The organism is Bradyrhizobium sp. 35 (genome assembly GCF_023073215.1).
Lineage (GTDB): Bacteria > Pseudomonadota > Alphaproteobacteria > Rhizobiales > Xanthobacteraceae > Bradyrhizobium > Bradyrhizobium canariense_D.
The window spans coordinates 1-52628 of sequence record NZ_JADPJC010000028.1 but is presented as its reverse complement, the minus strand read 5'-3'; the positions used below and the strand labels follow the sequence as shown (position 1 = coordinate 52628).

The following is a 52628-nucleotide window of genomic DNA, read 5'->3' as shown; positions in this document are numbered from 1 at the left end:
CCCACCATGCGCGGTTTCCTCCCTTGGAGGCTTTCGGACGCCGGCCGCCCGAATGTGCCGCGCCGTCAATCATGCGGCCGGCATCCGAAACCCTTCACAAAAGGGGAAGTGGACCTGCATGTAATGCAGTCTTCGGCGCAATCGATCCTTCTTCTGATAAGACGCCAGTTGCCGCGGTCATTCATCCTTACGTCCGCCGCGAGCAATCGTCGCCGCCTCCTGCAACGTAACGCCATGAACCAGCGGGTCTGCGTGGCGATGGACTAACTGCCATTCAGAACCGTCCTTGCGATAGATTTCCGTAACTCGGAGCGACCAGTCTTGTTTTGGTAAGCTCCCGACTTCGGCATATTGCCGCTCGACCATGACGAGAACGACCAGCTTGTCCGATGCATAGGTTTGCACGACCTCCAAGGTCGTCTCACCGTTCTTGAAAAACTGGGATAGCTTCGCCAAACGTTCAGGACTTGCGTCGAACCCGTGGCTAGTTGGGCCGCCGAATGGTTGCATTAACGTGAAGTCACTGGCGATGCGAACAAGGGCCAGCCAACGATCCATGTCCCCGCGCATGAAGGCCGCGTTTTTCGCAGCGGCGCGCTCGATAAGGTGAGCGACGTCGTCACTGGCAGCCACACTAGCGCAAAATCGAGGGGTCAACGATGCCGCAGCGACTGTCGTGATCGCGGACCGCCGTGACAGCGTTCCTGGCCAGTTTGCATGGTGTTTGGTCATTTCAGCTCCTGTGGCTAACGTTGCGCAATCCATGGAGCTTTCAGAGACATGAATCCAGTGATATAACCTCAGCAATATGCTGAACCACATTTCCTTGTCAAAAGTCGATCTTAACTTGCTGCTGGTCTTCCACACTGTGCTGGAGGAGAGCCACGTGGCGCGAGCGGCTAGCCGCTTGAACATCACCCCTTCTGCCGTAAGTCATTCACTTGGGCGGCTACGGCATCTATTTAATGACCCCCTGTTCTTACGGACGCCGAAGGGTGTTGTGCCGACGGAGCGTGCGCTGGAACTCGGCGAGCCAGTAGCAGATATCCTTTCTCGCGTAGGGCGCGTATTTGCTTCAGCTACGCCCTTCGACGCGACTACAAGTAGCCGCCGTTTTTCCATTGGCGCTCCTGATGCGATCATGGACACGGTGATGGGACCATTTGCGGGGCGGCTCAGGAGAAAGGCACCCCGTGCCGACCTGAGCTTGATCCATCTGATGCCAGGGAGGCATGCAAGCGCTGTGGAGCACCCTTGGCGGTCAAGCCTGGAGAAGCTGGAGAAGCGCGAAATCGACTTGGCCATCCTGCCCCTGGGCACAGTGCCAACCCGCTTCCAGGCAAGAAAGCTTTACGATGAGTGTTTCGTGGTCGCAATGCGCAAGGGAAACGGATTCGCCCGCGCACCAACGATTGCTGCATTCTGCAGAGCACAGCATCTTCTTGTGTCGCTCGACGGCGATCCGCGAGGTTTTGTCGACCAACTCCTGGAGAAGCGCGGCCTCCAGCGCCGCATTGTCCTGACCGTGCCCACCTTTATGATGGCACTCACGCAAATTTCAAACTCGGACTTGATAGCAACATTGCCGCGCCGTCTCGTCGAGAGATACGCGGCTCGTTTCGCGCTGCAATTGGTTGAGCTTCCTTTGAAGCGGAAGTCCGATGCAATCATGGCCATTACGACCAAGGCAGCAATGATGGATGCGGGCATTGCGTGGTTGACGGAAGAAATCGCCGCTGAGGTTGGCTCCCTCAGCTGAGGATGTCTCTTATATTCCTTAAAGCACATTTTAGGCCTGTGGGGCCTTAGCGAACCTCAACTTCCCCGCGACCGCCGCTTCGGGGTCACTTGCGGGCATCGCCCGAGCGAGAGCTCCAGTCAGTTTTGGCCAGGAATTGCATAGCATTGCTCGGTGACGAAGCATGATGGGTTTCGCAAGTGCTCTACCCATCCTACGCGAGCTGACTGGATCTACCGCCGACCACGTCGCCACGAGGCCCCGATCAGCCAGAACACGAACCGGACAAACAGGATCGCGGCCGTGATCTGGATCCAAAGGAAACCACCGAGTTCGCGCAAGACAATTTCGGCCTGAGCGCCCCAATAACCAGGAAGCGCATCGCCGACAGCTTCAATAGCGTGCGTGCCTGTTCGCAGGGCCCATCGGACCCACTCAGGCTTGTAAAAGAGCGTCGCGCCGAGCAGAATCCAAGTCAGAAAAGCAGTGCTGACTCTGAAGGAGTGCACCTTGGCGTGGTGCTTGAACGCCGCGAACCGTCCATTATCTCCGGCTTGAGCCATGTTAGTTTCCTATTCGAAGCCTACGGTGCCGGGGAGTTCGTAGGATGGGTACAGCGAAACGAAAATCCATGGAAGATTTGCGCGGTGACGAGACATGATGGGTTTCGCTTCGCTCTACCCATGCTACGCATGTCAACTCTCGTCACCCACCTGATGCCCCGCTAACCGATCGTCTGAACGGCGCAGCCGTCGGCATAGCTCGCGATTGATGTTTTGCAGGACGATCACATAGGTGTGGATATCGGCCTTGTAGCAAGCGTAGAGCTTCTGGGCGGTCAGCTCGTAAAGCACGGTCGGACTCTCCGCGACCACCGTGGCGGATCGATTTTGCATTTCAATCAGCGTCATCTCACCGAAGAAATCGCCGGGCTCCAGAACGGAAATCGGGATGACGTTGCCCGCATTCGCCCGCTTGCCCACCGCCAGCCGGCCGGATTTGACGATGAACAGCGAGCGTCCGGGCTCGCCCTCCGTCACGACGGTTGCTCCGGTATCAAATCGGCACTCAACCAGCATCGACATCAGGAGGTCGAGACTTTGATCCGGGATACCGCCGAAGAACGGTGTGGCGAGCAGGAATGCTCTCAGGTCGGGGACACTGACGGCCATCGCGCGAGGATAATCTTGACCGCCTTCCCGGGCAAGCGGAGCCGATACCAGCGGTAACGACGCCGAACGTGTTGGAACAAGGGGGTCAGCGAAAGTTTCGGAGCTCGTAGGCTGGGCGAAGCGAAGCGTGCCCACCAACCACCATTGATAGATAGATGGTGGGCACGGCGCTACGCGCCTTTGCCCACCCTACGCTTACGGCCGCGCAATGCTGCTATCGCGCAACGTCCGCCTTCTCCAGAGATCAACCATCACCTTGACGGTCGCCGCCAGCACAGCTGCGCAAAGCGCAGCCTTCGAGATCGTCTCCATCGTCCCCTCGATCAGCAGGCAATGGGCGACGCTGCCTGCGACGATGACGATCGCGAGGGGAATATGGACGATGCGCCACGTGCGCAACCGCAATCCCAGCCGCCGGCGCAGCAGAGCCAGGAGCGCAACAATGAAGATGGCCCACATGGCGGTCACGCCGAAGGGGGAGAACGGTGTCGGTGACGTATAAGTCAGGGCGTCGATCATGTCGGGCGGGCTGGTGATCCAGAGGCCGGCGACGTGGATCACCACCGCCAGAGCCAGCGTGCCGCCGATCCAGTGGTGGGCGCGCCGGCCGCGATAGGCCGACAGTCCCGGCAGATATCCGCCGATCAGCAGGGGCTGAGCGAGCACGAGACCGAGCGCAATGATGCCAGCGAAGCCGGCGAGGATGTAGACCGGGCCGCGCCATGTGAGCTGTTCGCTTCCCGCAGCGAGCGCGATCGGCACGCCGATGGCCAAGGCAAGGGCGATCCAGATCAGGGGCGCCCGGGCCGATCTCCGCCCCTTCATCTCCAATGCGATCAGGCCGGCTGCAGGACGAAGTGCGCCTCGAGGCTGGTTTCCTTTGCGCTCCGCATTATCGGCCGCAGGAAGACGGTTTTGAATTCACCGCTGTCATAGGCGAGGTGGCCATGCGGCTGGCCGAAGATGGGAATGATCTGCGGCATTTCGAGCCGGAACTTGCCGTCCTTGTCGGTGAGCGTGGCGCCATGACTCTGCGGCTCGTGCTCCTGGCCTTCGACCGTGTGCGCCCAGATCTGGATGCGCTGCCCGGCCAAGGGAGTCCCGTCGCCGGCGCGGCGCACGGTGCCGCTCATCCAGAAGCCACCCTTTCCGATCCGCTCCACGATCGCCGCGCCCTTGCGGTAGTTGTTCGCCCCGCCAGACATCGTCTCGGTCGGTGCGAGGCCGTCCGCGCGTGCAGGCAACAGCAGGCCGGGGACGCCGGTCGCCAAGAGCCCGGTTGCGAGGATCGAGCCGCCCGCGGCGAGGAGGCTCCGGCGATTGAGTACGACCGTGGTCATGTCGGTTCCTCCTGGCGAGCGTCCAAAGGCTCAGTGAGTGTACAAGAAAACGCGCCAGACGCACAGTTGGGCCGGGGGACGCAGCGGGTCGCGATGACGTTGTTGTGAACGGGGTGCAGGCCGCTCGCACATGCATCAGTGATCGTCTTCTTCCTTGACCAGCGTCAACAAGCGAAGCGTCAGGAACGTGAATACGGCGACCGTCACCGCGACATCAAAAGCGCCGAGCCCGACGGAGACGCCGATGGCGCCGGTCGCCCAGAGGCTCGCGGCCGTCGCGGTCCCCTGCACCGAATTCCCCTGCTTGAGAATTGCGCCACCGCCGATGAAGCCGATGCCGGTGATGAGGCCCTCGATCACCTTCGCCATTCCGTCAGGCGAATGCACGAGCAGGCTTTCGCTGGCCTGCACGAAGCCGCAGCTTGCCATTGCGACCAGTGGAAAGGTGCGCAAGCCCGCGCTTCGCGCCCGCTTCTCGCGGTCCCAGCCAATGGGAACGGCGAGTGCGAAGGCCGCAGCCAGCGCAACGACATGAACACCAATGTTGAATCTGTCCAAAGAAAGCCCCCGAAATGAAAATCGTCGCCGTTGATCAAACCGGCCGGCAACGCGGCAATGCGGCCCGCGGTTTCCATACAGGCGAATTTGCCGCATGCAGCGCAGCGATGGCCCCGTCTCCGCGCGATGGAGCCGCCGGCGCAGCACCATGATCGTTTCGGCTGGTATTCCTGCGACCGGCTCCTACATGTCGAGTCCACGTTACCACCGCACGCTCCATCCGGACCCTTCCATGATCCCCTTCTCCGTGCTCGACCTCGCGCCCATCCGCCAAGGCGGCGATGCGTCACAAGCGTTCCGCAATTCGCTCGATCTCGCGCAGCATGCGGAGGGCTGGGGATACAAGCGGTTCTGGCTGGCCGAGCATCACAACATGACGGGGATCGCGAGCGCGGCGACGTCGGTGGTGATCGGGCATATCGCGGGCGGGACGAAGACGATCCGGGTCGGGTCCGGCGGGATCATGCTGCCGAACCATTCGCCGCTCGTCATCGCCGAGCAGTTCGGCACGCTGGCTTCGCTCTATCCCGGGCGGATCGATCTCGGGCTCGGGCGGGCACCGGGCACCGACCAATTTACCGCACGCGCCCTGCGGCGCGACCTCGCGACGAGTTCGGAAAACTTTCCGCAGGACGTGCTGGAGTTGCAGGCGCTGCTCGGCGACGTGCAGCCGAACCAGGCCATCCGGGCCGTGCCGGGCATGGGGACGAAGGTGCCGCTGTGGATCCTGGGATCCAGCACCTTTGGCGCGCAGCTCGCAGGGATGCTCGGCCTGCCGTTCGCGTTCGCTTCACACTTCGCACCGCAAATGATGATGCCGGCGCTGCGGGAGTATCGGGCGCGGTTCGAACCCTCGACGCAGCTCGACAAGCCCTATGCGATGGTCGGCGTCAACGTGTTCGCCGCCGACAGCGACGCGGACGCGCAGCGCATGTTCTCCTCGCTGCAGCAGCAGTTCATCAATCTGCGCCGCGGCACGCCCGGCCCGCTGCCGCCGCCGGTCGACGACATGGACGCGCTGTGGTCGCCAGCCGAGAAGGCGATGGTCGGCCAGTCGCTGTCGTGCTCGGCGGTCGGCACGCCTGACATGGTCGAAGCGAAGCTGAAGGCGCTGATCGCCGACACCGGCGCGGACGAGCTGATGACGACGGGGCAGATCTACGACCACGCCGCACGGCTGCGCTCGTTCGAGATCGCAGCCGGGGTAAGGGACCGGTTGGCGGGGTGAGCGGGTGCGATTGTTGCGACGGTGAAGCTGCGCTCGTGGCAGGCCGTGAGCGCCCTAATCCGGAAAGCCGAACAGCTTGGCCGGATTGTGCACCAGGATCTTCTCCAGCGTCGACTGGTCGGGCGCGTAGCGGTACATCAACTCCAGCAGATCGGCGTCGTTGGGCGGCTGCTTGACCGAGACCGGGTGCGGCCAGTCGCTGGCCCAGACGCAGCGGTCGACTGCTGCCTCGATATAGGCACGCGCGATCGGGATGACGTCGTCGTAGGGCGGCCCGAGCTTCGAGGACTTCTCGCCGAGCGACAGCATCACCCAGAAATTGCCCTTGCCGAGCAGCTCCAGCATCTTGCGCAGGTTCGGATCGTTCCTGCCGGCTTCAGGATCGGGCCGTGCCATGTGGTCGATCAGCACGGGCACGTCGAGATTCTCGTATTTGGCGACGCTGGAGACGATGCCGTCCTTCTCGGGCTGGATCTTGACGTACCAGCCGAGCTCGCGGATGCGCGCAATCGCGCGGGCAAAATCGGCATCCGACAGCACAGCGCCGAGCTCCTGGCGGAAGCTGAAGCGCGCGCCGCGGACCCCAGCATCATGCAGCTTGGCAAGATACGAATCGTTCGCCTCGGCGAACACCAGCGCGTTGGCGCAGCCGCGATAGTTCGGGCCCATCGCGGCGAGACCGTCGAGCACGACGGCATGGTCGGCGCCATACGTCGTGGTCTGCACGATGATGCCGCGCTCGATGCCGAGCGTCTTGTGCACGCGCAGCGCCGCCTCCCAGGTCGCGGTCGGCATCCGATAGGCAGCACCGGGACGCTCCGGATATTTGTCGAGGGGGCCGAGCACGTGAAACTGGCTGTCGAGGGATTTGGGCGGCGGCCCCTTGACCGGGCGGCGCGGGTTCGGGTCGAACGGAAGATAGGTCGGCATGCGCAAAACTCCCTCAGTCGATTACGGCGGTGAAGTCGCACTGCACCAGCGCGCCGCCGTCCATGTTGTCCATCGGCAGCGCGTGGCGCGCCGGGCGCGAATGCTCGTCCGGAAACATCTTCAGCCACTCGACATTGACCGGGCCGCGCTGCGTACGGTCCTTCAGCCACACCGTCATCTTGATGATGTCGTCGGTGGTGCCGCCGGCAGCCTCGACCGTCGCCTTCATATGCGCGAACATGTTGGCACATTGCGCCTCCAGGCTCTCGGGCATCGCACCAGTCGCATCGCGGCCGAGAATGACGCCCGACATCACGAGATTGCCGATGCGGCAGGCGTTCGGAATCGGGTTGGCATGCTTGAAGCCGCCGATATGGATGCTCTTGCGCCGCGTGTGACCGGTCATGATGCGCTCCCTTTCATGTGTTGATTCAGACGAACTGGCACGACACCGAGCCGAACGCGCCATAATCGGCATGAAACGTGTCGCCGCGGCGAATGTCGACCGGACGCGTGAACGATCCCGCCAGCACCACCTCGCCGGCGGCCAGATGCTCGTCATGCGGCGCGAGGCGGTTGGCGAGCCAGGCAATGCCGTTGGCGGGATGGTTGAGCACGCCGGCGGCAAGCCCGGTTTCCTCGACCTCGCCGTTGCGGAACAACAGCGCGCCTATCCAGCGCATGTCCGCGTCCATCGGACGGAAAGGCCGGCCGCCAAGCACCAGCGCGGCGTTCGCCGCGTTGTCCGAGATCGTGTCCATGACCTTTCGCGCCTTGCCCGTTTCGGGATCGACGCGGTGCATGCGCGTCTCCAGGATCTCCAGCGCCGGGGTGACGTAGTCGGTGGCGTTGAGCACGTCGAAGATGGTGCAATCGGGCCCGCGCAGCGGCGCCTTCAGCACGAAGGCGAGCTCGACCTCGATTCGCGGCGCCTGGAAGCGGTCGAACGGAATCGGCGTGGCGTCGGCATAGAACATGTCGGCGAACAGCACGCCGTAATCGGGTTCGGAAATGCCGACCGCGTTCTGCATCGCTTTCGAGGTCAGGCCGATCTTGTGGCCCTTGATGACCCGGCCGCGTCCGAGCTGGAGTCTGGTCCAGGCGCGCTGAACGGCATAGGCATCCTCGATGCTGAAATCGGGATGGTCTTTCGAAAACATCGTGATCAGCGTCTTGGTGCGTTCGGCTTCGTCGAGCCGCGTGGCAAGACGTTCGATCGTGGCAGTATCCAGCATGACCTATTGCTCCGCCGCGACGGTGTTGCGCAGCACGCCGATGCGGCTGGATTCGACCTCGACGACGTCACCGACTTTGAGCCAGCGCGGCGGGTGGAAGCGGGCGCCGGCGCCGGTCGGCGTGCCCGTCACGATCATGTCGCCGGGCTTGAGGGTTGCGAAGGTCGAGAGATAGGAGATCAGGAAATCGAACGGGAACATCAGCCGCTCGGTGGTGTCCTGCTGCCGCACCTCGCCGTTGACGCGCGTGACGATGTCATGAGGCCCGCGCGGATCGAGCTCGTCCGCGGTGACGATCCACGGACCGATGCTGCCGGAGCGGTCGAAATTCTTGCCCTGCGTGACGTTGAACTTGCCGTGGCGGAGCCAGTCGCGGATCGTGCCCTCGTTGCACAGCGTCATGCCGAAGATGTGCGCCCAGGCCTTTTCGCGCGGAATGTGGCGGCCGCCCTGGCCAATCACGATGACGAGCTCGCCTTCATAGTCGAGCTGCTCGGAGACGTGAGGCTTCTCCAGCGGCTGGCCTGAGCCCGTCATCGAGGACATGCTGCGCACGAACAGACTGGGATATTTGGGCAGGTCAGAGCTGTCCTTATACTCCGCATTGCGCTCGGCGTAATTGACTCCGATGCACCAGAGCTTTTCCGGCGCCAGCACCGGCGGAAGCAGCACGAGCTCTTCCAGCGCGTAGTCCGGCTTTTGTCCGGCGACGGCTTCCTGCGCGTCGGCCAGCGCGTTGGCTGCGATCAGCGCCCTGACATCGGAGAAGTCGCGGCCGATCCGCCGGGTCAGATCAACGACGCCGCCTTCCATGACGGCACCGTAGCGCGGCTCTCCGTCCACGAGATAGCTTAGGAGTCGCATGGTCGTTCTCCAATGGTCTTGGGGCGCGCGCGGGGGCGGCGCGCTCAGTCTTTCGATTTGGGAGTCTGGAACACGCCGTGCAGCGTCACGATCTCGCCGAGCCGGGCGTAGCGCGGCCCGCCGATGCGCGCGATCGGATCGAGCGCGACGGTTTCGACCTTGCCGTCGTTCACGAGGCCGTCGCGGAGGTGGAACATCACGACTTCGCCCACGATGAGACGGCTGCGGGCGTCGCCGAATTCGAGGCACTGCCGAAAGCGGCACTCCATCGCAACGGGTGCAACGCTGAGCCGCGGCACCTTGATGCGCTCGCTCGGGAGCGTCTCAAGGCCGAGCTCCGCGACCTCGCTGATCTCGGGCGGATGCTCGACCGATGAGTCGTGCACCGCCTGCATCAGCGGGGTATCGGCGATGTGGATCACGTATTCCTCGGTATCGAGGATGTTATGCGCGGTGTCCTTGTAGTCCGCGCCCTTGCGGCCGACGCTGATCGCGAGCATCGGCGGCTTCTGCGAGACGAAGGTGAAGGCGCTGAACGGCGCGAGGTTGAGCACGCCTGCGCGCGACAGGCTCGTCACCCAGGCGATCGGACGCGGCACCACGATGCCGGTCATCAGCCGGTAGATGCGCTCGGCGCCGAGCTCGCTGGGGTCGATCCGCATCGATCAATCCGCCTTGATGTTGGCCTTGCGCACGATCGGAATCCATTTGGCGTCCTCGCGCGCGAGATAGGCCTTGAATTCGTCGGGCGTCATCGCGACGGCTTCACCGCCGAGCTTCTCGAACTTGTCGACCACGGCGGGGTCCTTCAGGATCGCGGTCAGTGCCTCGTGCAGCTTGTCGATCACGGGCGCCGGCGTGCCTGCCGGTGCGAACAGGCCGGTGAAGGTCTGGCCGTCAAAATCCTTGTAACCAAGCTCGGCGAAGGTCGGCACGTCGGGCAGCGACTTCAGGCGGTGCGGGCTGGTGACGGCCAGCGCCCGGAACAGACCGGCCTTGATGTGCTGCAGGCTGACCGTGAGCTGGTCGAACGCGAACTGCACCTGCCCGCCCAAGAGATCGTTGACGGCAGGCGCATTGCCGCGATAATGCGCGGTGACCCATTGCAGGTCGAGGCTGGACTGCATCAGCTCGCTGAGCAGATGATTGGTGGTGCCGGGGCCGGGCGAGGCCATCGTCAGCTTGCCCGGCTCGCGCTTGGCGAGGTCGATGAATTCCTTGAAGGTGGTCGCCTGCACCGACGGATGCACCTCGAGCACCAACGACGTCATCGAGATCGTCGTGATCGGCAGGAAGTCCTTCTTCCAATTGTAGGCGTCGCGCTTGTTGATTTCGGTCGCGAACAGCACCGGGCCGTTGGCGCCGACGAACAGCGTGTAGCCGTCGGGCGCGGATTTCGCGAACGCCTCGCCCGCGATCATGCCGCCGGCGCCCGCCTTGTTCTCGATGATGAAGGGCTGGCCGAGCTTTTCCTGGAGCTTGTCCGCGATGATGCGCGCGGCGCTATCGACATTGCCGCCGGCCGGATAGGGCACGATCAGCTTGACGTTGCGCGCCGGCCATTGCTGGCCCGACGCCGGTCCCGTCAACATCGCCGCTGCGGCAGCTAGGGCAATCCAGATTAATCGCATGTTAACCTCCCGGCGGCGCTTCCAATTTTACGTCGATTTGCCTGACGTCGTACACGGCATGTCGATTCGGAGCGCAATCTCCAGATGGGCGCTTTACCTGTCGAGTGAATTGTGGCGTTCTCGTCCATATTATGGACAAGACGACTTCCGCGAAATCCACCCGCCGCATCACGGGACCGCGACAGGGCGCGCAGGCGATCCGGCGCGCGCTCGCGGTGCTGCGCATCCTTGCCGCAGGCCGCGAAGACGGCGTGCTGCTGGCCGAGGTGGTGCGGGCGACCGGCCTCACCCGCCCGACCGTGCACCGCATCGTCCACGTGCTGATCGAGGAAGGCATCGTCGAACGGCATGACCGGACCGGCCGCTACGCGATCGGCAACCAGGTGCCGGAGCTCGCGCTCGCACGGCCTCGGCCGTCGCGGCTGCTGATCGCGGCAAATCCGTCGCTGCAACGCGCCTCGGCCGAGATCGGCGACACGCTGTTCCTGACGGTGCGGACCGGCAACGACACGCTGTGCGTTGATCGCCGGATTGGCGTCTATCCGATCCAGGTGCTGTCGATCGAGGTCGGCGCGCGCCGACCGCTCGGCGTCTCCAGCGCAGGCGTCGCCATCCTCGCCGCGATGCCGGCGCAGGACGCGCGAAAAATCGTCGCAGCCAACGAGAAGAGACTGGAGGCCTACCGGACCGATGTTGCGACGGTGCTGGGCCAGGTCACCGCCGCAAGACGGCTGGGATACGGCATGAGGGAAATTGGTCTCGTGCAGGGTACGAAGTCGATCTCGACCTGGATCGAGACCCCGGACGGCCGTCCCGCTGCCGCGATGACCGTCTCCGCCGTTCGCACCAGGCTCGGCCCACGACGCGAACAGGAGGTCGCGGAGATCCTGCTGCGGGAGGCGCGGATCATCGAGCAGGCGATCCGGGGTTAGACAACGCTGTCAATGGGCTGACGCAGCGCGCCATTTTATGGCACAAGAGCCGCCTCCGCCGACCGAGCAACGAGGCCCCGCATGCCCGCGCCAAAACCGCCTGCCTTCGAGACCCTGAGCCTGCATGCGGGCCAGCATCCGGATCCCGCGACCGGCGCCCGCGCGGTGCCGATCTACCAGACCACGTCCTACGTGTTCCAGGATTCCGATCACGCCGCCGCGCTGTTCAATCTCGAACGCGCCGGCCACATCTATACGCGCATCTCCAATCCGACCACCGGCGTGCTGGAAGAACGGCTTGCGGCGCTGGAAGGCGGCGTCGGCGCGATCTGCACCGCGAGCGGCATGGCGGCGCTGCATCTGGCCATCGCCACGCTTCTGAACGCCGGCGACCATATCGTGGCATCGAGCTCGCTCTATGGCGGCACCATCAATTTGCTGGCGCACACGCTGCCGCGCTTCGGCATCACCACAACGTTCGTCAAGCCGCGCGATCTCGACGCGTTCCGCGCGGCGATCAAGCCGAACACGAAGCTGATGATCGGCGAGACCATCGGCAATCCCGGGCTCGAGGTGCTGGACATTCCGAAAGTCGCTTCGATCGCGCATGACGCGAAGATTCCGCTGCTGATCGACAACACCTTTGCCACGCCCTATCTCAGCCGTCCGATCGAGCTCGGCGCCGACATCGTCATGCATTCGGCGACCAAATGGATCGGCGGCCACGGCATCGCGATCGGCGGCGCCATCGTCGACGGCGGTCGTTTTGACTGGCGCTCATCCGGAAAATTCGGCGTGCTGACCGAGCCCTATGGCGGCTATCACGGCATCGTCTTCGACGAGCAGTTCGGCACCGCCGCCTTCATCATGCGCGCGCGTACCGAAGGCCTGCGCGATTTCGGCGCTTGTCTATCCCCGACCAACGCGTTCCAGCTGTTGCAGGGCGTCGAGACGCTCGGGGTGCGCATGGACCGCCATATGCAAAACACCCAGCTCGTGCTGGAAGCACTGAAGTCCAACAAGGCCGTGGATTGGGTGCTGCATCCCTCGCTGGAAGATCATGCGGACTACCAGCTCGCAAAACAATTGCTGCCGCGCGGCGCCGGCTCGATCGTCTCCTTCGGCATCAAGGGCGGGCGGCCCGCCGGCCGCAAGTTCATCGAATCGCTGCGCATGATCAGCCATCTCGCCAATGTCGGCGACGCCAAGACGCTGGTGATCCACCCCGCCTCGACCACACACCAGCAGATGGACGCCGAGCAGCTCAAGGCCTCCGGCATCGGCGAGGAGCTGGTGCGACTCTCGGTCGGCATCGAGACCGCAAGCGACATCGTCGACGATCTCACCCAAGCGCTGCGCATCTCGCAAAAGGTCTGACACCATGAAGCTCTCCGTCAACGGCGCCGAGGTGCTGGTCGCAACCGGCGGCCGCGACTTCGACAGATCCCTGCCCGCGGTCGCCTTCCTCCACGGCGCCGGCTTCGATCATTCGACCTGGGCGCTGCACACGCGCTGGTTCGCCCATCATGGCTTTGGCGTGCTGGCGCCGGATCTGCCCGGCCACGGCCGCTCGCCCGGACCTTCGCTCGGCAGCATCGCCGAGATGGCCGACTGGACGGCGGCCCTGCTCAATGCGGCCGGAGTGACGAAAGCGCATCTGATCGGCCATTCCATGGGCTCGCTGATCTCGCTGGAGACGGCCGCACGTCACCCCGACAAGGTTTCCGCGCTCAGCCTGATCGGCACGGCCGCGACCATGACGGTCGGCCCGGATCTGCTGAAGGCGGCCGAAGCCAATTCGCAGGATGCAAACGACATGGTCTCGATCTGGGGCCTCGGCTTCAACGCCGAGCTCGGTGGCAGCCTCGCACCGGGCCTGTGGATGCATGGCGGGGCGCAGGCCGTATTGAAACACTGCGAGCCGGGCGTGCTGTTCCGGGATTTGTCGGCCTGCAATGCTTACGCGAATGCGCTGCAAGCAGCCGCAAGCGTGAAGGTGCCCACGACGCTCATCCTCGGCGAACGGGACATGATGACGCCGGTGAAGGCCGGCAAGGCACTTGCCGCCGCGATCCCGCATGCGAAGACCGTCGTGGTGCCCGGCGCGGGCCACATGATCATGGCCGAACGCCCGGATGAGTTGTTGGCTGCGCTCCGGAACTGACAGGATCAATCATCCATCTTGCGCGTTGCGGTCAGATATCCCTGTGAAGATCGAGGGAACAGGACCCATGCCAAGACAGGAAGTCATTCGCAAAGCCAGGCAAGACAAGCGTGCCGGTAAATCGGCAAGCACGCAGGCCGGCGAATTCGTCAAGGACCAGATCGACAAGATCCGCAAGGGCAAGCATGGCGCCCGCTCGACGAAGCAGGCCATTGCCATCGGTCTCTCCGAAGCGCGCCGCGCCGGCATCGATCTGCCGCCACCGCGCAAGGAAAGCGTCAAGAAATCGACGCGACGCAGCGCCAAATATGCCTACGAGGTCGGTCAGGGCAAGCGCACCCCGAAGCGCCGGCCGCGCGTGTCGCAAGCAGTCGAAAAGGTTTTGAAGAAGGAGCCGCGCTCGACCGCCTCGCGCAGTGCACTGTCGAAGCAGGGCAAACGTGCCGCGAGCCGGCGAACGGCCGCGTCGCGTTCAGCCGCCGCGCGCAAGGCGAGCCGCACCAAGGGCGCCAAGGCCCGCTCCAGCGCCGCAAAGAAGGCGGCACGCACCAGGGCGCGCCGCCGGAGCTGATCAGTTCGCGCGCCGGCCCCGCTCGGAGAATACCGCACGGGCGGCGCGCTCCGCCTCGCGCGCCGAGCGGAACTGGCGGCCTTCGAGGCTGTCGAACAGACGCTCGGAGGAGAAGAAGCGGAAGCCGCGCGTATCCCTCGTGACGATGCCGGCGGCGCGGTCGTGGATCTCGATGACGTAGGCATTCGATTGAGTTCGGGACATGACTGCTCGTCCGCCGGGTCTCGGCGTTCCTGTCTTTGGATTTTCTTCTTGGGATTTGCTGGGTGAGGTGCTGCTAGGAGGCGGCGGTCAGCAACAACAACATGCGCCGGTGGCCGCCGAGAAACAGCGGCGCGTCATGCACGCATGCATGTCATTGTTACTGCGCGGGTGATCGGTTCTCATATCGCGGCTTCGGCTCGAAGGAGCAGTGTCGATGCGTCGAATATCGAGCGTTTAGCGCGAACGGTCAATGAAATGTCTATCCATAATTGCGATGAGCGCGCAGGGGCGCGTCTCCGGGTGCGAGCGCCGACAAACGAATTCATCTCGCGATGAGTTCTTCCTTCTCCCCTTGCGGGAGAAGGTGGCGCGAAGCGCCGGATGAGGGGTTTGCCTCCGCGAATCCTCAAGAGAGTCGCACGCGGAGAGAGACCTCACCCGTCTCGCCGCTACGCGGCGAGCCACCCTCTCCCGCAAGGGGAGAGGGGAAGAACGAACTCACCACATCGTCGCGGCCGCACGCTCCGGCCAGGCGCGATCATACTCCGCGCCGCCGACCTTGTTCTCGCTCATCTCGGCGAGGATCTGGCCGGGCGTCGGCAGCGTCTTGGGGTCGATGCGCTTGTCGGGATTCCAGAGATCGGAGCGGACGATGGCGCGGGCGCACTGGAAGTAAATTTCGTCGACCGTCATCACCATGACGCTGCGCGGCGCCTTGCCGTCGACCTTGAACGAGGCCAGCAATTCGGAATCGATGGACAGATGCGCCCGGCCATTGGCCCGAACCGCATTTCCGGAGCCGGGGATCAGGAACATCAGCGATACCCTGGGATCGCGCACGATGTTGCGCAAGGAATCGACCCGGTTGTTGCCGCGGCGATCCGGCAGCATCAGCGTCTTCGGGTCATGAATGCGGACGAAGCCGGAGAGATCGCCGCGCGGCGAGCAGTCGATCCCCTCGGGTCCGATGGTAGCGAGCGCGGCGAACGGCGCCTTTTCGATGAAGACGCGATAGAGCGGGGTGACGTGGTCGGCGACTTTCACGATCGATGCGTCGTTGGTGACGCCGTAGATGGCCTCCAGCTGCTCGACCGTTTCGATCACCGACATTCCAGTCTCCTTGTTGTGCGGGCTATTCGTGCCAGCCCTGGTTCCTGATCACGCGCAGAAGCTGGCGGCCGTGATACTCAGCGCTGCCGGCGTTGAGGATGGTGACGTCGGCCTGAGTCGATGCGTCGTCGACGCTGCGCGTCAGCCGTTCCGCGATATTGCCGTCGCTGTGCCGGGCGCGAGCGGCAAGCCGCTGCGCCAGCACATCCGGAGGCGCCGTGATCGCGACCACCACGACGTTTGCATAGGTCTGGCGCAGCACGCCGATCACCGTGCGCGAAACATTGGCCACGACGGCGCGTCCGGCACGAATATCGTCGTTGAGGTCGAGCGGCAGCGCGTAACAATGCCCATGCGCCTCCCAATGCACGGCGAATTCGCCATGCTCGCGCGCGCGACGGAATTCGTCAGGGCTCACCGCAATATTGTCTTCGTCGGCCGAGGATTCCCGCGTCACGACACGGCGCGGGAAGACGATGTCGTGATCCTCGATGCAGGCTGCCCGCGCCAGCCGCAGCAGCGTGTCCTTGCCGGCACCGCTGGGACCGACCACGAGCACGAGCCGCCCGGGCCCGATCGCACCCGTTGTCTTTCCCGCCACGGTGACGGCCTCGCTCATGCGACACGGCTTCCTTCGCGCCAGACGCTGCGGACCGCGGGGACGCGGCCCGCGACATGCACGCGGATCAGATCGGCACGCTTGCCGATCGCGATCTCGCCGCGGTCGGACAGGCCGACTGCCTCCGCGGGCGCCTTCGTCACGGTGCGGATCGCCGCCGGAAGAGTGATGGCGGGCACGTGCTCGGGCAAGTGCAGCGCGGCCATCAGAAGGCTCGAGGGGATGTAGTCCGACGACAGGATGTCGAGCAGGCCCTCGCGGGCGAGATCGACCGCGGCGATATTGCCGGAATGCGAGCCGCCGCGCACGACGTTCGGCGCGCCCATCAGGATGTCGATGCCGGCCTCGTGCAGGCCGCGCGCGGCCTCCAGCGTGGTCGGAAATTCCGCCACCGAAACGCCATCGCGCACGGCGTCCACGACGTTCTCCTCAGTGGTGTCGTCATGGCTCGCCAGCGGGATCTTGTACTTGTGGGCCAGCGCCACGATCTCGCGCATGTTGGTCGCGGCATAGGCCTTCTGATATTCGAAGCGCTTCGCGAACAGCTCGTCGAGCTCGGCGTCGGTCTTGCCGCCGCCCTTACCGCGATAATAGTCGCGCAGCTTGCCTTCGTCCCGGAACTGGCGCTGGCCGGGGGTGTGGTCCATCAGCGACATCAGCCGCACGTCGGGACGGTCGATCAGCTCCCTGGCCTCCTCGACCACGCTCGGCATCGGGATTTCGCAGCGCAGATGCAGGAAGTGATCGGCGCGGAGCAGGTCAGCATCGCGAGCGGTCGTGATTGCGGCGGCAAGCGTGCCGGCGCGGCCGTCGACTTCCTCGGCGCCATCCTCGCGCCAGACCCGGAGCGAGTCGAACACCGTCGTGATGCCTGATGTCGCGAGCTGGCCGTCATAGGAGACGACGGCGGCGACTGGATTCCAGAACACTTTTGGTCGCGGCACGTAATGCGCCTCGAGGTGATCGGTGTGGAGCTCGATCAAGCCGGGCATGATCAGATCGCCGCCGGCATCCTCTGCCCCCGCGGGCGCCCTGCCCTCGCCGATCTCGGCAATGCGTCCATCGGCGAGGGCAAGCCAGCCCTGCTCGATCACCCGTTCCGCCAGCACGATCCTGGCGTTGGCGATCACGATGTCCTTCTTGGCGTTCATGTCCATTTCCTTCAGGCCGCGGCGGCGAAGCTGGTGACGTCGACGGTGCGGTCGGCAATCTGATGACGGATTTCGTCGTCATGGACAATGGCGACCATGGCGACGCCCTGGCGCTTCTTTTCGGCTACCAGCCCGACCACGACGGCGCGGTTGGCGGCGTCGAGCGACGCGGTCGGCTCGTCGAGCAGCAGGATCGGCAGATCCGAGATGAAGCCGCGCGCGATGTTGACGCGCTGCTGCTCGCCGCCGGAAAAGGTCGCGGGCGGAAGCTGCCAGAGCCGCTCGGGGATGTTGAGGCGATGCAACAGTTCGCCAGCACGGGCTTGCGCCTCCGCGCGCGCCAGGCCGTTGACGATCAGCGGCTCGGCGACCACGTCGAGGGTCGCGACGCGCGGCACCGCGCGCAAGAACTGGCTGACATAGCCAATGGTCGCGCGGCGGATGTTGAGAACCTGCCGCGGCTCGGCGGTGGCGAGATCGACCAGCGCGCCGCGATGGTGGATGCCGATCCGGCCGGAATCGCAACGATAATTGCCGAAGATCATCTTCAGGATCGACGATTTTCCGGCGCCTGATGGCCCCGACAGCACGACGCATTCGCCGGGATTGACGTGAAAGGTCACGCCGCGCACCACGGGCAGCTCGATGCCACCTTGCAGGTGCATCGTGAAGGTCTTGTTGGCGTCGGCGATGTCGATCATGGCGGTCATTGGAGAACTCTTCTTGCAAGGCTCATTACGTTGGAAGGCTCATGGCGGCAGGATCGAGGAGACGAGCAGCTGGGTATAGGGCTCGCGGGGGTCGTCGAGCACCTGATCGGTGAGGCCGGTCTCGATGACTCGGCCGCCCTTCATGACCATGACCCGATGCGACAGCAGGCGCGCGACCGCGAGATCATGGGTGACGATGATGACCGCGAGATGCAGCTCCGCGACCAGGCTGCGCACGAGGTCGAGCAGACGGGCTTGCACGGAAACATCGAGGCCGCCGGTCGGCTCGTCCATGAACACCAGCCGCGGCTCGGTGACGAGGTTGCGGGCGATCTGGAGCCGCTGGCGCATGCCGCCGGAATAGGTCCGCGGCGCATCGTCGATGCGCGCGATGTCGATCTCGACGCGAGTCAGCCAGTCCGACGCGGTATCGCGGATGCGGCCGTAGTGATTCCACCCCACCGCCATCAGCCGCTCGCCGACATTGGCGCCGGCCGAGACGGTCATGCGCAGCCCCTGCGCGGGATCCTGATGAACGAAGCCCCAATCGGTACGAAACAGGAAGCGCCGCTCGGCCTCGCCCAGCGTGGTGAGATCGCGGGTGACGCCATCGCGCATCCGGTAGGACACCTCACCGCCGCTGGCCGCGAGCTGACCCGACAGCAGCTGCAGCAGCGTCGATTTGCCCGAGCCGGATTCGCCGACGATCGCCAGCACCTCGCCGGGGTAGAGCGCAAAGGACACGTCGCGGCACGCCGCGATCCGGCCATAGGACTTACTGAGGGATTTTGCGACCAGCAGCGGCTCGTCGTTCTCGAGCATGTCTTGATCAGCCATTCGATGCCTCCTGCGCCTTGTCCTTGTACGGCGCGGCGCTGAGGCTGCCGTGATGGCCGGCGGCCTGACGTCCCTCGCAATAATCGGTGTCGGAGCAGACGAACATGCGCCCGCCCTTGTCGTCGGTCACGATCTCGTCGAGGTAGGAATTTTCAGCGGCGCACAACGCGCACGGCGCGTTGAAGCGGTACGGCTCGAAGGGATGGTCCTCGAAGTCGAGCGACACAACTTGCGTATAGGGCGGGATCGCATAGATGCGCTTCTCGCGGCCGGCGCCGAACAGTTGCAGCGCCGGGCAATTGTCCATCTTGGGATTGTCGAATTTGGGCGTCGGCGACGGGTCCATCACGTAGCGCGCATTGATCTTCACCGGATAGGCGTAAGCCGTCGCGATGTGGCCGAAGCGGGCGATGTCCTCGTAGAGCTTCACATGCATCAGGCCGTATTCGGCGAGCGCGTGCATGCGCCGCGTCTCCGTCTCGCGCGCCTCGAGGAAGCGCAGCGGCTCCGGGATCGGCACCTGGTAGACCAGCACCTGATTTGCGTGTAGCGACGTCTCCGGAATGCGGTGGCGGGTCTGGATCACGGTCGCATCGATCGTCGCCGTCGTCGTGGCGACGCCGGCGGTCTTGGCAAAGAACTTCCTGATCGAGATCGCATTGGTGGTGTCGTCGGAGCCCTGGTCGATCACCTTCAGCACGTCCTCGGGCCCGAGGATCGCGGCCGTCACCTGCACGCCGCCGGTGCCCCAGCCATAGGGCATCGGCATTTCACGGCTGGCGAACGGCACCTGATAGCCGGGGATCGCGATCGCCTTGAGGATCGCGCGGCGGATCATCCGCTTGGTCTGTTCGTCGAGATAAGCGAAATTGTAGGCGGGCGCGTTCATTCCGCGGCCTCCTTCATGGCATCGGGCGCATTGGCCTCAGTGAATTCCTTCCGCAGCTTGCGCAACAGGCCGAGCTCAGACTGGAAGTCGACATAATGCGGTAGCTTCAGATGCTCGACGAAGCCGGTAGCCTGGACGTTGTCCGAATGCGACATCACGAATTCTTCGTCTTGCGCGGGGGCGAGTGCCTCTTCGCCGAGCTCGCGCGCACGCAACGCGCGGTCGACCAGCGCCATCGACATCGTCTTGCGCTCGCTCTGGCCGAAGGCGAGGCCATAGCCGCGGGTGAAGCACGGCGCCTCCGTCGCGGAGCCCTTGAACTGATTGACCATCTGACACTCGGTGAGCTCGATCGAGCCGAGCGGCACGGCGAAGCCGACGTCTTCCGCGGAGAATTCAACCTCGACCTCACCGAAGCGAATCTCGCCGGCGAAGGGATGGTTGCGGCCGTAGCCGCGCTGGGTGGAATAGCCCATCGCCAGCAGAAAACCTTCGTCGCCACGCGCGAGATTTTGCAGGCGCAGGTCACGATCGGCGGGAAAATTGAGCGGCTCGCGAGTGAGATCGCCGACGCTGGCGCCGTCCTCAGCCTGAGGCGAGGATTCGATCAGCCCGTCGCGGCCGAGGATGTCGGTCACCCGCGGGGTTGGCGCAGACGATGCTTCGGCCGTCGCCGGTGTCTCCGGCACAAAGCCCTCGGCGAGCGAGGGATCGAGCAGGCGGTGGGTATAGTCGAAGGTCGGGCCGAGGATCTGGCCGCCGGGAATGTCCTTGAAGGTCGAGGACACCCGCCGCCGTATCCGCATCGCGCCGGTCTCGACCGGCTCGCTGGCGCCGAAGCGGGGCAGCGTCGCGCGGAAGGCGCGGACCAGGAAGATCGCCTCGATCAGATCGCCGCGCGCCTGCTTGATGGCGAGCGCCGCGAGCTCGCGGTCATAGAGCGAGCCTTCGCTCATGACGCGGTCCACGGCGAGACCAAGCTGCTCGGAGATCTGGTCGAGCGAGATTTCCGGAACGCTTTGGTCGCCACGCCGCGCACTGGCGAGCAGGCGATGGGCGTTCTCGATGGCGCGTTCGCCGCCTTTGACTGCGACATACATGCTTAGCTTCCCCTGCTCACGATACGCGTGGTGCGCGGGATCGCAACCATGGCGTCATCGGCGACCAGCACCACATCGATACCGCGCGGAAACAGCGCCTCGTTAATACGAAGTCGCTCGAACACGTCGAACGGCTTGATCGACGCCTGGAGCGTGGCGACGCCGTCGATGCCGGGCCCGCGCAGCTCGAAGCTGCGTCCCGAATCGAGACTCTCGACCTGCAGGATCAACGTGGTCGACCGATCCGGATATTCGCTGGTGCCGAGCGCGAAGCGCTCCAGCGAAGGCAGCGCCCCGCCGTCGCTGATCAGCGCGAAGCTGGCGATGGAAGAATCCTGCACCACCGGCGCACCAGTATGGAATTTCAGCCATTTCACGACGTCGGAAGTCTCATGCATGCGCGCATCGAGCCAGAGCGGCGTGTCGTGATCGAACAGCGTCAGCGCGATCGCGGCCGTCCCGCGCATCATCACACGAGGCGCTCCTGATGTCGGCACGATGCGCTGCACCGATCCCGGCCGCGCCATCGCGTCCATGACCGAGCGAAAGGTCGATTGCGCCGACAAGACCTTATCGGCGAACCCCGGCGGCAGTTCCGCAATCGTGGTCATGATCTCACCCCTCACCGCGCACCATGGTGTAGAAATCAACCTTCGTCGCGGCGGTCTGGGCCGCCACCTGCTTGCGCCTGACCATCAGCTGCTCACGCAACGGCGCGATAATGTCCCGCTCCACCGCGGCGCCGAAATCGCTGGACTGCACCAGGGCATCGCACAGCGCGATCAGCCGCGCCTTCTCGCCGTCGCGGCCGAGCGTGTAGCCGAAACCGACCTCGCCGCTCGCAAGCCGCACCGCGGCGCGCGACACCGTGGCTTCACCGAGGTTGAACGGCGCACCATCGCCGCCGACCCGGCCGCGCAGCATGACGAGGCCGTTTTCCGGCGCGCGCAGATCCTGATGCGCCGGCAAAGCGAGAGCGTGGAGGCGAGCGGCGATCTCGCCCGCCTCCGCGTGCGCCAGCACGGACATTGCGGCCTTGCGCTGGGCTTGCTGATTATTGTGCTGGGTCACCGCATCCACCGACTTCTCTGCAGAACTTGCCGAATCCAAGTTGTCTATGATACTAGACAACTTGATACGGGAGCGCCATGACTGTTTCGTGACAAAGGCGTGATTTCTGGAGTAGCTTCCCGGCCACATGAGCATGCAGGACACAGCCTCCTCCGGCGTCGCGTTGTGGCGCCTCGTTGCCGACGGCATCGAGCGCGGCATCGCCGACGGCCGCTTTGCGGCGGGCGACAAGCTGCCGGGCGAGGTGGAGATCGCCGAAACCTATCGCGTCAACCGCCACACCGTGCGACGCGCGCTGGCCGCGCTTGCCGAGCGCGGCATCGTGCGGGCAGAACGCGGCAGCGGAACCTATGTCGAGGCGCAGAAGCTCGCTTATCCACTGCGCTCGCGGACCCGTTTCTCCGAGATCGTCGGCGCGGACGGCCGCGAACCGCATGGCCGGCTGATCGAGGCGTCCGCTGACGTTGCGACCCGCGAACTCGCGCGGGAGCTTGGCCTCAAGACCGGCGCACCGCTGGTCCGGATCGAGGCGATGCGCCTCGCCGACCGCACGCCGATCTGTGTCTCCACGACGTGGCTATCGGCACAGCTATTCCCCGCTGCGGGCGACGTCTTTGCCGCGACCCGCTCGATGACGAAATTGCTCGAGCATTACGGCGTCCGGGACTATCGCCGCGGCGCGACCCGGATCACCGCCGGTATCGTCGACGCAACCGACGCCGCACGGCTCGATCTGGCGCTGGGACGGCCGATCCTGGTGGTCGACGCCACCGATCACGATCTCGACGGCAAGCCGCTGGTCACCAAGCATTCGCGCTTTGCGGCGGAGCGGGTGGAATTTCTGGTGGAGAACGGGTGAACTGGCTGCCCTCTGCCCCTCTCCCCTTGCGGGAGAGGGTGGCTCGCCGCGCTAGCGGCGAGACGGGTGAGGGGTTCGCCTCCGCGCACTGATCTGAATTGAGGATGCAGACCCCTCATCCGGCGCTTCGCGCCACCTTCTCCCACAAGGGGAGAAGGAAGAAGGTTACGCCACCGCCCGCCGCCCGATAATCGCAAAACGCAATTTGCCCGAAACGAAATCGATCGCGGCGACTGCGACCAGGATCATCAGGATCAGGAACGACACCTTCTGCCATTCCAGCACGCGGATCTGCTCGGCGAGCTGGAGGCCGATGCCGCCGGCGCCGACGATGCCGATGATGGTGGCCGAGCGCGTATTCGACTCGATGAAATAGAGCACCTGCCCGGCAATCACGGGCAGGACCTGCGGCAGCAGGCCGAAGCGAATCTCGTGCAGCGCGCTACCGCCGGAGGCGCGGATGCCCTCGACCTGCTTCTGGTCGGCGCCCTCGATCGCCTCCGAGAACAGTTTTCCAAACGCGCCGAAATCCGACACGGCAATAGCGAGCACGCCGGCAAACGGGCCGAGCCCGACCACGTTGATCCACACCAGCGCCCAGATCAGCGTGTCGACTCCGCGGATTGAATCCAGGAAGCGCCGCACCGGAAACCGCAAAATCCTCGACGGCACCACATTGCGCGCGGCAAGAAGACTGACCGGCAGCGCGAAGACCGCGGCCAGCGTCGTGCCGAGCAGCGCAATCGACAGCGTCTCGCCCAGCGCCTTCAGATAGACCGGCAGCGACGAGCCGGGATCCGGCGGGATCATCATCAGGCTGATCCAACCGAGCTGGCTGAGCCCCGCGAACAACCGCGACGGCGAGAAGTCGAGATCGATGAGGCCATAAATCAGAACCGCGAGCGCCGCGACGATCATCGCCGGCATCGGGAGCCGCGCCGAAGCCGGCCGGTCGAACACATCAGGGTAGCGCGCGCGAAGCGCTGATGTGTCAATGTCCTGCGGCCCCGTCACGTCCGCGCCTCCTTGCCGAACAGGCGGCCGCGCAGCCAGCCGGTGCTGATGTCGATAATGAAAACCGTGACGATGATGGTGAGCAGGATGGCGCTGACGTCCGAGTAGTAGAACTTGCGGATGGCGACGACGAGCTCCTGGCCGATGCCGCCGGCACCGACGAAGCCCATCACGGAGGCCTCGCGGACGTTGATCTCGAAACGCAGCAGCGCGTAGCTGGCATAGCCCGCCGTGACCTGCGGCAGGATGGCGAAGCGCATGCAGGACAGCCAGCTCGCGCCGGTCGAGCGGACGCCTTCGACCGGTTTCATGTCGGCGTTCTCGACGATCTCCGAGAACAGCTTTCCAAGCGCGCCGGTGGAGTGAATCGCGATCGCCAGCACGCCCGCCATCGGCCCCAGCCCGAAGGCGATCACGAAGATCAGGGCAAACACGATGCCGGGGACCGTGCGGGCGAATTCGAGCAGGCGCCGCACGACGAAGCGCAACCACGGCGCGGGCGAGGTGTTTTCAGCCGCAAAGAAGTTCAGGCAAAACGCAAAAGTCGCGCCGATCAGCGTGCCGACATAGGAGATCAGCAAAGTCTCGCCCAGCATCCTCAGCCATTTGCGCCAGCCCCACAGCCACTCGCCGACATCGGTCCAGACCCGCTGGCCGGTGTCGAGTGTGAGGATGCGGTCGAAATAGCTGATGAAGTTGCCAAAGTGGGCGAACAGCGTGCGCAGATTCACTTCAGCGCCGATCGCGGCCAGACACAGTGCTGCGGCGAAGATCACGGCTCCAGACAGGATTCGGAGCCGCTTGCGCGCCACCGCCTGGCGATAGGCGGCGTTGAGCACGGCGAGCTGTTGCTCGGGGAGGATCGAAACCGCGACGGTCATCTTGGCCAGGAAAATGGTCAATCAAAGAGAAAGAGCCGGGTCCATCGACCCGGCTCCAGTGGCATCGTCCCGAAACTCAGGACGCCTTCTTCTTACGCAGCGCATCGACGAACTTGATCAGCTCGATCGTGCCATCCCAATCCTTGGTGGTCGCGGGATGAAAACCCTTCTTCTGGCCGTCCTGGAGGCGATGGAACGCAGCCTTGTCCTTGGCCGGCGCGTCGAAGAACGCCTTGGCGATGGCGGCCTTGGCCTCTTCCGGCAGGTCAGAATTGTAGGCATAGGGGCCGTTGATGATCGGCGCCGACTTGTGGATGATGCGGAAATCATCCTTCTTCATCGCCGAGCCATCGGCATTCTTCAGCATGCCCTTGGTCAGCATCTGCGCTAATGTCGAGTCGTTGTCGCTGGTCCACTGGTTGGCCGCGACGTCGACCGTGCCCTGCGCCAGCGCCAGGATCGCGTTCTCGTGGCTTCCGGTGAAGACGACCTTGCTGAAATAGGTGTCGGCGTCCGCGATGCCCATCTTGTCGAGCTCGAAGCGCGGCACGTTGTTGCCGGAGGTCGAGTTCGGGTCGACCAGGCCGAGGTTCTTGCCCTTGAGCTGGTCGATGCTCTTGTAGGCGCTGCTCGCCTTGACGAAGAACACCGAGTAATAACCGGTGGAGCCGTCGGAGTTGATGTCGTTGGCGAAGGCGTCGGTCTTGACGCCGGTCAGGCGGGCGCGGGCGAACGAGGCCGAGCCGTAGCTCGCGATGTGAATGTTGCCGGCACGCTGGCCTTCGATTACGGCAGCGTAGTCGTTGGCGATGCGCAGCGTGACTTTCACGCCCAATTCCCTGGAGAGATAGCTCATGAACGGCGCCCAGCGCTCGGTCACGCCCGAGGCGTTTTCCGCCGGAATGACCGCGAAGGTCAGCTCGGGATATTTGGCTTTCCAGTCTTCGGCGGAGGCCGAAGTCGTCAACGCGAGCGCGGCGGCGCCGGCGAGAATCAATCTGCGAGTAATCATGATAGCCTCTTCATTGGTTGAGGTCGGTTGACGCAAAATTGGTAAGTCCTGATGCGGCGCAGCTCAGGCGGCGGCCGCCGTTCCAAGCGCCGGAATGCCCTGTCGCACCGGTGCAGGCGTGCCGCCCATGACTTCGGCGGCTTCGAGATCGTAGAGCTCGCGCGCCACGTGGTCGGTCAGCTCGGCCGGCGCGCCGTCGAACACCACGCGGCCCTGCGCCATGCCAATCAGGCGGTCGCAATAGCTGCGCGCCAGGTCGAGCGAATGCAGATTGCAGAGCACCGTGATGCCGAAGTGCTTGTTGATGCGCAGCAGCGCATCCATGACGATCTTGGTGTTGCGCGGATCGAGCGAGGCGATCGGCTCGTCGGCGAGGATGATGTCGGGCTGCTGCACCAGCGCGCGGGCAATCGCGACGCGCTGCTGCTGGCCGCCGGAGAGCTGATCGGCGCGCTGGGCCGCGAGCGGGGCAATGTCGAACTGTTCGAGCGCGGACATCGCCAGCGCCCTGTCCTGCTCGGGCCAGGTCTGCGACAGCGAGCGCCAGGCCGGCATCGTCGCAAGCCGTCCCATCAGGACGTTGGTGAGCACATCGAGCCGGCCCACCAGATTGAACTGCTGAAAGATCATCGCCGAGCGCGCCCGCCACTGCCGCAGCTCCTTGCCGCGCAGCGCCGTGACGTCGAGGCCGTCGAACAGGATGCGGCCCTGTGCAGGGGTCGCGAGACGGTTGATGGTGCGCAGCAGGGTCGACTTGCCGGCGCCGGAGCGTCCGATCACGCCGACGAAGCCGCCGGGAGAGACTTGAAACGAGGCGTCGTCCACCGCGGCTTTCACGCCGAAGCGACACGTCAGACCTTCAACCACCAGCATGCAGGGCTCCAGAGTAGCTGGGACCCACCGCTAACGCCGGCGCTTGACACTTGTGTGACACGGACGTTGCGGTGCGGCGATCCTACACACCTCATCTCCTGTTCATCCCCTGTCATGGCGTCGTCATGACATTGTCATCAAGCCGCTCGAAGAGAAACGCCCGCCCTCTCGTTCGGATTCAACATGGCCGCCAAAGCTCTTTCGGTCCAGCCGACTGTCGATCCCTCCGCGAAGCTGCACGACGCCAGGCTTGGGGCCTACACCGAGGTCGGCGCGCGCACGATGCTGCACGAGGTGACGATGGGGGATTACTCCTATGTCGTGAACGACGCCCAGATCACCTACACCACCATCGGAAAATTCTGCTCGATCGCGGCGATGACACGGATCAATCCGGGCAATCACCCGATGCAACGCGCCACGCAGGCGCACTTCACCTATCGTTCGAGCGCCTATTTCGAAGGCGAGAGCGACGACACGGAATTCTTCGACTGGCGGCGCCAGCATCACGTCCATATCGGCCATGACGTCTGGATCGGCCATGGCGCGATCGTTCTGCCGGGCCGCAACATCGGCACCGGCGCGGTGATCGCGGCCGGCGCCATCGTCACCAAGGACGTTCCGGCCTACACCATCGTCGCCGGCAATCCGGCGCGCATCGTGCGCCGGCGGTTCTCGGAAGAGGTTGCGGGGCGGCTTGCGAGGCTCGCTTGGTGGGACTGGGATCACGACAAGTTGCGTGAAGCCCTGCCCAATTTCCGCAAGCTCGGGATTGAGGATTTCCTCACGGCATACGAAGCAGGGGCACCCTCTTCTGCCAGCAAACGAAGCGCGGTCGCGTGACAGACATATTCCTCGAGGGCGGGCGGGCCCTGATCGGCTCCGAGTTCGCCGAAACGTCGCTTCTCGTGTCCGGAACGGACATCGCAGAGATCAATGCCTCGCGCAGCCGGGCGCGGCTGGCGATCAAGGCGCGCGATCTGCTGGTCCTGCCGGGCATCGTCGATCTGCATGGCGATGCCTTCGAGCGACAGATGATGCCGCGCGCCGGGGTCGATTTCCCGATCGACGTCGCGCTCGCCGACAGCGACCGCCAGGCGATCAGCAACGGCATCACCACGGTTTTTCACGCCACGACCTGTTCGTGGGAGCCGGGCCTGCGCAGCGCCGGCAATGCGCGCAGCCTGATGGAGGCGATCGAACGGGAGCGCCCGCAATTCGCCGCCGACACCCGCTTTCACCTGCGCCACGAGACCTACAATCTCGACGCCGAAACCGAGATCAGCCAATGGCTCACTGAGGGCCGCGTCGACCTGTTCGCCTTCAACGACCACATGGACGGCACGGTTGGGGACATGGCCAAGCCGCGCAAGCGCAATCGCATGGTGGAGCGCACCGGCCTGTCGAGCGAGGAATTCGACCGGCTGGTCGGACACATAATGTCCCGCGCCGCGGATGTGCCGGCTTCCGTGTCACGGCTGGCCGCGACGGCCCGCGCCGCCGACGTGCGGATGCTCTCGCACGATGATGCGACGCCGGCGATGCGCGAAGGCTTTCGCGCCATGGGCGTGGCGATTGCGGAGTTTCCGATCAACGAGGAGACAGCGCGGGCGGCAGCAAGCCACGGTGACGCCATCGTCTACGGCGCGCCGAACGTCGTGCGCGGAGGCAGCCACACGGGCTGGACCAGGGCATCCGACATGATCGCCAAAGGGCTCTGCTCGGTTCTGGCCTCGGACTACTACTATCCCGCGCAGCTGCTCGCTGCGTTCCGGCTCGCCGCCGATGGCGTGCTGCCGCTGACCGAGGCCTGGAATCTGGTCTCCGCCGCGCCCGCGCGCGCGACCGGTCTTGCAGATCGCGGCGTGCTCGCGGAAGGCCGGCGCGCGGACATTCTGCTGGTCGACGACAGCATGCCGCTGCGGCCGCGGCTGATCGCCGTGATATCAGGCGGCAAGCTCGTGCATCTCACCGAGGCGACGCGGTTGCTTGGCATGCCAGCTACCCCGCGCCAAGCTGTCGCCGCGGCATAAACCCGCTATGCTCGGACGATGACGAGTTTCCCCCGCTACGCGATCTATTTTGCCGCAGGCAGCGACAGCGCGCTCACCCGCTTCGGCGCGGAGTTGCTCGGCTACGATGCCTATACCGGCAACGAGCTGCCGTTTCCCGCCGACGCATCGCGTCTCGCGCCGGACTGGCGTGATGTCACCGCCGATCCCCGCAAATACGGCTTTCACGCCACGCTGAAGGCGCCGATGGCGCTGGCGTCCGACAGGCGCGAGGTCGAGCTTGTTGCGGCCTGCGCGACATTCGCCGGCAGGGCACGCGCAATTCCGGTGATCCGCCCGGTCGTCGATTCCATCAGCGGCTTCATCGCCGTCATTCCCGGGGAGCCGGTCGGCGAACTCCAGCAGCTCGCCGCCGATTGCGCGCGCGACTTCGACTCCTTCCGCGCGCCGCTGAGCGCGGAAGACCGTGCGCGGCGCAAGCCGGAGAAGCTGAGCGAACGGCAGCGCCACTATCTCGACCGCTGGGGCTATCCTTACGTGATGGAGGAATTCCGTTTCCACATGACGTTGACGGGCCGGCTCGACGTGGAGCGGCGCGGGCCGATTCTGGAAATGCTGCAGGGAAGGTTTGCTGCGCTCGGCCTCAAGACGCTTGCGATCGATCGCGTCGCGCTGTTCAAACAGGACCACGCCAAGGCTCGCTTCCGCATCATCGGCGAGTGGGCTTTGACCCAGTAAGTGTCAGTGCCAGCTCGCGAGATTGAAGCCGAAGGCCACAACGCCAACCAGAATGAGGCTGGTGGCCCAGATTACATCCAGATTGAACCAGCTTCGCGAGACGAACCTCAATCCCAGATGGCGGTAGACCAGCCACGCCAGACATCCGCCGGCGCTGACCATGGCAGCGACGTGCACCAAAGACACCAGAACCGCCATCCCGAGACTCGCCTTCATCAGCGCGCCGGCGGCCTCATGGCCGGCATCGAGTTCGAAGGCCTGGCAGAGCCCGAGATAGATCGGCACGAGCATCAAGGCGGCGCCGTGAGCAATGGCAACGGCAAATGACCAGAGCGCCAATTGCGTCGGCGGAATTCGTGCCAGCGCGCGCGGATGGCGCCGCTCGACCAGCCGATAGACGCCGAAGCCGATGACGAAAAGGCTCGCGCCGAGCTGGATCGAACGCTGCCACTCGGCCAGCACGAGCAGGAACGCGAATGGCAGCAGCACGAGAAGCGTTGCCAGGAGATGTCCGGCGGCCAGAGCCCACAACGCACGAAAGAGCGCGCGCGGGCTCTTGTCCATGAGCCCGGCCGAAACGGCGAGCGGCCAGCCCATTCCCGGATTGACCCCGTGATAGAGACCGCTCGCAACAAGAGCGAGCCACAGCCAGCCGAGGCTCGCGTGTGCCCAATCTAGGCCGACGGGTAGCAAAAGGAGTCCGTCGAACAATCGCCGCCCTCCAGCCTGATCTGGTGCGCACGATATCCGTCGGGGAAGCTCACGAAGTAGTTCTTGTCGAGCTCGAAGCCACCATTGCGACCGACATTGGCCATGACTTCCAAACCCGGAACGCCATCGGGATAGAACTGGTCATCCCAGGTGGAATAGAGCGAATTGGTCCAGTACACCCGCCTGCCGTCCCGGCTGATCTCGACCATCTGCGGACCGGCCGCAAATGCCTTGCCGTTCGGATGGGGGGTGCGGCGCGCGATGCCGCCGATGTGAACCGAGCCCGCAAGCTTCGGCTTTCGCGGATCACTCACGTCGTACTGGCGCATTTCACCCGTGCCCCAGCACGAGACATAGAGAAAACGATCATCCATCGACAGGTCGATGTCGGTCACCAGCGGCGGCACGGCGCCAAAGCCCTGAAGCAGCGGCGGGAGCTTCTCCTTTGGCGCAGGCTCGGGCGGGATCGTCGCCGTCTTCTCCGCATGGAATTTTCCGCCTTCGCGCCACCAGGTCCAGATCGAGGCTTCGAGATTCGTGGTGTCGACCACAACGCCTACAAAGCCGTATTCGCGAACCGGATCGTGCGCCGGCCGTACCTCCAGCGCCATCTGATGATTGGCGCCGAGGTCGATGGTCTGCACGTTGCGACGGGCGCGGAGATCCCAGAAGTGGAGACGATGGCCATATTTGTTCGCCAGCAGATCTTCCGGGACGATCCCGTTCTCGAACTGCGGCGGCAATGCCCATTCGCTCGTCACCACGTAGTCGCGCGGCAGGTTCCACCAGAAATCATAGTGCAGCGTCTGCGGACCGCGGTCGATCTCCCATCGTCCAAGGACCTCGAACGTCTCGCAATCCATGATGAAGACGCCTGGAGGCCCGTTGGTGCCGTCCTTGCCGCCGCCGCCGAGCGTGCTCACATAGACGCCGTCCGGCCCGCAATGGATGGTGTGCGGCCGCGAATAGCCGGTCTTTTTGAAGACTTCCTCGGGCTCGATGATCTTGTGGATTTTGGCTTTGGTCGGATCGGGCTTGGTATCGATGATGTAAATCCGCGACGAGCGCAGCCCGGGGATGATGAGATAGCGCCGCTCGATGAAGGCATGCCCAGTGAGCGGCGACAAGGCGGAGGAGCAGGCATTCCAGCCGAAGTGATGAAACTCATCGCCCTTGTTGGGCATCGTCACGGTGTGGACGATCTGGCTGTAGGTCGGCGATCCCGGCTTGGCGTCGATCACCGCGAGAGCATCCGGTTTCGAGAAATCCGGACTGAGCAGCAACGTGTAGGCAAAGTTCTCCGCAGGAGCTTCCATCGCAAGCTTGGGCGATGCGTGAAAGGTGGGATCCGGCCTCATCGTCATGGCACTGCCTCCCTGTTTCGTTGGTTCGCACCAACCTGGTTCGGAATAGCGGCATAATGAAGAGCTGTTGCGCGATGTCTTGAGTTGCTCCGCGGGCCAGGTTGGCGAGCGTACAATATGTCATCGCCGGGCTGCGGGAAACCGCCCGAACCGCGTTAATTCGACGCCTTCAGCCAGATGGAAGCTGGCGGGATCAGGCCAGGGGTGCGCACCTCACACTCAGCGTCGTCCCGGCCTTCGCCGGGACGACAGCGTTGCGCTACTTCCCCCACCTCAACGCCAGCGCATCGCGCTCCTTGGCCAACTCCAGCAGCCCGGCCCGCGTCGCCGGGTGCAACGGCTGGAGCGGATGCCGCACCGTGTCCGACTTGATCACGCCGCCGGCCTGCATCATCGCCTTGCAGGCGATCAGGCCGCATTGGCGGTTTTCGTAGTTGATCAGCGGCAGCCAGCGTTCGTAGGCGGCTTTGGCCTCTTCACGCTTGCCGGCGAAATAGGGATCGACGATCTGGCGGATGCCGTCGGGATAGCCGCCGCCGGTCATCGCGCCGGTGGCGCCGGCATCGAGATCGGCGAGCAGCGTGATCGCTTCCTCGCCGTCCCAGGGACCCTCGATATCGCTGCCGCCGGCGTCGATCAGGCTGCGCAGCTTTGCAGCCGCGCCCGGCACCTCGATCTTGAAATAACGGATGTTGGCGAAATCGCGCGCCAGCCGCGCGAGTAGCTCAACCGACAGGGGGGTGCCGGCGACAGGCGCATCCTGGATCATGATCGGAATCTTGATCGCGCCCGACAGCACCTTGAAGAATTCGACGACGCCTTTTTCGGGCACGCGGAAGGTGGCGCCGTGATAGGGCGGCATCACCATGACCATGGCGGCACCGGCCGCCTCGGCCTGCCGGCTGCGCGCGGCGCAGACGGCCGAGCTGAAATGCGTGGTGGTGACGATCACGGGAACGCGGCCCGCGACATGCTCCAGCACCGCATGCATCACGGTCTCACGCTCGGCATCCGTGAGCACGAACTGCTCGGAGAAATTGGCGAGAATGCACAGACCGTTCGAGCCTGCGTCGATCATGAAATCGATGCAGCGACGCTGTCCCTCAAGGTCGAGTTCGCCGCGCTCGTCGAAGATGGTGGGTGCGACCGGGAACACGCCGCGATAGGGGCGCTGGGCCTTGTGGTGGGGCGTGACCGGCATCGAACTCTCCATCCCTGATATCTCTTACATCTGCCGCGACGCTCGCACAGCGCCACAGATGTACCCGCCGCGCGCATCGGCGGCAATGCCGATCGCGCGACGTAAGGACGGAAGATTGTCGAAGCTATGCGGTCCTCACCGCGCCCAAAAAGCCCTCGACCGCGACGCGGAGACGATCGGCGTCGGCGGACATTTTCGTCACGGACACCGACAGGACCGAACCGGCATTGCCGGTCTCCTGGTTCAGCCTGGCGACGCTGCCGATGGTGTCGGTGACCTCGCGGGTTCCCTGCGCGGCCTGCTGGAAGTTGCGGGAGATCTCGGTGGTGGCCGCACGCTGCTGTTCGACCGCTGCCGCGATCGCCGTCATCTTTTCGTCGATGCCGCTGATCGCGCCGCCGATCGCGCGGATGGCCGCGACCGCCTGGCCCGTCGCGCCCTGGATCTCCGCGACCTGGCGGGAGATTTCTTCCGTCGCCGTCGCCGTCTGCGAAGCGAGGCTCTTGACCTCGCCGGCGACCACGGCGAAGCCGCGGCCGGCCTCGCCCGCGCGCGCGGCTTCGATGGTGGCGTTCAACGCCAGGAGATTGGTCTGCCCTGCGATGGCGTTGATCATCTTCACGACCTCGCCGATGCGGCCAGCGGTCTGATCGAGGATTTCGACCGTCGCATTGGTCTGCGCTGCCTGCGACACGGCTTCGCGGGCCTCGCGGGCGCTGGCCTGCACCTGCGCGGAGATCTCGCCGACGGACGCCGAGAGTTCTTCGGTCGCCGCTGCGATGGTCTCGAGATTGTTGGTGGCCTGCTCGGCGGAGGAGGAGACCGCCGCGGTCTGGCTGCTCGATTCCGAAACCAGTGAGCGGACGTCAGTCGCGGTGGCATCGAGCTCCTTGGTCGACGCCGCAACGCTGTGAATGACGGCTTGCACGGTGTCGTCGAAACTGCGGCAGGCCGCATCGACGGTGCCGGAGCGGGCGAGCTGGAGCGCCTGCTGCGATTCGCGCTCCTGGCCCAGGCGTTCCGCGGTCGCCGCGCTCTCGCGCAGGCTTTCGAGTGCGGCCGCCATGGTGCCAAACTCGTCGGGATACCTGGATTGCGGGACGGGCGTCGCGTAGTCGCGGGCGCTGATCTTGGCGATCGCGTCCAGGATGGCGCGCACCGGGCGCATCAGGCGATTGCGCACCACGTACACGCCGGTCAGGGTCACGGCCAGCGCGAGCAGGAACGCGAGCGACTGCACGACGAGATTGGTGAGCGCCTTGGCCTGCACCGTTTCCGCCCGGACGATCGACTGGTCGAGCGCCTTGTTCGCCACCGCGACGATGGACGCAAAGGGTGACTGACACAGCGTATTCCATTCCGCGGCGGGCATCGCGGGCTTACCGCTGCCGTCGAAATTCTTGGTGAGGTCGCCGATCTGCTTGAGGGCACCGTCGGTCTTGGCCTTCGCGTCCGCCGCTGCCGTCACCAGCTCCGCCGCCACGCCGGGCGCGGCCAGCAACTCGGCCATGCCCGCCCAACCGGAGGCGATCGTGCCATCCCATTGCGCCACTGACCGCTTCTGAGCGTCGTCGAGCGGCTTGCTGGCGTTGACGTTGGAGCGAAGGGACGAACAATGGATACCATAACGATCGCGCACCTGCCAGGCGAAGCGCCGGACCTGGATCATGCGGGCGATGAAGGGGTCGTCCATCCAGGCGCGGTTCGACACCGCGGTGGAAGCGAGGTTGGCCGTTTCGATCACCTTGGTGACGCCATCATACCAGGAGTTGGTGCGCTCGATCTTGCGCTCCGCGCGCGGGCGCTTGGCCTCGTCGTAGAACAGCTGGAACTGCGGCGCGGCGGCGCTCCAGCCCTGCTTCAATGTGCCAGCGAGTTCGTCGCGGCGGGCGAAATCGACGGTGGCGAGCGCGGCGCCGATGGCGTCATAGCCGCCCTGCTCGGCCTTCTCCGCCGCCTCGAGTTTTGCTCGCGGATCATCCTCGCCGAGGATCGCGCTCTGGGCATCGCCGCGATTGTTGCGCAGCGCCAGCACGCCATGGAAGATCGCCTTGTCGGCCGCGGCAAGCCGCGCGGTCTCGAGGCTGTCGCTATAGCGGCCGAACGCCCCAACCATCTGGATCGCCGTGGAGGCCAGCGCACCCGCAGCCAGCAGGGCCATCAAGGTCAGAAGGAGCGAACTTACCGATTTCTTAAACATTGCCATGGTGTCGGGGGCCTGGGTCGGGGGCCTATTCTTTCGAGCGCCACCTTGCCCGCGACATGCCAATGTTCCGTTAAGGTTTTAATCGAATGGGCGTGAGTTTCCGGCCCGACGAGCCTCAGCGCAGTCCCGGATATCACGCAACCTTGGTGAAATCCGGCGGGCGGCGTTCCGCGAACGCCGTGAAGGCCTCGCGCGCCTCAGCGGTGCGCAGGCGCAGCCCGAACTGCTCGCCTTCGGCATTCATCTGCGCGACCAGCGTCTCGCCGTTGCGCATCAGCTTCTTGGTGGCGGTGAGTGCGCCGGCCGGCTGACGGGCAAGACGCTGCGCCAGCGCGAGCGCCTCGGCATCGAGCTTGTCGAGCGGCACGACGCGGTTGGCGAGCCCCCATTCCAGCGCGGATTTGGCCGGCACCGTCTCGCCCAGCGCGAACATCTCGTAGGCCCGCGCATAGCCGATGCGCGCCGGCATCAGCAGGCTGGAAGCTGCTTCCGGCACCAGTGCGAGGCTGACGAAGGGCGTCGACAATTGCGCGTTGGCGGCAAGCACGACGAGGTCGCAATGCAGCAGCATCGTGGTGCCGACGCCGACGGCGCGGCCCTGCACCGCGGCCACCAAGGGCCGGGAGCAGCGCGCCAGCGACTGGATGAAGCGCACGACGTTGCGGCTTCCTTCCGACTTGCCCGCCGCGACCGCCGCGAACTCGCCGACATCGTTGCCGGCGGTAAACATGTCGCCTTCGCCGCGGATCAGGATCACGCGGACCGACGGATCGTGCTCGGCTGATTCGATGGCATCGGCGAGCTTGCCGTACATCGCATCCGTCAGCGCATTCTTCTTGTCGGGGCGTGCCAGCGTGAGCGTGAGAATTCCGCCGTCGTTCCGGATCCGGACGTGCTCGGTCATGGGTCTCTCCTCTATTCCTATGGATCTCTAGAAAGCTCTGTTGAAAGCTGTCTTGGAAACTTGTCCTGAATGCTGGTCAGCCAGCGCGCGACGATATCGATCTCCGAACTGGTGAATCCGTCCGTCAACGCCGCGTTGACCCGTGCCGCGCTGGCCTTCGCCTGCGCCAGTGCCGTCCGCCCCTTCGGCGTCAGCCAGACGCGCCAGGCGCGACCATCCTCGTGATCCGCGCGCCGCTCGACCAGTTTAGCCGCCGCCGTACGGTCGACCAGCCCCGAGATGCCGGCCGGCCCCATGTCGAGCGCCGCGCCCACCTCACCCATCAGGACGCCGTTCTGCTTGCCGAGGATGAACAGCAGCCCCGCTTGCGCCGGCGTGACCTCGCTCGAAGGCTGCGCCGCCATCCAGCGCTGCACGCGCCGCTGCGCCACGCTCAACAGGTAGATCAACCGATGGTGTCTCGCGCCCTCGTCTTTATTTCGCATGCGAAATAGATAATCGAGGCGGATCAGATTGTCAAAGGACGGCAGCTGGACATGTGCCGCGGCAGTCGTCGAGGAACAGGGCCGCCCCGGCGCACCAGGACCTCACCCACCAATCGCAATTAGCCGCCGCCGTCACGCTTGACGGCCGCTTCCCTTTATGTTCTCTATTCGTTCTATTCAATCATAGATTGTCCCGGAGGCCTTTCGTGATGAACAGTATGCGTGGCGAGAACCAGCCGACCCAGCTCATAATTCATAATGACGATGATACGCCGGACCAATTCGTGATGGATCTGCTTCGGCAGGTTTTCGGCAAATCAGACCGTGAAGCGACCGCGCTGATCACCCAGATCGAGCAGAAGGAAAAAGCGGTTTGCGGACCTTACCCGCAATCGGTTGCCGAAGCCCTTTTCAAATCTGCGCAACAATCCATCGAATTGGCCGGCCACCAACTGCAGGTCACGCTAGAGGCGGTCAAGAGTCCTTGCGAACTCTGTGGCAAGCCTGAGGGACAGACCGACGTTCGTATCGGCAGCCGCACGGTCTGGCTGTGCAGCGAATGCATGCGTGCGGCGGATGAGCCCTCGAACGAGCGAGAGGAGAATTTCGACTTTGCATGCGACATTCTCGATTGGCACCTTGCCAGCACTGCGCGCAGCAAACTCGTGACCACGATCCGCCAATTTCCCGGCCACATGCGGGTCGATCTCCAGGCCGCCGTCGACCGGCTCTTCGGCAAGGCCATCCGGCTGGTGGGACTGAACGAGGAGCAGCGCTACGAAACGCTGTCGATTCCACGACTGCTCAAGGAGGGCCGCTATGCGATCGCGATTGCCCCGCTGCAATATTCCGACGTCGACGTAGGCGAGAAGAGCCCGGTCAAGTGTCTGGATAACGGGCTGTGGCTGTGTGAGCAGGATCATCTCCGCTATGCGGTTTTGCTCTGCGCACACCGCGAATACAGTCGCGAGCCCGGAATTCGGATCGAAATCCTGGTACCCTCAGGTTCCGCAGGCGCGGCTCTCGTCCAGCAATGCTTCAGTGAATTGGAAGAAGCCGTACAGGCTGCGCGGACCTATCGCGGCAAGATCCTGTCGCTCGATGCCGATTCCGACTATCGCGGTCGCTCGCGCGGCATCACGGTGCATCGCTTGCCGCAGGTCGCGCGCGACGAGGTGATCCTGCCGGAGCAGACCCTGCGGCTGCTCGATCGCAACGTTCTGACCTTCGTCAACACCCGAGACCAATTGCGCCGGCTGGGTCAATCGACACGCAAAGGCATCTTGCTGTACGGGCCGCCGGGCACTGGCAAGACCCACACGATCCGTTATCTCGCAACGCATTTGCCCGGGCATACGACGCTGATCATCACGGCCGAGCAGATCGGTCTGCTCGGCGCCTATATGAGCCTGGCACGGTTGCTCCAGCCGTCGATGGTGGTGATCGAGGATGTCGATCTCATCGCCCGCGACCGCGATGACATGGGGCCGTGTGAGGAATCCATGCTGAACAAGCTGCTCAACGAGATGGACGGGCTGAAGGAAGACGCCGACATCCTGTTCGTCCTGACCACCAACCGGCCGGAGGACCTCGAGGGAGCTCTCGCGGGTCGCCCCGGCCGCATCGATCAAGCCATCGAAGTGCCGCTGCCAGACGAGACCGGCCGCGGCAAGCTGGTCCGGCTCTACGGCAGGGGATTGCCGCTCGAGGGGGCCGTGATCGCGGAGGCTGCCCGACGCAGCGAGGGCACGAGTTGCGCCTTCATCAAGGAGCTGATGCGGCGGCTGGCGCAAGGAAGCATCGCGCGGGACGGCGGCAACACCGTGATCTCGGCCGATATCGACGAGGCGCTTGACGACATGCTGTTCTCCGGCGGCCGGCTTAACGCGCAGCTGCTCGGCGGCGCGCAGGCAATGGCCACCGGGTGACGCTCCGAAGTGGCGCGCCTGCTACGGCGCGCACATGAAGCTCGACGCCTCCGTCACTGGGCCGCTCTTGTAGTGCGGCCAGGCCGGCCAGCGGCACAGCGGCAGCGCGCGAAGCGTCGCAAACGACGGCGCCTCGACCTTCTGCTCGGTAACTTCCAGATCGCCGGGCGCCCTGCCCTTTTCGACCCAGTCGACCAGCACGCTCAGCATGTCGACATTGGCCGGCGCGCCGGAGCCGACATGGTCGACCCCTGGCGCGGTGTAGAGCCGCGCGAACTCGGCCGTCTCGGCTTTGCCGACCTTGCGTTCGACGTTCTCGAAATAGCGGATGCCGGCATAGGGGCTTTGCGCGTAGTCCGCCATATGTTCGAGCATGATCAGCCGGCCGCCGCGAGCGCGGAAGCGGCTGAGGTCGGGGTCGGTGGAATCCATCAGGCTGGAGACCTCGAGCAGCCGCGCCTTGTGCGCTTCGGGCTTATACGTCGTCACGTCGAGCTTGGGATCGCGCGCGAACACGTATTGGATGCCGCCGGCGCCGTAGATCCAGGCGATGCCATTATTGGGCGCGGGCGGCTGCGCGGGAGGCGCCGTGCCAAGCCACCACGCGACCCAGCCGCCGGTCGGGCCGACCGCCGGCGTGTCCTCGCCCGACACGCCCCAGCCCGGATAATCGTCGAGGCCATTGGCGAGCGCGAACGGGAATTTGTAGGTCGCATGCAAGGTCTCGATCGCCTTGATCTGTGCGTCGGTGAGGCACTGATCGCCCGTCTTGCCGCTCGCGCAACGCAGCGTCTCCACCTTGAAGGCCGCCTTGCAGGAAACGGGATCTTGCACCAGCGCGTCATCGGAGCCGTCGGCCTTGTCGCAAGCGGCCCGCACGGCATCGCCGACTAGCTTCACCTGCGCCGGATTGATCCAGCCATCACCCATGGTCACGAGCCCCGAACGCGTGCCGGCATGCTGCAGGCCGACCCAGTTGATGACGGGCACGCGAGCAAAGATGCCGTCGAAATCATCAGGGTAGCGCTGCGCCATGGTGAGGCCTTCGCGGCCGCCTTCGGACGACCCCATGAAGTACATTTTCTCCGGCGCCTTGCCGTAAGCGCGCTGCATCAGCGCGACGGCGGCATCGCGCACCTTCTTGTAGGCGCGATGGGCGAAATTCTCGAAGGCTTCGTCGTTGAGCGCGAACAGCTGCGGCGGCTCGCCCGGCTTGGACTCGTGACCGGAATCGGTGCCGTAGGTGACGAAGCCGCGCGCGAGCGGCGACGGCTTGTCGAAGGGATAGGCCGGCGGCAGCGCCAGGCCCGTGATCAGCACGCCATTGAATCCGCCGCCGCCATATTGCAGCGAACGGCCGTTCCATTCGACGGGCAAATTGACCTGAAACTTGATCGGCGGCGCCTTGGGATCGGTGGGATCGATGTGGCCGAGCACCTTGCAGAAGCCGGGATTGGCGGGCGTGACGCGCCCCGACGGCGTCGGGCCGCGTTCGGCGACGGCCAGTTGCGACGGCGCCAGCAACGTCGCCGAATCCACCTTCACGGCGTCAGCGCCGCCGACGAGGCCCTTGCAGACAGTGTCCGCATCCTCAGTCAGCGTCACCGCTGAAGCGGAATTCGCGCCCAGCGCGCCCGCTGCGCCCACCAGCAATGCGCACAGCTTCACATGGATTTGCGCCATCGTTTCCCCCTGAGTTTCTGTTCGTTATGTCAGCAGGCCGCATTCAAGGCGCCCTGCGGCCGCTCGTCAATGCAGTGCTAGTGCTCAAACACCAGCCGCGCGCCGACGGTGCCGTCGAGGGCGCGGATCTGCTGGAGCAGCGCGCCTGAATCCTGGCCGCCGAGGTCGGCATCGAGCACGACGTAACCGAGGTCGCCGGAGGTCTCCAGATACTGCGCAGCGATGTTGATGTCGCGCTGGAGGAAGACCTCGTTGAGCCGGCGCAGCATGCCGGGCACGTTGCGATGGACGTGGCTGAAGCGCGCGCCGGAGGGACGCAGATGCAGCTGCACTTCCGGAAAATTCACCGCGCCCGTGGTCGATCCGGTGATGAAAAAGTCGACCAGCTTGCGCGCCACCTCGCCGCCGATGCGCTCCTGCGCCTCCTCGGTCGAGCCGCCGATATGCGGCGTGAGGATGACATTGCCGAGGCCCTGCACCGGGCTGTTGAAGCGGTCCGAATTCGAGGACGGCTCGACCGGAAACACGTCGATGGCGGCACCCGCGAGATGGCCGTCGCGCAGAGCCCCCGCCAGTGCATCGAGATCGACGACGGTGCCGCGGCTGTTGTTGATCAGAAGGGAGCCGGGCTTCATCGCCCGCAGCTCCTTCTCGCCGATCATCCCTGATGTCTCCGGCGTCTCCGGCACGTGCAGGCTGACGACATCGCTCTGCGCGAGCAGCTCCTCCAGCTTCTCGACTGGCTCGGTGTTGCCGTGGCGGAGCTTGTCGGTGCGGTCGAAATAGATCACGCGCATGCCGATCGCCTCGGCCAGGGTCGAGAGCTGCGAGCCGATATTGCCGTAGCCGATGATGCCGAGGGTGCGGCCGCGCACCTCGCGGCTGCCGGTCGCCGACTTGTCCCAGCCGCCCTCATGGGCCGACACCGAGCGCGGGAAAATGCGCCGCAGCAGCATCACGATCTCGCCGATCACGAGCTCGGCGACGCTGCGCGTGTTGGAGAACGGCGCGTTGAACACCGGAATGCCGCGCTTGCGCGCCGCCAGCAGATCGACCTGGTTGGTGCCGACGCTGAAGCAGCCGACGGCGAGAAGCTGGTCGGCCGCTTCCAGGACCTGATCGGTGATCTGGGTGCGCGAGCGGATGCCGAGCAGCGACACGCCCTTGAGCGCCCGCCGCAAATCCTCGCCGTCCAGCGCCTTGGTCAGGCGCTCGACATTGGTGAAACCCGCCGTTCTGAACAGGTCCACGGCGCTGTCATTGACGCCTTCGAGCAGCAGCGCCTTCGCGCTCCGCTCAGGGCTTCGGCCTGGGACTGACATGAAATCTCCGTGGGTCACAGCTTCGCCGCAGCTCATAGACCGCGGGGGATGCGCAGCACAATAGGGTTCGGATACGGGGAGAAGATGGCGGAGCGGTCGTCAGATCACGTAAAACCCGTGCGTCCCGTCCAGACGCAATTGTTCGACCAGGCCATATTCCCAGTCGAGATAGGCCTGCATCGCGCGTTCGTCGACGCCGGTGCCTTCATAGGGGCGGCGGTAGCGGTGGGCGGGATCGGGCTTGGGCAGGACGTGCGGCGGACCGATTTCGAGCGCGCCGTCATAGCCGCCCTCCCACACATAGACCTCCCAGCCCATCTGCGCGAGCCAGGACGCCGTCATGTCGGCGCGGACGCCCTTATCGTCGGTCAACACGATACGCGCGCCGCGCACCGGTGCGGCCATGTCGGTTTCCTGGACGAGCTGTCCGCCGGGATAGTGGCGAAAGCCCGGGAGATGGCCTGCGGCATATCCCTCGGCGTCACGCACGTCGAAGCGATAGAGCGTGCGATCGGTCTGCGCGACAAGCGCAGCCATCTCGCTCGCGCCGATATGGCGGACACCGGCGCGATAGGCGACGTCGCGCGCATTGGCCGGGCCGCCCTCGAACGACCCGATCGCGCCACGCCTGTTAGCACCATGGTCGAGCGTGTGCCGCGCCAACGTCCAGCCGATGGTGCCGTTGCGCAGCGCCCGGACCTTGTTCGGCACGCCGGCATTGATCAGCGATTGGGTGCCGATGATCGAGCGGGTGCGGCCGGCGCAATTGACGATGATGGTGGTGTCGGCATCGGGTGCCGCCTGTCCTGCCCGCAGCACCAGCTCCGCGCCGGGCACGCTGACCGAGCCCGGAATGTTCATGGTAGCATATTCGTCGAAGCGGCGGACGTCGAGGATGGCAATGTTGGCCTTGTCCGCGATGAGTTTTGCCACCTCGTCGGCACTGAACGAGGGCGTGTGCCTACGCGACTCGACCAGCTCGCCAAAGGCTTTGGAGTAGGAGTTGACGTCCTCGAACATTTGATAGCCCGCGTCGCGCCAGGCCTTCAGTCCGCCATCGAGCGCGCGGACGTTGGTATAGCCGAGCGCGGCCAGCCGCTCGGCACCCGCGGTGACGAGCCCTTCGCCGTCATCATAGAGCACGATCGGCACATTCTTGCGCGGCAGCCTGACGTCCGCTTCGATCGCAATCCGATCGGCAGCCATGTTGGCGGCGAACAGCGGATGTCCCGTCGCGAAACCAGCCTCGTGCCTGAGATCAAGCAACGCGATCTCCTCGCGGAGCAGCAGTGCACGGCGGATGTCGGCGGGAGTGACGGTGGTGATCTTCATGGCGTAAACCCTGACGAGGATTGGCCATGGGCTTTTGAACGATTGCAGAAGTGTTGGCTAGCCTTTGCGGCAGCCCGTTCATTCGCCGGGAACGAGCCGCCCGAGCCGTGGCTGCGCCAGCCGCCTCAGCTTTCGACGCGACAAATAAAGCAAAACGCCGGTGACCGCGAACAGCGGCATCAGCACAGCCGCGAGCATGAACGCGAGCTTGCCGGGCCAGCCCAGAAATGCGCCGCGGTGGATATCGAGCACGTTCGCGATGGTCTTCTCGCCGAGGGTCTTATCGGAATAACGCTCCGCAGACACGAATTGGCCTGTGATGGCATCGACGCGGAATTCGTCACGGGTGGTGTCGAGGGTCGAGTCTTTCCCCCAGGAGCGGATCCGTATCACCGTGCCCGGACCGGCGGGCAGCGTCAGCAACGCCTTGGAGAAACGGCCGCCCTCTTCGTGCAGGAAGGCGGCCCACGCGCGATCAAAGCCGATCGGCTGTGCCGTCTCGCTGACACCGGCAGCACGCGACGCCTTTGTGGGCATCTTGGGCTGCATCTTCGCCGCGGCGATCTGCGGGCGCGACAGCAACCAGACGACGCCATCCTTGTACCAGTCGAACGAGTACCAGAGCCCGGTGAACGTCATCACCAGATAGACCGGCAGGACCCAGGTGCCGATCACCGCATGCAGCGACCGATGCAGACCGCGGCCACTGAGCCCGAGATTCGGCTTCAGCCACATCTTCACGCTGCCTGCACGACGCGGCCAGCGCAGCACGAGGCCCGAGATCAGCATCACGATCAGGCCGAGCGCGGCCACGCCCGTGATCTGGCGCCCCCAGCCCTTGGCATCGCCGGGAATCAACAGCCAGCGATGAAGCTTGCGCACGGTCGCGAAAAACTCTTCGCCGTCCGGTGTGCCCAACACGCGCGCGTCATAGGGATCGACATAGAGCGAGGACGGCCGCGCGCCTCGTTCGTCGCGGGCGAAGCGCACATGCACCGCGGCGGACGGATCACTCGCCAGCGTCACGGCGGAGATTTTGCCGACGTCCTGCGCCGCAGTCAGGCGCGCAACCAGTTCGTCCGGCATCAGCGCCGGTGCCTGGCGCGGCGCGACCTGCATGATGCCGGCGTTGAGATGATCGACGATCTCGTCCTCAAAACTCATGATCGCACCGGTCAGTGCGATCACGGCGAGCAGCAGCGCCAGCACGAGGCCCGCGATGGAATGGACATGAAGCAGAGCGGCCTTGATCGCGCGCCAGGACTCACGCATCGGCGCGAGCCCTCCTGCTCGGCGCGATCATCCGAAGGGCGTCCCTGCGCGACATGCCCATCGCTAAAACTTCACCGTCGCCGACAGCGAGACCCGCCGCGCGTCGCCGAGGGCGACGTTCAGATTATTGACGGCGGAGGGATAGTAGACAGTGTCGAACAGGTTCTTGACGTTGAGCTGGTAGATCACCGGCGTGTTCTGGTATTTCATCTCATAGGTCGCGAAAATATCGGCGACCACATAAGAGGGCAGGAAGAAGGAGTTGATCGAATCGCCGGGACGATCACCGACATAACGCGCGCCGCCGCCGAGGCGGAGCTGACCCGGCAGGGCTGTGCCGAAGTCATAGACCAGATAGAGCGAGGCCGTGTTCAGCGCGACGTTCTGCAACTTCCTGCCGAGCAGCGTGATGTCCTCGGATGCCGTCACGCGGGCGTCGGTGTAGCCATAACTGCCGATCAAGGCCCAGCTATCGGTGATCCTGCCGGTGACGTCCAACTCGACACCGCGCGAATGGGCACGGCCCACGGTGTGGAGTTCTACCACGCCTGCGCTGTTCGTCTTCGTCGTCTGCACGTTCTTCTTGTCGAGATCGTAGAGCGCCAGCGTGCCGGAGATGCGCTTGTTCAAATCGAACTTGACGCCGGTCTCGTATGACACGCCTTCTTCCGGCGCGACGTTGGAGCCGATCGTGACGCCGATCGGCGCAATGGTCGAATTCGGCTTCAACGATTCAGTATAGCTCGCATAGAGCGATATCTGGTCGGTGAGCTTGAAAATGGCGCCGCCGAGCGGAAGCACCTTGTCCTGGGACACATTGGTGTTGGTGACAAACGGCTTCCCGCGCCCGGCGATCTGGTCGTAGTCCATGTAGCGCACGCCGCCGACCAAGGCGAACCGCTCTGTCAGATGCAACGTGTCCTGGACGAACATCGACCACTGGCCGAGCTTGTCGGTCTGCGCACTGTCGGGATTGGACACCGTCGTTCCCGGCCCGATCAGGCCGTAAACGGGATTGTAGACATTGAAGGCGGGCGTTATCTGCCGGATCAGATTGTCCCGGTAGATGGTGCGATACTGGCCGTCGCCACCGAACACCACATCATTGCGCATGTCGCCGAGCCAGAAGCCGCCTGAAATATAGGACGTTCCATAGCTGGCGTTGCTGAGCGAACCCTGCGTGCCGTCGTTGCTGCGGGTCTCGGCGCCTGTCGTGAAGTTGATGCCGGTGATACGAAGCTGGTTGGCGCTGAAGGTCTCGGTGTTGTAGCTGTAGCCGGCGTAGAGCTTCCAATCATGATTGAAACGGTGCTCGACCGACGCCTGGATCAGGTCCGACGTGCCCCACGTGTTATTGAAGGGCTCGTCGAGCCGGCGCGTCGTGGGAACTGCCAGCGGCGCCTTCGTCACCGGATTGAACGCCGTGCCGCGATCGAACGGATAGATGAACTCGCGATGCTCGTAGTTGAGCTGCACCGTGGTGTCCTGGCCATACCAGGCCAGTGACGGCGCAACCAGCATCTCGCGGTGGCGGCCGAAATTCCGCCAGTAATCCTCGCTGACGCTGTAGCCGATGAAGCGATAGGCGAGGCCTTGATCACCGATCGGACCGGTGATGTCGAGCAAGCCGTCGGCGCCGGTCTTGGAAGCACTGAAGGCCGAACCAAGCAGCGTAACCGAGCCGTGCTGGTACAGCTCCGGCCGCTTGCTGATCGTGTTGACGATGCCGCCGGGATCCATGATGCCGTAGAGCAGCGAGGCCGGCCCCTTCAGCACCTCGACGCTTTCGACTGCGGGATTGAAGCTGCGCCCCTGCACCAGCGGCATGCCGTTGCGCATGATCGAGCCGTCGCGGTTGTCGCCGAAGCCGCGGCGGATGACCGCGTCCTGGCTGCCGGCGAGCGTGTTGGTCTGGGTGATGCCGCTGACGTTGATCAGCGCGTCGTCGATGTTTCGCGGGAGCTGGTCCTTCAGCACCTGCTCGGGCACCACGTTGACGGCCTGCGACGTATCGAGCGGCGAAGCGCCGCTGCGCAGCGTGGTCGCGCTCGGCATCGCGCGGTAGCCGAGCTTGGCGGCCTGTTGCGCGGCGGCTTCCGCGGCCGCGCGCTCCGAGAGCGTCGGCGCTGCGGGTGCGGGATTGCGATTGCGCTGGCGCGCGGCGGTCTGAGCGCGGCGTGGGGACTGGTCCGATGCACGCGCCGCTTTCGGCCGCGGTGCCGGCGCCTCGACCGTCACCGGCGGCAGAGCCGATTGCGCTTGGGCGGCCGTCGCGCTGAAGGAAGGTGCGCCGAGCAGAACGGCTGCTCCAATGAGGAGGACTGCGCAGCTCGTGCCGGCAGGAGTTCGACGGCCGCTGACGCGCTGGCCATCCAGATGAGCACGCACTTTCGATTCACTTCCAAGTCAGACGCAGAAGCTGGCGCGTCTAACAGCCGTTGTTCGTGAAGAGAACCGCAAGCGGCCTTGAATCGCTCTAGTGTTGAATGGTTCTAGGCTTTGATCGCTATTCGACAATCCTCGATGGATTGCGCAGCGACCGCGACACGCAGCGCGCGAATTCGCGGCAACGTGTCGCGGCTTCCCGCGATCTCACGCGATCGCGGGAGCCATCAGCTCGTCGAGCTTGCGCTTGAGCGCGGTGCCGTCGGACAAGGCCCGGAGCGGCGGCCGCACGCGTAGCCAGCTCGCGTCGCCCGTCTGTGCCGCGAGGATGGCTTTCAGCGTCGTGAGGAAGGATGGTGATTTCACCACGATGTCCACGGCAGCCTGCATGCGTGCTTCGACATCCTTGCCGTCGATCATTGCCTTGACCAGCTCCGGCGCGATGTTGGCCATGCCGCAGATGGTGCCGGCACCGCCGGCGGCGATCGCGCGGGTGATGTCAACCTCGTTGCCGACGGTGATGGCGAGCTCGGGAGCGGCGGCACGGAACGCCTGGAACTGCTTGAAGTCGCCGCTAGAGTCTTTCAGGCCCGCAACGACCTTGCCGTAGCGCTTGCGCAAATTCGCGGCGACGCCGGTCGGGATCGCGACACCCGAGATCTGCGGGATATGATAGAGGTAGGCACGCAGGCGATCGTCGGCGACGCCGTCGAGGATCGCCGCAAAGGCATCCTCGATGCCTTCAGGGCTGACGCTTCGGTCGAAGTAAGGCGGCAGATACAGCACGTGACGCAGGCCGAGACCGAGCACGGCACGCGTCAATGCGATGCTGTCGCCGATCGCGGGGAAGCCGCCGCCGATTCCAATTCGGTCCGGCGCAACGCCGGCCTTGAGCACGGCTTCGATGGTCGCGACGCGTTCGGCGACATTGAACGAGGTGCCCTCGCCGGTGGTGCCGAACAGCACGACACCGTCGATGCCCTTACCGAAGAGTTGCTTGCCGTGGGCGGCGAGCTTGGCGGAGTCCACGCTGCCGTCCGTCGCCAGCGGCGTCGCCGAAGCCACCCAGAACCCGCGAATTGCCTCCGTCATCACACACCATCCGTTGCTGTGGCTTCGGACCAGGCGTCTGGTCTCGGACGATCAAACCAGAGCTTGGCAAGCCTTGTTTTTGCTTTACTTTCGGGCTTGTACCTTACATACAACAAAGGCGCAAATCCTTTCCGCCGTCATGGCGCGCATAACACGCAGCCAGATTCCGAGGAGGTCTCGCATGGACATGGTGACCCCGGTCGAGCGGCCCACCCAGTTGCTCGGCGCCTTGCGCGACAGCCTCGGCGCGGCCGCCGTGCTCGTTGGCCCGGACGTGCCCGCGCGCAATTGCAACGACTGGAGCGCGAGCCTGCCGCAAACGCCGCTCGCGGTGATCCGCCCGGTCGATGCGCAAGGCGTGGCCGACGCGATTCTGACCTGCCGGCAGGCGCATCTGCCGTTCGTGCCGCAGGGCGGATTGACTGGGCTGTGCCGCGGCGCATCGCCTGAAGCAGGCTGGGTCGCGATCTCGCTCGAGCGCATGAGCGGGATCGAGGAGATCGATCACGCCTCGATGACGATGACGGTGAAAGCAGGCACGCCGCTTCAGACGATCCAGATGGCAGCCGACGAAGCCGGCTTCTTCTTTCCGCTCGATCTCGGCTCGCGCGGCTCCTGCGCCATCGGCGGCAACCTCTCGACCAATGCCGGCGGCAATCGCGTGATCCGCTATGGCATGACGCGCGAACTGGTGCTCGGGCTCGAAGTCGTGCTGCCCGACGGCACCATCATCACTAGCCTCAACAAGCTGATGAAGAACAATGCCGGCTACGATCTGAAGCATCTGTTCATCGGCTCGGAAGGCACGCTCGGCATCATCACCCGCGTGGTGCTGCGGCTGTTTCCAAAACCGCGTTCGACCATGGCCGCGCTCTGCGCGCTCGAGGACTATGCCGCGGTGATCGCGCTGCTCGGCGCCGCGCGAAGCGGGCTCGGCCCGCTGCTGTCGGCGTTCGAGGTGATGTGGCCGGATTACTGGGACGTGATCACGTCGCGCGCAGGCGTCAAGCCGCCGGTCGCCGCAGGCCATGGCCTCTACGTGCTGGTGGAAGCGCAGGGCACCGACGAGAGCCTCGACGCACCGCGCTTCCAAAGCTGGCTCGAAGAGCTGATGGAGCGCGGGCTGCTCGCCGACGCCGCCGTGGCGCAATCGCTGGCGCAGACGCGAAGCTTCTGGCGCGTGCGCGACATCTGCGCCGAGTTCGGCCAGGTGTTGGGTCCGCACATCTCCTACGACATCGGCCTCGCCGTGGCGCGGATGGACGAGTTCGTCACGCGCTGCAAGGCGGCGCTGGCTGATGGCGTCGAGGGATGCGAAAGCGTCTATTACGGCCATATCGGCGACGGCAATCTGCATCTCGTCTCCTGGGTCACCGGCCTTGCCGTCGAGCAGCAGCCGAAGGAAGAGATGGACGCGATCATTTACGGTCTCGTGCGCGAGATGGGCGGCAGCGTCTCGGCCGAGCACGGCATCGGCACGTTGAAGAAGAAGTGGCTGGGTCATGCCCGCAGCGAGGCCGAGATCGCGCTGATGCGAACGCTGAAGGCCGCGCTCGATCCCGATCATCTGCTCAACCCCGGCAAGGTGATCTGAGAGAGCCAATGCGATCGCTGAAGCTCGATGCGCCGAAATCGCTGTCGCAGCGGGTGATGCAGCGGCTGCGCCAGGCCATCATCGACGGCGAGTTCGCGCTCGGCGCCGCCATCTCCGAGGAGATGGTGGCAAACTCCTTCGGCGTCAGCCGCACCCCGGTGCGCGAGGCGATGGGTCAGCTGCAGGCGCAGGGCCTCGTCGTGATCCGGCCGCAGGTCGGCAGTTTTGTCTTTACGCCAAGCGCGGAAGACATCACCGCGCTCTGCACGTTCAGGATCGCGCTGGAGCCCAAGGCCGCTGAGCTCGCCTTCCGCCATGATCGCGCCGGTGCGATCGCGACGATGAGCGAGGCGATCGCGGCGATGGAGCCGGCGATTGCAGCCAGGGACAACATCGCCTATGGCCGCGCCGATGCCGCTTTCCATGAGGCGCTGTTCGCCCATTGCGACAACCGCTATCTCGCCGAATCCTATCAGCTCGCATCTAGCCGCGTCGCGGCACTCCGCACCAATTTGACTTCGCCGATCGACGTGCGCACGCGCACGTCTTTCGACGAGCATCGCAAGCTGCTCGATCTGTTCGCCCGCGGCGAGTTTGCCGCCTTCGCGACGCTGATGACCACGCACGTCACCAATTCTGGCGTGGTCTACGCCAAAGCGCTGCAGGTCGATTGAGCGCTGCTACCGCGCATTTTTCGTGCCGGGCCTGTCCAGAAAATCCAGCGCGGTGTTGATCTGTTCGAGCTGGTGTTCGATTTTGTCGCGGTCCTCGGCCGTGGGCGCCTTCTCGAGCTGCTCAACCAGCTTCTGCTTTCGGAGCAGCAAGTTCTCTATGACTGTACTCACGGCTCCCCCATCCGCCAGGGGCGAACATCGAGGCAATATTACACCCCGGAGGCGAGCGCGCGCCAGCCGGGCCCAGCGCAACCCTGCATCAGAATGTTCGCGAGGGCAGTTGGTTCCTGCGCGTGACCCGAGAAGGTGCAGACAGCTGATGGCGGCGCTCGCGAACGGTTAACGCGGTCGCACGCCCGGGCTGCCGGTCGCGGAACCGGATCTTTCACCTGCCCGTCGGTTGTATTCGGAGGCCCGGAGTCCTATGCGTATGCGCCATGGACATCCAGATCATCGCCGCCGAAAAACCCCTGATGGCGCAGGCACGCCCGCACAAGCCGGCGCCGTTCCTGCCGATGAGTCGCGCCGAGATGGATGCGCTCGGCTGGGACGCTTGCGACATCGTGCTGGTGACGGGCGATGCCTATGTCGACCATCCCAGCTTCGGCATGGCCATCATCGGCCGGCTGCTGGAGGCGCAGGGCTTTCGGGTCGGCATCATCTCGCAGCCGGACTGGCATTCGGCCGAGCCGTTCAAGGCATTGGGCAAGCCAAAAGTCTTCTTCGGCGTCACCGGCGGCAACATGGATTCGATGGTGAACCGCTACACCGCGGATCGTCGCCTGCGCCATGACGATGCCTATACCGCGGGCGGCGAAGGTGGCAAGCGGCCGGACCGCTGCACCGTCGTCTACGCGCAGCGTTGCCGCGAGGCGTTCAAGGGCGTCCCGGTCGTACTCGGCGGCATCGAGGCCTCGCTGCGCCGGATCGCGCATTACGATTACTGGTCCGACAAGGTGCGCCGCTCGGTGCTGGCCGACGCCAAGGCGGACCTGCTGCTCTACGGCAATGCCGAGCGCGCCGTCGTCGAAGTGGCCAATCGTCTCGCCGCCGGCGAGGCGCCGCGCGAGCTCGACGACATCAGGGGCGTCGCGCTGTTCCGCCGCGTGCCCGACGATTACACCGAGCTGCACGCCGACGATATCGACTCCGCCGATGAGGGCGCTTCGCGCACGAAAGGCTTGACCGTGATCCGGCTGCCCGCTTTGGAGCAGGTCGAGCAGGACAAGGAAGCCTATGCGCGCGCGTCACGCGTGCTGCACCGGGAGAGCAATCCCGGCAATGCGCGGCCGCTGGTGCAGCGCCACGGCGATCGCGATCTCTGGCTCAACCCGCCGCCGATTCCGCTGACCAGCGAGGAGATGGACGCCGTCTACGATCTTCCTTACGCGCGCGCCCCGCATCCGTCCTACGTTGACGCGAAGATCCCGGCGTGGGACATGATCAAGTTCTCGGTGACGATCATGCGCGGCTGTTTTGGCGGCTGCACCTTCTGCTCGATCACCGAGCACGAGGGCCGCATCATCCAGAACCGGTCCGAGGGCTCGATCCTGCGCGAGATCGAGAAGATCCGCGACAAGACGCCGGGCTTCACCGGCGTGATCTCGGACATCGGCGGTCCCACCGCCAACATGTACCGGATGGCGTGCAAGGACCCGAAGGTCGAGGCCGCGTGCCGGCGGCCGTCCTGCGTCTTCCCCGAGATCTGCCCGAATCTCAACACCTCGCATGACGATCTGATCCGGCTCTATCGCAAGGTGCGCGAGACCAAGGGCATCAAGAAGGTGATGGTCGCCTCCGGCGTGCGCTACGACCTCGCGGTCGAGAGCCCCGAATACATCAAGGAGCTCGTCACCCATCACGTCGGCGGTTATCTCAAGATCGCGCCCGAACATACCGAGCGCGGGCCGCTCGACAAGATGATGAAGCCCGGCATCGGCGCCTACAACCAGTTCAAGCGGATGTTCGATGCCGCGGCCGAACAGGCCGGCAAGAAATACTATTTGATCCCGTATTTCATCGCGGCACATCCGGGCACGACCGACGAGGACATGATGAACCTGGCGCTATGGCTGAAGAAGAACCGCTACCGCGCGGATCAGGTGCAGACCTTCCTGCCCTCGCCGATGGCGACCGCGACGGCGATGTACCACACCGGCGTCAACCCACTGCGCGGCGTGCGGCGCGGTGGCAGCGACAAGGTCGAGGCGATCAAGGGCCTGCGCCAGCGTCGCTTGCACAAGGCGTTCCTGCGCTACCATGACCCCGACAATTGGCCGGTGCTGCGTGAAGCCCTGAAAGAGATGGGCCGCGCCGATCTGATCGGTTCGCGCCCCGACCAGCTGGTCCCCGCGCACCAGCCGCCCGGCACCGGCAAGGCCGCCGGCACGCGGCGGCCGGTTCGTCCAGACGGCAAGACGCAGCGGTTCACGACCAAGAATTTGCGGGTGATGAAGTAGCGGGCGAGCCGGATCAGGTCCGGTTCAGCTTCGCATTGTCGCCCTCAAAACAAAAACCTCGAAAACAACCCCATGCACAGTAGCCGGCATGAGCGGGATCAATGACTTAGGCGATTGCCGAATCCGTTGAATCCGCGGGGTGAGATAACGGAAAAACCGAAATTATGTTTTGACGAAATATTGACTCGTCGGGCAAAACAGGCGCAAGATGCCATTGTCGCGGCACGCGTGGCAGGGCGAGCCCCAACCGCTACTCCGTATCGATATCCTCGAGCTTCACACCGCGTCCCGCGCGGAGGCTCGAAGCAACCGTCCTCCGACTTGAATCCATTCAACACAGCAGGCGTCGATGCGCGCCCGGATGCGCTGGGGAGCGTAGTCGTAAACCCGATAGCTCGCGGGGTAGCCGGTGTCCGCTCTGTCCGCGAAACCGGACATAGCCAGTCCCGCCTTGTGAGTCAGCTAGGGGCCATTGGACTAAACCGCTCGCGCGGTAGGCACGACGGCCGGCAGCGCGGCTGAGAGGATAGCGCAACGAGGCGTCCTGTCTTGAGATGAGGGGTTCGCAACCTT

At 64.8% G+C, this 52628-nt stretch carries 54 protein-coding genes; 15 read left to right on the top strand and 39 right to left on the bottom strand.

Going from position 1 to position 52628, the window contains the following annotated elements; translation table 11 throughout:
• Positions 1-177: 177 nt before the first annotated feature.
• Positions 178-732, bottom strand: a complete 555-nt coding sequence (locus IVB36_RS05455) for a DUF4440 domain-containing protein (RefSeq protein ID WP_026232462.1) — start codon at positions 730-732, stop codon at positions 178-180.
• A gap of 76 nt (positions 733-808) precedes the next feature.
• On the opposite strand from IVB36_RS05455, the gene IVB36_RS05450 reads away from it, so the two are divergent.
• Positions 809-1759: a LysR family transcriptional regulator gene (locus IVB36_RS05450; protein ID WP_018453102.1), complete on the top strand. Its 951-nt coding sequence runs from the start codon at positions 809-811 to the stop codon at positions 1757-1759.
• A gap of 212 nt (positions 1760-1971) precedes the next feature.
• Here IVB36_RS05450 and IVB36_RS05445 read toward each other — a convergent pair whose 3' ends face one another.
• The 5 genes from IVB36_RS05445 to IVB36_RS05425 form a co-directional block, all read right to left on the bottom strand.
• On the bottom strand, positions 1972-2301 hold the full coding sequence (locus IVB36_RS05445; RefSeq protein WP_085361134.1) for a hypothetical protein: 330 nt from the start codon (positions 2299-2301) through the stop codon (positions 1972-1974).
• A 132-nt stretch (positions 2302-2433) separates the two neighbouring features.
• Positions 2434-2910 (bottom strand): cyclic nucleotide-binding domain-containing protein, encoded by a 477-nt coding sequence (locus tag IVB36_RS05440; protein WP_247390850.1) that lies wholly within the window; start codon positions 2908-2910, stop codon positions 2434-2436.
• A gap of 195 nt (positions 2911-3105) precedes the next feature.
• Entirely contained in the window at positions 3106-3735 is a 630-nt protein-coding gene (locus tag IVB36_RS05435; RefSeq protein ID WP_026232461.1) for a ferric reductase-like transmembrane domain-containing protein, read from the bottom strand.
• An 11-nt stretch (positions 3736-3746) separates the two neighbouring features.
• The gene (locus tag IVB36_RS05430; RefSeq protein WP_018453098.1) at positions 3747-4250 is read right to left on the bottom strand and encodes a twin-arginine translocation pathway signal; all 504 of its coding nucleotides are present in this window, start codon (positions 4248-4250) and stop codon (positions 3747-3749) included.
• A gap of 135 nt (positions 4251-4385) precedes the next feature.
• A complete protein-coding gene (locus tag IVB36_RS05425; RefSeq protein ID WP_018453097.1) occupies positions 4386-4808 on the bottom strand; it encodes an MgtC/SapB family protein in 423 nt (140 codons plus the stop codon).
• Positions 4809-5040: 232 nt separating this feature from the next.
• Here IVB36_RS05425 and IVB36_RS05420 point away from each other — a divergent pair, with 232 nt between their 5' ends.
• Positions 5041-6036, top strand: coding sequence for an LLM class flavin-dependent oxidoreductase (locus IVB36_RS05420; RefSeq protein WP_026232460.1), 996 nt, complete (start codon positions 5041-5043; stop codon positions 6034-6036).
• A 54-nt stretch (positions 6037-6090) separates the two neighbouring features.
• On the opposite strand, the gene IVB36_RS05415 is transcribed toward IVB36_RS05420, so the two are convergent.
• The 6 genes from IVB36_RS05415 to IVB36_RS05390 are packed head-to-tail and all read right to left on the bottom strand — an operon-like array spanning position 6091 to position 10696.
• Positions 6091-6966 carry an amidohydrolase family protein gene (locus IVB36_RS05415; RefSeq protein ID WP_018453095.1) on the bottom strand — a complete coding sequence of 292 codons (876 nt, stop codon included), beginning with the start codon at positions 6964-6966 and terminating at the stop codon, positions 6091-6093.
• Between the two features lie 13 nt (positions 6967-6979).
• The gene (locus tag IVB36_RS05410; RefSeq protein ID WP_018453094.1) at positions 6980-7372 is read right to left on the bottom strand and encodes a RidA family protein; all 393 of its coding nucleotides are present in this window, start codon (positions 7370-7372) and stop codon (positions 6980-6982) included.
• Positions 7373-7397: 25 nt separating this feature from the next.
• Positions 7398-8201 carry a 2-oxo-hept-4-ene-1,7-dioate hydratase gene (gene hpaH, locus IVB36_RS05405; RefSeq protein ID WP_018453093.1) on the bottom strand — a complete coding sequence of 268 codons (804 nt, stop codon included), beginning with the start codon at positions 8199-8201 and terminating at the stop codon, positions 7398-7400.
• A 3-nt stretch (positions 8202-8204) separates the two neighbouring features.
• Entirely contained in the window at positions 8205-9065 is an 861-nt protein-coding gene (locus tag IVB36_RS05400) for a fumarylacetoacetate hydrolase family protein (RefSeq protein ID WP_247390849.1), read from the bottom strand.
• Between the two features lie 44 nt (positions 9066-9109).
• Complete coding sequence (locus IVB36_RS05395; RefSeq protein ID WP_018453091.1) at positions 9110-9727, bottom strand: flavin reductase family protein; 618 nt, start codon at positions 9725-9727, stop codon at positions 9110-9112.
• Positions 9728-9730: 3 nt separating this feature from the next.
• Positions 9731-10696 (bottom strand): tripartite tricarboxylate transporter substrate binding protein, encoded by a 966-nt coding sequence (locus IVB36_RS05390; RefSeq protein WP_026232459.1) that lies wholly within the window; start codon positions 10694-10696, stop codon positions 9731-9733.
• 131 nt (positions 10697-10827) lie between these two features.
• Between IVB36_RS05390 and IVB36_RS05385 the strand changes: the two genes are divergently transcribed.
• The 4 genes from IVB36_RS05385 (at position 10828) to IVB36_RS05370 (ending at position 14363) form a co-directional block, all read left to right on the top strand.
• Positions 10828-11628 (top strand): IclR family transcriptional regulator, encoded by an 801-nt coding sequence (locus IVB36_RS05385; RefSeq protein WP_247337567.1) that lies wholly within the window; start codon positions 10828-10830, stop codon positions 11626-11628.
• Between the two features lie 81 nt (positions 11629-11709).
• Positions 11710-13005 (top strand): O-acetylhomoserine aminocarboxypropyltransferase, encoded by a 1296-nt coding sequence (locus tag IVB36_RS05380; protein WP_018453089.1) that lies wholly within the window; start codon positions 11710-11712, stop codon positions 13003-13005.
• 4 nt (positions 13006-13009) lie between these two features.
• Entirely contained in the window at positions 13010-13792 is a 783-nt protein-coding gene (locus tag IVB36_RS05375) for an alpha/beta hydrolase (protein ID WP_018453088.1), read from the top strand.
• Between the two features lie 67 nt (positions 13793-13859).
• Complete coding sequence (locus IVB36_RS05370) at positions 13860-14363, top strand: DUF6496 domain-containing protein (protein ID WP_018453087.1); 504 nt, start codon at positions 13860-13862, stop codon at positions 14361-14363.
• On the opposite strand, the gene IVB36_RS05365 is transcribed toward IVB36_RS05370, so the two are convergent.
• Complete coding sequence (locus tag IVB36_RS05365; protein ID WP_018453086.1) at positions 14364-14567, bottom strand: hypothetical protein; 204 nt, start codon at positions 14565-14567, stop codon at positions 14364-14366. It abuts the gene before it with no gap.
• On the opposite strand from IVB36_RS05365, the gene IVB36_RS05360 reads away from it, so the two are divergent.
• Positions 14566-14739, top strand: coding sequence for a hypothetical protein (locus IVB36_RS05360; RefSeq protein WP_247369095.1), 174 nt, complete (start codon positions 14566-14568; stop codon positions 14737-14739). The two genes, IVB36_RS05365 and IVB36_RS05360, sit on opposite strands and share 2 nt — an antisense overlap.
• A gap of 326 nt (positions 14740-15065) precedes the next feature.
• Here the strand turns inward: IVB36_RS05360 and IVB36_RS05355 are convergent, their stop codons facing one another.
• From IVB36_RS05355 to phnG, 9 genes are read right to left on the bottom strand one after another with little or no spacing between them, the layout of a single operon-like run.
• The gene (locus IVB36_RS05355) at positions 15066-15677 is read right to left on the bottom strand and encodes a pyridoxamine 5'-phosphate oxidase family protein (RefSeq protein WP_247299239.1); all 612 of its coding nucleotides are present in this window, start codon (positions 15675-15677) and stop codon (positions 15066-15068) included.
• A gap of 22 nt (positions 15678-15699) precedes the next feature.
• A complete protein-coding gene (gene phnN, locus IVB36_RS05350; RefSeq protein WP_018453085.1) occupies positions 15700-16296 on the bottom strand; it encodes a phosphonate metabolism protein/1,5-bisphosphokinase (PRPP-forming) PhnN in 597 nt (198 codons plus the stop codon).
• Positions 16293-17447 (bottom strand): alpha-D-ribose 1-methylphosphonate 5-triphosphate diphosphatase, encoded by a 1155-nt coding sequence (locus IVB36_RS05345; RefSeq protein WP_247299237.1) that lies wholly within the window; start codon positions 17445-17447, stop codon positions 16293-16295. The genes phnN and IVB36_RS05345 overlap by 4 nt, the downstream gene beginning before the upstream one ends.
• An 11-nt stretch (positions 17448-17458) precedes the next feature.
• The gene (gene phnL / locus IVB36_RS05340; RefSeq protein ID WP_018453083.1) at positions 17459-18157 is read right to left on the bottom strand and encodes a phosphonate C-P lyase system protein PhnL; all 699 of its coding nucleotides are present in this window, start codon (positions 18155-18157) and stop codon (positions 17459-17461) included.
• 39 nt (positions 18158-18196) lie between these two features.
• Positions 18197-18994, bottom strand: a complete 798-nt coding sequence (gene phnK, locus IVB36_RS05335) for a phosphonate C-P lyase system protein PhnK (protein ID WP_018453082.1) — start codon at positions 18992-18994, stop codon at positions 18197-18199.
• The gene (locus IVB36_RS05330; protein ID WP_018453081.1) at positions 18987-19883 is read right to left on the bottom strand and encodes an alpha-D-ribose 1-methylphosphonate 5-phosphate C-P-lyase PhnJ; all 897 of its coding nucleotides are present in this window, start codon (positions 19881-19883) and stop codon (positions 18987-18989) included. Before IVB36_RS05330 ends, phnK begins: the two co-directional genes overlap by 8 nt.
• A complete protein-coding gene (locus IVB36_RS05325; protein ID WP_018453080.1) occupies positions 19880-20983 on the bottom strand; it encodes a carbon-phosphorus lyase complex subunit PhnI in 1104 nt (367 codons plus the stop codon). Before IVB36_RS05325 ends, IVB36_RS05330 begins: the two co-directional genes overlap by 4 nt.
• A 2-nt stretch (positions 20984-20985) precedes the next feature.
• Positions 20986-21594, bottom strand: coding sequence for a phosphonate C-P lyase system protein PhnH (phnH, locus tag IVB36_RS05320; protein WP_018453079.1), 609 nt, complete (start codon positions 21592-21594; stop codon positions 20986-20988).
• A gap of 4 nt (positions 21595-21598) precedes the next feature.
• A complete protein-coding gene (gene phnG, locus IVB36_RS05315; RefSeq protein ID WP_018453078.1) occupies positions 21599-22063 on the bottom strand; it encodes a phosphonate C-P lyase system protein PhnG in 465 nt (154 codons plus the stop codon).
• A gap of 118 nt (positions 22064-22181) precedes the next feature.
• On the opposite strand from phnG, the gene phnF reads away from it, so the two are divergent.
• A complete protein-coding gene (gene phnF / locus IVB36_RS05310; RefSeq protein WP_018453077.1) occupies positions 22182-22913 on the top strand; it encodes a phosphonate metabolism transcriptional regulator PhnF in 732 nt (243 codons plus the stop codon).
• Between the two features lie 165 nt (positions 22914-23078).
• Here the strand turns inward: phnF and phnE (IVB36_RS05305) are convergent, their stop codons facing one another.
• The 4 genes from phnE (IVB36_RS05305) to phnC form a co-directional block, all read right to left on the bottom strand.
• Complete coding sequence (gene phnE / locus IVB36_RS05305) at positions 23079-23927, bottom strand: phosphonate ABC transporter, permease protein PhnE (protein ID WP_026232457.1); 849 nt, start codon at positions 23925-23927, stop codon at positions 23079-23081.
• The gene (gene phnE / locus IVB36_RS05300; RefSeq protein ID WP_026232456.1) at positions 23924-24808 is read right to left on the bottom strand and encodes a phosphonate ABC transporter, permease protein PhnE; all 885 of its coding nucleotides are present in this window, start codon (positions 24806-24808) and stop codon (positions 23924-23926) included. The genes phnE (IVB36_RS05305) and phnE (IVB36_RS05300) overlap by 4 nt, the downstream gene beginning before the upstream one ends.
• 76 nt (positions 24809-24884) lie before the next feature.
• Positions 24885-25820, bottom strand: coding sequence for a phosphonate ABC transporter substrate-binding protein (phnD, locus tag IVB36_RS05295; protein WP_026232455.1), 936 nt, complete (start codon positions 25818-25820; stop codon positions 24885-24887).
• A 63-nt stretch (positions 25821-25883) separates the two neighbouring features.
• Positions 25884-26693, bottom strand: a complete 810-nt coding sequence (gene phnC, locus IVB36_RS05290; RefSeq protein WP_018453073.1) for a phosphonate ABC transporter ATP-binding protein — start codon at positions 26691-26693, stop codon at positions 25884-25886.
• Between the two features lie 183 nt (positions 26694-26876).
• Here phnC and IVB36_RS05285 point away from each other — a divergent pair, with 183 nt between their 5' ends.
• The 3 genes from IVB36_RS05285 to IVB36_RS05275 are packed head-to-tail and all read left to right on the top strand — an operon-like array spanning position 26877 to position 29443.
• Complete coding sequence (locus IVB36_RS05285; RefSeq protein ID WP_018453072.1) at positions 26877-27536, top strand: acetyltransferase; 660 nt, start codon at positions 26877-26879, stop codon at positions 27534-27536.
• Positions 27533-28726, top strand: a complete 1194-nt coding sequence (locus IVB36_RS05280) for an alpha-D-ribose 1-methylphosphonate 5-triphosphate diphosphatase (RefSeq protein ID WP_247390848.1) — start codon at positions 27533-27535, stop codon at positions 28724-28726. The genes IVB36_RS05285 and IVB36_RS05280 overlap by 4 nt, the downstream gene beginning before the upstream one ends.
• Positions 28727-28744: 18 nt before the next feature.
• Entirely contained in the window at positions 28745-29443 is a 699-nt protein-coding gene (locus IVB36_RS05275) for a DUF1045 domain-containing protein (protein WP_018453070.1), read from the top strand.
• A gap of 3 nt (positions 29444-29446) precedes the next feature.
• Here IVB36_RS05275 and IVB36_RS05270 read toward each other — a convergent pair whose 3' ends face one another.
• The 6 genes from IVB36_RS05270 to IVB36_RS05245 all read right to left on the bottom strand — a co-directional run bounded on the left by IVB36_RS05270 (position 29447) and on the right by IVB36_RS05245 (position 36314).
• Positions 29447-30040: a hypothetical protein gene (locus IVB36_RS05270; protein ID WP_018453069.1), complete on the bottom strand. Its 594-nt coding sequence runs from the start codon at positions 30038-30040 to the stop codon at positions 29447-29449.
• Positions 30041-30117: 77 nt separating this feature from the next.
• Entirely contained in the window at positions 30118-31518 is a 1401-nt protein-coding gene (locus IVB36_RS05265) for a selenium-binding family protein (RefSeq protein ID WP_247299231.1), read from the bottom strand.
• 259 nt (positions 31519-31777) lie between these two features.
• Complete coding sequence (locus IVB36_RS05260; RefSeq protein ID WP_026232453.1) at positions 31778-32719, bottom strand: dihydrodipicolinate synthase family protein; 942 nt, start codon at positions 32717-32719, stop codon at positions 31778-31780.
• A 124-nt stretch (positions 32720-32843) separates the two neighbouring features.
• Positions 32844-34925 carry a methyl-accepting chemotaxis protein gene (locus IVB36_RS05255; protein WP_026232452.1) on the bottom strand — a complete coding sequence of 694 codons (2082 nt, stop codon included), beginning with the start codon at positions 34923-34925 and terminating at the stop codon, positions 32844-32846.
• A 133-nt stretch (positions 34926-35058) separates the two neighbouring features.
• Positions 35059-35829, bottom strand: coding sequence for an enoyl-CoA hydratase (locus IVB36_RS05250; RefSeq protein ID WP_018453065.1), 771 nt, complete (start codon positions 35827-35829; stop codon positions 35059-35061).
• 17 nt (positions 35830-35846) lie between these two features.
• The gene (locus tag IVB36_RS05245) at positions 35847-36314 is read right to left on the bottom strand and encodes a MarR family winged helix-turn-helix transcriptional regulator (protein ID WP_247369100.1); all 468 of its coding nucleotides are present in this window, start codon (positions 36312-36314) and stop codon (positions 35847-35849) included.
• Positions 36315-36367: 53 nt separating this feature from the next.
• On the opposite strand from IVB36_RS05245, the gene IVB36_RS05240 reads away from it, so the two are divergent.
• Positions 36368-38242, top strand: a complete 1875-nt coding sequence (locus IVB36_RS05240; protein ID WP_247390843.1) for an ATP-dependent Clp protease adaptor ClpS — start codon at positions 36368-36370, stop codon at positions 38240-38242.
• Between the two features lie 21 nt (positions 38243-38263).
• On the opposite strand, the gene IVB36_RS05235 is transcribed toward IVB36_RS05240, so the two are convergent.
• From IVB36_RS05235 to IVB36_RS05210, 6 genes are all read right to left on the bottom strand, one after another.
• Positions 38264-39925: a tannase/feruloyl esterase family alpha/beta hydrolase gene (locus IVB36_RS05235; protein ID WP_018453062.1), complete on the bottom strand. Its 1662-nt coding sequence runs from the start codon at positions 39923-39925 to the stop codon at positions 38264-38266.
• A gap of 77 nt (positions 39926-40002) precedes the next feature.
• Positions 40003-41247 carry a phosphoglycerate dehydrogenase gene (gene serA / locus IVB36_RS05230; RefSeq protein ID WP_018453061.1) on the bottom strand — a complete coding sequence of 415 codons (1245 nt, stop codon included), beginning with the start codon at positions 41245-41247 and terminating at the stop codon, positions 40003-40005.
• Between the two features lie 99 nt (positions 41248-41346).
• A complete protein-coding gene (locus IVB36_RS05225) occupies positions 41347-42579 on the bottom strand; it encodes a rhodanese-like domain-containing protein (RefSeq protein ID WP_018453060.1) in 1233 nt (410 codons plus the stop codon).
• 78 nt (positions 42580-42657) lie between these two features.
• A complete protein-coding gene (locus IVB36_RS05220) occupies positions 42658-43851 on the bottom strand; it encodes a PepSY-associated TM helix domain-containing protein (RefSeq protein WP_018453059.1) in 1194 nt (397 codons plus the stop codon).
• A gap of 63 nt (positions 43852-43914) precedes the next feature.
• Positions 43915-46239, bottom strand: a complete 2325-nt coding sequence (locus IVB36_RS05215; RefSeq protein ID WP_026232450.1) for a TonB-dependent siderophore receptor — start codon at positions 46237-46239, stop codon at positions 43915-43917.
• Positions 46240-46443: 204 nt separating this feature from the next.
• A complete protein-coding gene (locus IVB36_RS05210) occupies positions 46444-47328 on the bottom strand; it encodes a dihydrodipicolinate synthase family protein (RefSeq protein WP_018453057.1) in 885 nt (294 codons plus the stop codon).
• 181 nt (positions 47329-47509) lie between these two features.
• Between IVB36_RS05210 and IVB36_RS05205 the strand changes: the two genes are divergently transcribed.
• Together IVB36_RS05205 and IVB36_RS05200 are read left to right on the top strand one after the other, a co-directional pair.
• The gene (locus tag IVB36_RS05205) at positions 47510-48922 is read left to right on the top strand and encodes an FAD-binding oxidoreductase (RefSeq protein WP_018453056.1); all 1413 of its coding nucleotides are present in this window, start codon (positions 47510-47512) and stop codon (positions 48920-48922) included.
• An 8-nt stretch (positions 48923-48930) separates the two neighbouring features.
• Positions 48931-49596, top strand: a complete 666-nt coding sequence (locus tag IVB36_RS05200; RefSeq protein ID WP_247369103.1) for a GntR family transcriptional regulator — start codon at positions 48931-48933, stop codon at positions 49594-49596.
• 6 nt (positions 49597-49602) lie between these two features.
• On the opposite strand, the gene IVB36_RS05195 is transcribed toward IVB36_RS05200, so the two are convergent.
• The gene (locus IVB36_RS05195) at positions 49603-49767 is read right to left on the bottom strand and encodes a hypothetical protein (protein ID WP_162847272.1); all 165 of its coding nucleotides are present in this window, start codon (positions 49765-49767) and stop codon (positions 49603-49605) included.
• A 266-nt stretch (positions 49768-50033) separates the two neighbouring features.
• Here IVB36_RS05195 and IVB36_RS05190 point away from each other — a divergent pair, with 266 nt between their 5' ends.
• A complete protein-coding gene (locus tag IVB36_RS05190; protein ID WP_018453053.1) occupies positions 50034-52055 on the top strand; it encodes a YgiQ family radical SAM protein in 2022 nt (673 codons plus the stop codon).
• The last annotated feature ends 573 nt before the right edge of the window (positions 52056-52628 follow it).

What these genes read in the sequence shown, in the direction of transcription:
- IVB36_RS05330 (WP_018453081.1), bottom strand. Translation starts at nt 19,883, where the DNA reads ATGAACGCGCCCGCCTACAATTTCGCTTATCTCGACGAACAGACCAAG.
- IVB36_RS05375 (WP_018453088.1), top strand. Translation starts at nt 13,010, where the DNA reads ATGAAGCTCTCCGTCAACGGCGCCGAGGTGCTGGTCGCAACCGGCGGC.
- IVB36_RS05415 (WP_018453095.1), bottom strand. Translation starts at nt 6,966, where the DNA reads ATGCCGACCTATCTTCCGTTCGACCCGAACCCGCGCCGCCCGGTCAAG.
- IVB36_RS05220 (WP_018453059.1), bottom strand. Translation starts at nt 43,851, where the DNA reads ATGCGTGAGTCCTGGCGCGCGATCAAGGCCGCTCTGCTTCATGTCCAT.
- IVB36_RS05210 (WP_018453057.1), bottom strand. Translation starts at nt 47,328, where the DNA reads ATGACGGAGGCAATTCGCGGGTTCTGGGTGGCTTCGGCGACGCCGCTG.
- IVB36_RS05200 (WP_247369103.1), top strand. Translation starts at nt 48,931, where the DNA reads ATGCGATCGCTGAAGCTCGATGCGCCGAAATCGCTGTCGCAGCGGGTG.
- IVB36_RS05370 (WP_018453087.1), top strand. Translation starts at nt 13,860, where the DNA reads ATGCCAAGACAGGAAGTCATTCGCAAAGCCAGGCAAGACAAGCGTGCC.
- IVB36_RS05255 (WP_026232452.1), bottom strand. Translation starts at nt 34,925, where the DNA reads ATGGCAATGTTTAAGAAATCGGTAAGTTCGCTCCTTCTGACCTTGATG.
- IVB36_RS05285 (WP_018453072.1), top strand. Translation starts at nt 26,877, where the DNA reads ATGGCCGCCAAAGCTCTTTCGGTCCAGCCGACTGTCGATCCCTCCGCG.
- phnK (WP_018453082.1), bottom strand. Translation starts at nt 18,994, where the DNA reads ATGGCTGATCAAGACATGCTCGAGAACGACGAGCCGCTGCTGGTCGCA.
- IVB36_RS05360 (WP_247369095.1), top strand. Translation starts at nt 14,566, where the DNA reads ATGACTGCTCGTCCGCCGGGTCTCGGCGTTCCTGTCTTTGGATTTTCT.
- IVB36_RS05190 (WP_018453053.1), top strand. Translation starts at nt 50,034, where the DNA reads ATGGACATCCAGATCATCGCCGCCGAAAAACCCCTGATGGCGCAGGCA.
- IVB36_RS05455 (WP_026232462.1), bottom strand. Translation starts at nt 732, where the DNA reads ATGACCAAACACCATGCAAACTGGCCAGGAACGCTGTCACGGCGGTCC.
- IVB36_RS05410 (WP_018453094.1), bottom strand. Translation starts at nt 7,372, where the DNA reads ATGACCGGTCACACGCGGCGCAAGAGCATCCATATCGGCGGCTTCAAG.
- serA (WP_018453061.1), bottom strand. Translation starts at nt 41,247, where the DNA reads ATGTCAGTCCCAGGCCGAAGCCCTGAGCGGAGCGCGAAGGCGCTGCTG.
- IVB36_RS05385 (WP_247337567.1), top strand. Translation starts at nt 10,828, where the DNA reads ATGGACAAGACGACTTCCGCGAAATCCACCCGCCGCATCACGGGACCG.
- IVB36_RS05435 (WP_026232461.1), bottom strand. Translation starts at nt 3,735, where the DNA reads ATGAAGGGGCGGAGATCGGCCCGGGCGCCCCTGATCTGGATCGCCCTT.
- IVB36_RS05225 (WP_018453060.1), bottom strand. Translation starts at nt 42,579, where the DNA reads ATGAAGATCACCACCGTCACTCCCGCCGACATCCGCCGTGCACTGCTG.
- hpaH (WP_018453093.1), bottom strand. Translation starts at nt 8,201, where the DNA reads ATGCTGGATACTGCCACGATCGAACGTCTTGCCACGCGGCTCGACGAA.
- IVB36_RS05250 (WP_018453065.1), bottom strand. Translation starts at nt 35,829, where the DNA reads ATGACCGAGCACGTCCGGATCCGGAACGACGGCGGAATTCTCACGCTC.
- IVB36_RS05245 (WP_247369100.1), bottom strand. Translation starts at nt 36,314, where the DNA reads ATGCGAAATAAAGACGAGGGCGCGAGACACCATCGGTTGATCTACCTG.
- phnC (WP_018453073.1), bottom strand. Translation starts at nt 26,693, where the DNA reads ATGCTGGTGGTTGAAGGTCTGACGTGTCGCTTCGGCGTGAAAGCCGCG.
- IVB36_RS05430 (WP_018453098.1), bottom strand. Translation starts at nt 4,250, where the DNA reads ATGACCACGGTCGTACTCAATCGCCGGAGCCTCCTCGCCGCGGGCGGC.
- phnL (WP_018453083.1), bottom strand. Translation starts at nt 18,157, where the DNA reads ATGACCGCCATGATCGACATCGCCGACGCCAACAAGACCTTCACGATG.
- IVB36_RS05345 (WP_247299237.1), bottom strand. Translation starts at nt 17,447, where the DNA reads ATGAACGCCAAGAAGGACATCGTGATCGCCAACGCCAGGATCGTGCTG.
- phnE (WP_026232456.1), bottom strand. Translation starts at nt 24,808, where the DNA reads ATGACCGTCGCGGTTTCGATCCTCCCCGAGCAACAGCTCGCCGTGCTC.
- phnN (WP_018453085.1), bottom strand. Translation starts at nt 16,296, where the DNA reads ATGAGCGAGGCCGTCACCGTGGCGGGAAAGACAACGGGTGCGATCGGG.
- IVB36_RS05450 (WP_018453102.1), top strand. Translation starts at nt 809, where the DNA reads ATGCTGAACCACATTTCCTTGTCAAAAGTCGATCTTAACTTGCTGCTG.
- IVB36_RS05380 (WP_018453089.1), top strand. Translation starts at nt 11,710, where the DNA reads ATGCCCGCGCCAAAACCGCCTGCCTTCGAGACCCTGAGCCTGCATGCG.
- phnH (WP_018453079.1), bottom strand. Translation starts at nt 21,594, where the DNA reads ATGACCACGATTGCGGAACTGCCGCCGGGGTTCGCCGATAAGGTCTTG.
- IVB36_RS05260 (WP_026232453.1), bottom strand. Translation starts at nt 32,719, where the DNA reads ATGCCGGTCACGCCCCACCACAAGGCCCAGCGCCCCTATCGCGGCGTG.
- IVB36_RS05270 (WP_018453069.1), bottom strand. Translation starts at nt 30,040, where the DNA reads ATGGGCTGGCCGCTCGCCGTTTCGGCCGGGCTCATGGACAAGAGCCCG.
- IVB36_RS05390 (WP_026232459.1), bottom strand. Translation starts at nt 10,696, where the DNA reads ATGCGATTAATCTGGATTGCCCTAGCTGCCGCAGCGGCGATGTTGACG.
- IVB36_RS05355 (WP_247299239.1), bottom strand. Translation starts at nt 15,677, where the DNA reads ATGTCGGTGATCGAAACGGTCGAGCAGCTGGAGGCCATCTACGGCGTC.
- IVB36_RS05395 (WP_018453091.1), bottom strand. Translation starts at nt 9,727, where the DNA reads ATGCGGATCGACCCCAGCGAGCTCGGCGCCGAGCGCATCTACCGGCTG.
- IVB36_RS05440 (WP_247390850.1), bottom strand. Translation starts at nt 2,910, where the DNA reads ATGGCCGTCAGTGTCCCCGACCTGAGAGCATTCCTGCTCGCCACACCG.
- IVB36_RS05265 (WP_247299231.1), bottom strand. Translation starts at nt 31,518, where the DNA reads ATGACGATGAGGCCGGATCCCACCTTTCACGCATCGCCCAAGCTTGCG.
- IVB36_RS05445 (WP_085361134.1), bottom strand. Translation starts at nt 2,301, where the DNA reads ATGGCTCAAGCCGGAGATAATGGACGGTTCGCGGCGTTCAAGCACCAC.
- IVB36_RS05420 (WP_026232460.1), top strand. Translation starts at nt 5,041, where the DNA reads ATGATCCCCTTCTCCGTGCTCGACCTCGCGCCCATCCGCCAAGGCGGC.
- IVB36_RS05235 (WP_018453062.1), bottom strand. Translation starts at nt 39,925, where the DNA reads ATGGCGCAAATCCATGTGAAGCTGTGCGCATTGCTGGTGGGCGCAGCG.
- IVB36_RS05275 (WP_018453070.1), top strand. Translation starts at nt 28,745, where the DNA reads ATGACGAGTTTCCCCCGCTACGCGATCTATTTTGCCGCAGGCAGCGAC.
- phnF (WP_018453077.1), top strand. Translation starts at nt 22,182, where the DNA reads ATGAGCATGCAGGACACAGCCTCCTCCGGCGTCGCGTTGTGGCGCCTC.
- IVB36_RS05400 (WP_247390849.1), bottom strand. Translation starts at nt 9,065, where the DNA reads ATGCGACTCCTAAGCTATCTCGTGGACGGAGAGCCGCGCTACGGTGCC.
- IVB36_RS05365 (WP_018453086.1), bottom strand. Translation starts at nt 14,567, where the DNA reads ATGTCCCGAACTCAATCGAATGCCTACGTCATCGAGATCCACGACCGC.
- phnD (WP_026232455.1), bottom strand. Translation starts at nt 25,820, where the DNA reads ATGATTACTCGCAGATTGATTCTCGCCGGCGCCGCCGCGCTCGCGTTG.
- IVB36_RS05325 (WP_018453080.1), bottom strand. Translation starts at nt 20,983, where the DNA reads ATGTATGTCGCAGTCAAAGGCGGCGAACGCGCCATCGAGAACGCCCAT.
- IVB36_RS05205 (WP_018453056.1), top strand. Translation starts at nt 47,510, where the DNA reads ATGGACATGGTGACCCCGGTCGAGCGGCCCACCCAGTTGCTCGGCGCC.